Annotated in this window: 52 protein-coding genes (1 of these 52 cut by a window edge); 25 read left to right on the forward strand and 27 right to left on the reverse strand. The window is 34.5% G+C overall.

Going from position 1 to position 57,671, the window contains the following annotated elements; genetic code table 11:
- Positions 1–45 precede the first annotated feature (45 nt).
- The 3 genes from mdh to gyrB form a co-directional block, all read right to left on the reverse strand.
- A complete protein-coding gene (gene mdh, locus KO493_RS01770; RefSeq protein WP_216066230.1) occupies positions 46–972 on the reverse strand; it encodes a malate dehydrogenase in 927 nt (308 codons plus the stop codon).
- A 328-nt stretch (positions 973–1,300) separates the two neighbouring features.
- The gene (locus tag KO493_RS01775; protein ID WP_216066231.1) at positions 1,301–3,094 is read right to left on the reverse strand and encodes an outer membrane protein assembly factor BamB family protein; all 1,794 of its coding nucleotides are present in this window, start codon (positions 3,092–3,094) and stop codon (positions 1,301–1,303) included.
- 377 nt (positions 3,095–3,471) lie between these two features.
- Entirely contained in the window at positions 3,472–5,421 is a 1,950-nt protein-coding gene (gene gyrB, locus KO493_RS01780) for a DNA topoisomerase (ATP-hydrolyzing) subunit B (RefSeq protein WP_216066232.1), read from the reverse strand.
- 1,020 nt (positions 5,422–6,441) lie between these two features.
- On the opposite strand from gyrB, the gene KO493_RS01785 reads away from it, so the two are divergent.
- From KO493_RS01785 to KO493_RS01830, 10 genes are all read left to right on the forward strand, one after another.
- Positions 6,442–7,728, forward strand: coding sequence for a porin (locus tag KO493_RS01785; protein WP_216066233.1), 1,287 nt, complete (start codon positions 6,442–6,444; stop codon positions 7,726–7,728).
- Positions 7,729–8,016: 288 nt separating this feature from the next.
- Positions 8,017–8,286, forward strand: coding sequence for a hypothetical protein (locus KO493_RS01790; protein ID WP_216066234.1), 270 nt, complete (start codon positions 8,017–8,019; stop codon positions 8,284–8,286).
- 3 nt (positions 8,287–8,289) lie between these two features.
- On the forward strand, positions 8,290–9,690 hold the full coding sequence (locus tag KO493_RS01795; RefSeq protein ID WP_216066235.1) for an amidase family protein: 1,401 nt from the start codon (positions 8,290–8,292) through the stop codon (positions 9,688–9,690).
- The gene (gatB/aspS, locus tag KO493_RS01800; RefSeq protein ID WP_216066236.1) at positions 9,690–13,031 is read left to right on the forward strand and encodes a bifunctional amidotransferase subunit GatB/aspartate--tRNA ligase AspS; all 3,342 of its coding nucleotides are present in this window, start codon (positions 9,690–9,692) and stop codon (positions 13,029–13,031) included. The genes KO493_RS01795 and gatB/aspS overlap by 1 nt, the downstream gene beginning before the upstream one ends.
- A 154-nt stretch (positions 13,032–13,185) precedes the next feature.
- Complete coding sequence (gene tssD / locus KO493_RS01805) at positions 13,186–13,887, forward strand: type VI secretion system tube protein TssD (protein ID WP_216066237.1); 702 nt, start codon at positions 13,186–13,188, stop codon at positions 13,885–13,887.
- Positions 13,880–15,007 carry a hypothetical protein gene (locus KO493_RS15850; protein WP_252723133.1) on the forward strand — a complete coding sequence of 376 codons (1,128 nt, stop codon included), beginning with the start codon at positions 13,880–13,882 and terminating at the stop codon, positions 15,005–15,007. The genes tssD and KO493_RS15850 overlap by 8 nt, the downstream gene beginning before the upstream one ends.
- A gap of 1 nt (position 15,008) precedes the next feature.
- On the forward strand, positions 15,009–15,677 hold the full coding sequence (locus tag KO493_RS01815) for a hypothetical protein (RefSeq protein WP_216066238.1): 669 nt from the start codon (positions 15,009–15,011) through the stop codon (positions 15,675–15,677).
- A 219-nt stretch (positions 15,678–15,896) separates the two neighbouring features.
- Positions 15,897–16,358: a mobile mystery protein A gene (locus KO493_RS01820; protein WP_216066239.1), complete on the forward strand. Its 462-nt coding sequence runs from the start codon at positions 15,897–15,899 to the stop codon at positions 16,356–16,358.
- The gene (locus KO493_RS01825; protein WP_216066240.1) at positions 16,349–16,945 is read left to right on the forward strand and encodes a mobile mystery protein B; all 597 of its coding nucleotides are present in this window, start codon (positions 16,349–16,351) and stop codon (positions 16,943–16,945) included. Before KO493_RS01820 ends, KO493_RS01825 begins: the two co-directional genes overlap by 10 nt.
- A gap of 217 nt (positions 16,946–17,162) precedes the next feature.
- Positions 17,163–18,257 carry a serine hydrolase domain-containing protein gene (locus KO493_RS01830; RefSeq protein ID WP_216066241.1) on the forward strand — a complete coding sequence of 365 codons (1,095 nt, stop codon included), beginning with the start codon at positions 17,163–17,165 and terminating at the stop codon, positions 18,255–18,257.
- 57 nt (positions 18,258–18,314) lie between these two features.
- On the opposite strand, the gene KO493_RS01835 is transcribed toward KO493_RS01830, so the two are convergent.
- Positions 18,315–19,520, reverse strand: coding sequence for a sensor histidine kinase (locus KO493_RS01835; protein WP_216066242.1), 1,206 nt, complete (start codon positions 19,518–19,520; stop codon positions 18,315–18,317).
- 393 nt (positions 19,521–19,913) lie between these two features.
- On the opposite strand from KO493_RS01835, the gene KO493_RS01840 reads away from it, so the two are divergent.
- Both KO493_RS01840 and KO493_RS01845 read left to right on the forward strand, forming a co-directional pair.
- Positions 19,914–20,300 (forward strand): hypothetical protein, encoded by a 387-nt coding sequence (locus KO493_RS01840; RefSeq protein ID WP_216066243.1) that lies wholly within the window; start codon positions 19,914–19,916, stop codon positions 20,298–20,300.
- A gap of 537 nt (positions 20,301–20,837) precedes the next feature.
- Complete coding sequence (locus tag KO493_RS01845; RefSeq protein ID WP_216066244.1) at positions 20,838–22,136, forward strand: T9SS type A sorting domain-containing protein; 1,299 nt, start codon at positions 20,838–20,840, stop codon at positions 22,134–22,136.
- A gap of 851 nt (positions 22,137–22,987) precedes the next feature.
- Here KO493_RS01845 and KO493_RS01850 read toward each other — a convergent pair.
- Positions 22,988–24,862 (reverse strand): hypothetical protein, encoded by a 1,875-nt coding sequence (locus KO493_RS01850; RefSeq protein ID WP_216066245.1) that lies wholly within the window; start codon positions 24,860–24,862, stop codon positions 22,988–22,990.
- A 295-nt stretch (positions 24,863–25,157) separates the two neighbouring features.
- Between KO493_RS01850 and KO493_RS01855 the strand changes: the two genes are divergently transcribed.
- The 3 genes from KO493_RS01855 to KO493_RS01865 all read left to right on the forward strand — a co-directional run bounded on the left by KO493_RS01855 (position 25,158) and on the right by KO493_RS01865 (position 27,018).
- Positions 25,158–25,721, forward strand: coding sequence for a hypothetical protein (locus KO493_RS01855; protein ID WP_216066246.1), 564 nt, complete (start codon positions 25,158–25,160; stop codon positions 25,719–25,721).
- Positions 25,722–25,756: 35 nt separating this feature from the next.
- The gene (locus tag KO493_RS01860) at positions 25,757–26,350 is read left to right on the forward strand and encodes a hypothetical protein (protein ID WP_216066247.1); all 594 of its coding nucleotides are present in this window, start codon (positions 25,757–25,759) and stop codon (positions 26,348–26,350) included.
- 131 nt (positions 26,351–26,481) lie between these two features.
- Positions 26,482–27,018 (forward strand): DUF2911 domain-containing protein, encoded by a 537-nt coding sequence (locus tag KO493_RS01865; RefSeq protein WP_216066248.1) that lies wholly within the window; start codon positions 26,482–26,484, stop codon positions 27,016–27,018.
- A gap of 75 nt (positions 27,019–27,093) precedes the next feature.
- On the opposite strand, the gene KO493_RS01870 is transcribed toward KO493_RS01865, so the two are convergent.
- On the reverse strand, positions 27,094–27,405 hold the full coding sequence (locus KO493_RS01870) for a DUF202 domain-containing protein (protein WP_216066249.1): 312 nt from the start codon (positions 27,403–27,405) through the stop codon (positions 27,094–27,096).
- A gap of 11 nt (positions 27,406–27,416) precedes the next feature.
- Positions 27,417–28,046, reverse strand: coding sequence for a 7-carboxy-7-deazaguanine synthase QueE (locus KO493_RS01875; protein ID WP_216066250.1), 630 nt, complete (start codon positions 28,044–28,046; stop codon positions 27,417–27,419).
- Positions 28,047–28,211: 165 nt separating this feature from the next.
- On the opposite strand from KO493_RS01875, the gene KO493_RS01880 reads away from it, so the two are divergent.
- Genes KO493_RS01880 through KO493_RS01905 form a run of 6 tightly spaced genes read left to right on the forward strand, consistent with a single transcriptional unit; the run spans position 28,212 to position 33,346 of the window.
- Positions 28,212–29,753: a helicase HerA-like domain-containing protein gene (locus KO493_RS01880; RefSeq protein ID WP_216066251.1), complete on the forward strand. Its 1,542-nt coding sequence runs from the start codon at positions 28,212–28,214 to the stop codon at positions 29,751–29,753.
- 43 nt (positions 29,754–29,796) lie between these two features.
- The gene (locus KO493_RS01885) at positions 29,797–30,354 is read left to right on the forward strand and encodes a hypothetical protein (RefSeq protein WP_216066252.1); all 558 of its coding nucleotides are present in this window, start codon (positions 29,797–29,799) and stop codon (positions 30,352–30,354) included.
- A 10-nt stretch (positions 30,355–30,364) separates the two neighbouring features.
- The gene (locus KO493_RS01890; protein WP_216066253.1) at positions 30,365–31,342 is read left to right on the forward strand and encodes a YitT family protein; all 978 of its coding nucleotides are present in this window, start codon (positions 30,365–30,367) and stop codon (positions 31,340–31,342) included.
- A 23-nt stretch (positions 31,343–31,365) separates the two neighbouring features.
- The gene (locus KO493_RS01895; RefSeq protein WP_216066254.1) at positions 31,366–31,734 is read left to right on the forward strand and encodes a cupin domain-containing protein; all 369 of its coding nucleotides are present in this window, start codon (positions 31,366–31,368) and stop codon (positions 31,732–31,734) included.
- A gap of 3 nt (positions 31,735–31,737) precedes the next feature.
- Entirely contained in the window at positions 31,738–32,565 is an 828-nt protein-coding gene (locus KO493_RS01900; RefSeq protein WP_216066255.1) for an alpha/beta hydrolase, read from the forward strand.
- 19 nt (positions 32,566–32,584) lie between these two features.
- The gene (locus KO493_RS01905; protein ID WP_216066256.1) at positions 32,585–33,346 is read left to right on the forward strand and encodes a pseudouridine synthase; all 762 of its coding nucleotides are present in this window, start codon (positions 32,585–32,587) and stop codon (positions 33,344–33,346) included.
- A gap of 81 nt (positions 33,347–33,427) precedes the next feature.
- Here KO493_RS01905 and KO493_RS01910 read toward each other — a convergent pair whose 3' ends face one another.
- Together KO493_RS01910 and ffh are read right to left on the reverse strand one after the other, a co-directional pair.
- On the reverse strand, positions 33,428–34,303 hold the full coding sequence (locus tag KO493_RS01910; protein ID WP_216066257.1) for a bifunctional 5,10-methylenetetrahydrofolate dehydrogenase/5,10-methenyltetrahydrofolate cyclohydrolase: 876 nt from the start codon (positions 34,301–34,303) through the stop codon (positions 33,428–33,430).
- Between the two features lie 175 nt (positions 34,304–34,478).
- Complete coding sequence (gene ffh / locus KO493_RS01915; RefSeq protein ID WP_216066258.1) at positions 34,479–35,807, reverse strand: signal recognition particle protein; 1,329 nt, start codon at positions 35,805–35,807, stop codon at positions 34,479–34,481.
- A 312-nt stretch (positions 35,808–36,119) separates the two neighbouring features.
- On the opposite strand from ffh, the gene KO493_RS01920 reads away from it, so the two are divergent.
- Genes KO493_RS01920 through KO493_RS01930 form a run of 3 tightly spaced genes read left to right on the forward strand, consistent with a single transcriptional unit; the run spans position 36,120 to position 40,180 of the window.
- Positions 36,120–37,760, forward strand: coding sequence for a DUF1800 family protein (locus tag KO493_RS01920; RefSeq protein ID WP_216066259.1), 1,641 nt, complete (start codon positions 36,120–36,122; stop codon positions 37,758–37,760).
- Positions 37,761–37,763: 3 nt separating this feature from the next.
- Positions 37,764–39,392, forward strand: coding sequence for a DUF1501 domain-containing protein (locus KO493_RS01925; RefSeq protein ID WP_216066260.1), 1,629 nt, complete (start codon positions 37,764–37,766; stop codon positions 39,390–39,392).
- A 26-nt stretch (positions 39,393–39,418) separates the two neighbouring features.
- Complete coding sequence (locus KO493_RS01930; protein WP_216066261.1) at positions 39,419–40,180, forward strand: DUF5050 domain-containing protein; 762 nt, start codon at positions 39,419–39,421, stop codon at positions 40,178–40,180.
- 12 nt (positions 40,181–40,192) lie between these two features.
- On the opposite strand, the gene argS is transcribed toward KO493_RS01930, so the two are convergent.
- On the reverse strand, positions 40,193–41,968 hold the full coding sequence (gene argS / locus KO493_RS01935; protein WP_216066262.1) for an arginine--tRNA ligase: 1,776 nt from the start codon (positions 41,966–41,968) through the stop codon (positions 40,193–40,195).
- Positions 41,969–42,375: 407 nt separating this feature from the next.
- On the opposite strand from argS, the gene KO493_RS01940 reads away from it, so the two are divergent.
- Positions 42,376–44,442: a tetratricopeptide repeat-containing sensor histidine kinase gene (locus KO493_RS01940; RefSeq protein ID WP_216066263.1), complete on the forward strand. Its 2,067-nt coding sequence runs from the start codon at positions 42,376–42,378 to the stop codon at positions 44,440–44,442.
- A 3-nt stretch (positions 44,443–44,445) separates the two neighbouring features.
- Here KO493_RS01940 and KO493_RS01945 read toward each other — a convergent pair whose 3' ends face one another.
- The 17 genes from KO493_RS01945 to rpmD form a co-directional block, all read right to left on the reverse strand.
- Entirely contained in the window at positions 44,446–44,985 is a 540-nt protein-coding gene (locus KO493_RS01945) for a cupin domain-containing protein (protein ID WP_216066264.1), read from the reverse strand.
- 93 nt (positions 44,986–45,078) lie between these two features.
- On the reverse strand, positions 45,079–45,909 hold the full coding sequence (locus tag KO493_RS01950) for a helix-turn-helix domain-containing protein (RefSeq protein WP_252723134.1): 831 nt from the start codon (positions 45,907–45,909) through the stop codon (positions 45,079–45,081).
- Positions 45,910–45,992: 83 nt separating this feature from the next.
- The gene (gene ctlX, locus KO493_RS01955; protein ID WP_216066265.1) at positions 45,993–46,931 is read right to left on the reverse strand and encodes a citrulline utilization hydrolase CtlX; all 939 of its coding nucleotides are present in this window, start codon (positions 46,929–46,931) and stop codon (positions 45,993–45,995) included.
- Between the two features lie 17 nt (positions 46,932–46,948).
- Positions 46,949–47,863 carry a dimethylarginine dimethylaminohydrolase family protein gene (locus tag KO493_RS01960; RefSeq protein ID WP_216066266.1) on the reverse strand — a complete coding sequence of 305 codons (915 nt, stop codon included), beginning with the start codon at positions 47,861–47,863 and terminating at the stop codon, positions 46,949–46,951.
- 158 nt (positions 47,864–48,021) lie between these two features.
- Positions 48,022–49,311: a citrate synthase gene (locus KO493_RS01965; RefSeq protein ID WP_216066267.1), complete on the reverse strand. Its 1,290-nt coding sequence runs from the start codon at positions 49,309–49,311 to the stop codon at positions 48,022–48,024.
- A gap of 181 nt (positions 49,312–49,492) precedes the next feature.
- Positions 49,493–50,785, reverse strand: a complete 1,293-nt coding sequence (gene eno, locus KO493_RS01970) for a phosphopyruvate hydratase (RefSeq protein WP_216066268.1) — start codon at positions 50,783–50,785, stop codon at positions 49,493–49,495.
- A gap of 155 nt (positions 50,786–50,940) precedes the next feature.
- On the reverse strand, positions 50,941–52,044 hold the full coding sequence (gene carA, locus KO493_RS01975; protein ID WP_216066269.1) for a glutamine-hydrolyzing carbamoyl-phosphate synthase small subunit: 1,104 nt from the start codon (positions 52,042–52,044) through the stop codon (positions 50,941–50,943).
- Positions 52,045–52,155: 111 nt separating this feature from the next.
- Positions 52,156–52,629 carry a 50S ribosomal protein L17 gene (gene rplQ / locus KO493_RS01980; RefSeq protein WP_216066270.1) on the reverse strand — a complete coding sequence of 158 codons (474 nt, stop codon included), beginning with the start codon at positions 52,627–52,629 and terminating at the stop codon, positions 52,156–52,158.
- Positions 52,630–52,687: 58 nt separating this feature from the next.
- Positions 52,688–53,680 (reverse strand): DNA-directed RNA polymerase subunit alpha, encoded by a 993-nt coding sequence (locus KO493_RS01985; RefSeq protein WP_216066271.1) that lies wholly within the window; start codon positions 53,678–53,680, stop codon positions 52,688–52,690.
- 95 nt (positions 53,681–53,775) lie between these two features.
- Positions 53,776–54,381 carry a 30S ribosomal protein S4 gene (gene rpsD / locus KO493_RS01990; protein WP_216066272.1) on the reverse strand — a complete coding sequence of 202 codons (606 nt, stop codon included), beginning with the start codon at positions 54,379–54,381 and terminating at the stop codon, positions 53,776–53,778.
- 190 nt (positions 54,382–54,571) lie between these two features.
- Entirely contained in the window at positions 54,572–54,955 is a 384-nt protein-coding gene (gene rpsK / locus KO493_RS01995; protein ID WP_150939526.1) for a 30S ribosomal protein S11, read from the reverse strand.
- Between the two features lie 116 nt (positions 54,956–55,071).
- On the reverse strand, positions 55,072–55,446 hold the full coding sequence (gene rpsM, locus KO493_RS02000) for a 30S ribosomal protein S13 (protein WP_216066273.1): 375 nt from the start codon (positions 55,444–55,446) through the stop codon (positions 55,072–55,074).
- Positions 55,447–55,448: 2 nt separating this feature from the next.
- Positions 55,449–55,565, reverse strand: a complete 117-nt coding sequence (gene ykgO / locus KO493_RS02005) for a type B 50S ribosomal protein L36 (protein ID WP_013305171.1) — start codon at positions 55,563–55,565, stop codon at positions 55,449–55,451.
- Positions 55,566–55,569: 4 nt separating this feature from the next.
- Positions 55,570–55,785, reverse strand: a complete 216-nt coding sequence (infA, locus tag KO493_RS02010) for a translation initiation factor IF-1 (RefSeq protein WP_007094967.1) — start codon at positions 55,783–55,785, stop codon at positions 55,570–55,572.
- Positions 55,786–55,795: 10 nt separating this feature from the next.
- On the reverse strand, positions 55,796–57,151 hold the full coding sequence (gene secY / locus KO493_RS02015; RefSeq protein ID WP_216066274.1) for a preprotein translocase subunit SecY: 1,356 nt from the start codon (positions 57,149–57,151) through the stop codon (positions 55,796–55,798).
- A gap of 14 nt (positions 57,152–57,165) precedes the next feature.
- Positions 57,166–57,618, reverse strand: a complete 453-nt coding sequence (gene rplO, locus KO493_RS02020; RefSeq protein WP_194766091.1) for a 50S ribosomal protein L15 — start codon at positions 57,616–57,618, stop codon at positions 57,166–57,168.
- Positions 57,619–57,634: 16 nt separating this feature from the next.
- A protein-coding gene (gene rpmD, locus KO493_RS02025) for a 50S ribosomal protein L30 (RefSeq protein ID WP_150939535.1) crosses the window boundary here: on the reverse strand, positions 57,635–57,671 show its 3' end. 143 nt of this gene lie beyond the right edge of the window; the window shows 37 of its 180 coding nt (coding positions 144–180); the start codon falls outside the window, past its right edge; it ends in the stop codon at positions 57,635–57,637.

A 57,671-nucleotide genomic window follows, 5' to 3' on the forward strand; every position in this document is an offset into this window, starting at 1 on the left:
ATTAATTTTCAGACGTTTTTTTTTATTTCTAGGAATTACTAAGATCTATAAATCTAATAATCCGTTAGTTTTTGTTACACCTTCAGCAGAAGCTTGCATATGAGCTTTTTCAGCATCACTTAAAGGAATATCAACTATTTTTTCAATACCGTTTTTACCTAAAACTACAGGTACACCGATACAAATATCATTTAAACCATATTCACCTTCTAAGAAAGTTGAACAAGGGAAAATCTTTTTAGTATCACAGGCAATAGCTTGTACCATTCCAGATACAGCTGCTCCTGGTGCATACCAAGCAGAAGTTCCTAATAATTTAGTTAAAGTAGCTCCACCAACTTTAGTATCAGCAGCAACTTGCTCTAAACGCTCTTCACTTAAAAACTCAGAAACTTTAATACTGTTTCTTGTCGCGTGACTTGTTAATGGCACCATACCAACATCACTATGTCCTCCAACTACCATACCGTCAACATCGCTAATAGGAGCTCCTAAAGCTTCAGCTAATCTGTATTTGAAACGTGCAGAATCTAAAGCGCCTCCCATACCAATAATTCTATTTTTTGGCATACCAGTAGCTTTGTGAGCTAGGTAAGTCATGGTATCCATTGGATTACTTACCACAATAAGAATCATGTTTGGTGAATGCTCTAATAAACTTGTAGATACATTTTTAACTATTCCAGCGTTAATACCAATAAGCTCTTCACGAGTCATTCCTGGCTTACGAGGAATTCCTGAAGTAATCACACAAATATCACTATTTGCTGTTTGGCTATAATCGTTAGTGACACCTGTTATTTTAGTATCAAAACCATTTAAAGATGCACATTGCATTAAATCCATGGCTTTTCCTTCAGCAAATCCTTCTTTGATGTCTAGAATGACAACTTCTGAGGCGAAATTTTTAATAGCAATATACTCTGCACAACTTGCACCTACTGCTCCTGCTCCTACTACAGTTACTTTCATTTTATTATTATTTATTATTAATTTGATTTTATCTTTGAAATACAACTAAAAATTATAGTTCAAACCATGCTAATTTACGAATTAAAACCCTTTTAATAAAGAACTAATAGGGGATTCCTGAGTTTTTTGAGACTACCTAAATATTTTATGTTAAAAATTTAGAAATTCTATCCAAACCTCTCAAAACACTGATTAATGTAAAATGATTTTATAGTATGATTTTTAAAATAGAAATGAATAACATAAAAAAGCCTCACCAAAAATTGGTAAGGCCATAAATATTATAATATTCAATTTTTGGGCTTAAGCATCAAAATGCTCATATATTTTAAAACTTATAAGCCGTAATTAAATAGTTTTTTTCATTTGTAAATACAACACCATCAATACTATCAATAAAATAATTAGGTGTTTTATCCATAAGTTCGATTTCAGCATCTACTGAACCTGTTTTTTTATTCACCATATATATCTTGTGGGTTGTTGGCGCGGTATCATGCTTTACTTTAGTTACAATAAATTGGTGATCTTTCACATGTTGTGAGTTAGAATAACGTTGCTTTGTAACTTCAAATACCGTTGTCATATCGTCTTCAGACCCCATATAAAGTCCTGCAATCATAGATTCTTCAACTGCGACATCGTTTTGATCGGCAGAATTTAAAACCACACCATTAGACAATGATGACAGCATAGAGATATTATCCATAGACCCTTGAATATCTATATCTACACCAGCAATATCCATCCCTATTTGAGCGATGCCAACAAGTCCAGAAATACTTGAAGCTGGCTCAAAATAACTGGTATAAACTAAGCTTCCTGAAGGCGTTAATAAAGACATGTGTTGATCTGTGTTTATTAAATAACCAGAACCTTCAACATATTCTGCGACTAGAGGCGTTTTCTTCTTCACTTCTTCAAGCTCAATATCTTCAGCAAATAAATCTACTGAACCTGTTTTCAGGTCAAATTTATAAGCGTTTCCATTTTCAAATAAAACCACTTTATCTTCATCAGTATCAAAAGTAACCGCGGGAATCGATTTAAATTTCACATCTTTATCCCAAACATCTTTTCCTTTTTCAAAATCTAAAATATTAGATCTTTCAGTTGAAATATAAAGTACGCCTTTAGGAATAACAGCGGTATAATATGAATAGCCCTTTACATTACTATTCCAGATTTTTTCACCATCAAAATCAACTAAAGAGATAGAGCCATCTTTATCATTTTTACCAATGGCAACAAATCCTTTTTCGTGAGCAATCACTTCATCTAAAAACTGAATTTTATAACTTTTCTTCCATTTGAATTCGTTTGTTGCTGGATCAATGATATTAAAACCTTCAGATTCAACACAAATCAAATTATTATCATTATCAGGCCTAATATCCACTAAGGTTCCTCTTAATTTTAATTTGTCTGGAGTAATATCTTTTCCGTTTGAAGGATCTAATATCAAAAGTTTTCTCGATCGTCTTACACCCACATAAAGGTTGTTATTTTGGTGTGAGTACACTAAGGCATTAATATCTTTATCGGCTTCATGTGTCCATAAGATTTCACCTGTTTTGATATTTAAAGCATAAATATGTTCTTTAATACCAACAATTAAATTGTTATCCTGATCAAACATAGGCCCGTGATCAATAAAAGAGGCGCTAAAAATCTTACCAAGAAGACCACCGCTTATTTCTCCTAAACTTGTTAGCCATTCTTTTTCCCAAGTTTTAAGACTAAAACTCATTAGAATACGCTCTTTATCATTTAAAAGTTCAAATAATATCACAGCCTCTTCTGGCAAAACAGTAAAGTTTTTTATTCTATAGTCTTCATCTTTGGTATCAAATAAAACATGTCCATTAGCTGAATTCACTAGAACACCTCGGGTTTTACCGGTTAAAGGCACATATTCAACATAAAATAACGGTAGGCCATCAATATTTAAAAACGAAGTTTTATCAATAGCTTTTAGTTCTTCATTCTTCCAAATCACATCACCAGATGTATTATCTAAAGCGACTAATCCTTTAGCTCCTGAAGCTAGAATGACACCATTATTGGTTTGTTCAATCCAACCGACTTGGTATAAATCTTCTTTTAAATCTACTTGCCACAATTTTTATTGGGCAAAAACAAAACTAGTCGCAAGCATAACTTGCAACAATAAAAGGCACTTTTTCATCATAATTTGAGGTTAAGGTTAATTGGTTTTTAGGATTGAATTAGAACTCAAAAATTCCAATTCAAATCGCGCTAACTTAATAATTAAAACCCGCTTCATAAAGAACTAATAGGGAATTCCTGAGTTTTTTGAGACTACCTAAATATTTTATGTTAAAAATTTAGAAATTCTATCCAAACCTCTCAAAACACTGATTAAAGTAAAATGTTTTTTAAGCCGGGTTTTAAAATTCGAAATAACTTGTAAAAAATAAGGCTGTCTGAAAAATAAATTCAGACAGCCCCTATTTTAATTTATAATACTATTTCTATTTACGCATCAATATTAGCATAAACAGCATTTTTCTCAATAAAATCACGACGTGGTGGCACCTCATCTCCCATTAACATAGAGAAAATTCTATCGGCTTCCGTTCCGTTATCGATTTGAACTAAACGCATGGTTCTAAATTCAGGATTCATGGTAGTATCCCAAAGTTGTTCCGCATTCATCTCACCCAAACCTTTATAACGTTGTATTTTTGAACCATCGCCAAATTCGGCAACAATTTCATCACGTTCTTTGTCTGACCAAGCATATTGTTTTTTAGCACCTCTTTTCACTAAGTATAAAGGTGGCGTTGCAATATAAATATGTCCGTTTTCAATCAATTCCTTCATATATCTGAAGAAGAACGTTAAAATTAAGGTTGCAATGTGACTACCATCAATATCGGCATCACACATGATTACCACTTTATGGTAGCGTAATTTTGAAAGGTTTAAAGCTTTACTATCTTCTTCCGTTCCAATGGTTACACCCAGTGCGGTAAAGATGTTTTTAATCTCTTCGTTTTCAAAAACCTTATGGGTCATGGCTTTTTCAACATTCAAAATCTTACCTCTTAATGGTAAAATCGCTTGGAATGCACGGTCACGACCTTGTTTAGCCGTTCCACCCGCCGAATCTCCCTCAACAAGGAATACTTCACATTTGGTTGGATCTTGCTCTGAACAATCTGATAATTTTCCTGGCAATCCACCAATACTCATTACGGTTTTACGCTGAACCATATCACGCGCCTTTTGAGCGGCATGACGTGCTTGCGCAGCCAAAATTACTTTCTGTACAATTGTTTTAGCATCGTCTGGATGCTCCTCTAAATAATCAGTAAGCATTTCAGAAACCGCCTGACTTACCGAAGCAGACACTTCACGGTTACCTAGTTTTGTTTTTGTTTGTCCTTCGAACTGAGGCTCTTGAACTTTTACAGAAACAATAGCTGTCAAACCTTCACGGAAATCATCACCAGCAATATCAAATTTCAACTTGTCTAATAAGCCAGACTCATCGGCATATTTTTTAAGCGTATGTGTTAAACCACGACGGAAACCAGATAAATGCGTTCCTCCTTCATGCGTATTAATATTGTTTACATAAGAATGTAAATTTTCAGCATAAGACGTGTTATAAATCATAGCCACCTCAACTGGCACACCGTTTTTCTCGCCTTCAAAAGCGATAACATCTTTCATTAAAGGCTCACGAGTCGCATCTAAATACTTGATAAATTCTTTTAAACCTTCTTCAGAATGAAATGTTTCACCTTCAAATTCGCCATCTTCTTTTTTATTACGCTTATCCACTAAGTGAACCGTAATCCCTTTATTTAGATAAGCCAATTCACGTAAACGACTAGCTAAAGTATCGTAGCTATATTCTAAAGTTTGTTTAAAAATAGTAGGATCTGGTCTAAACGTTACAATCGTTCCACGTTTATCGGTATCACCAACTTTTTTAACTGGATAAATCGCTTTTCCGCGCTCGTATTCTTGCTCCCAAATCTCGCCATTTCTGTAAACAGTAGCTTTCAAATGATCGGATAAAGCATTCACACAACTTACACCAACACCGTGTAAACCACCAGAAACTTTATAAGAATCTTTATCAAACTTACCCCCTGCTCCAATTTTGGTCATAACAACCTCAAGCGCAGAAACACCTTCTTTTTTGTGCATATCTACAGGAATACCACGACCATCATCTTCTGTAGTAATCGAGTTATCTTCATTAATTATAACAGTAATATTGTTACAATGTCCTGCTAAAGCCTCATCAATCGAGTTATCGACAACCTCGTAAACAAGGTGGTGTAAACCACGCACACCAACATCACCGATATACATCGACGGACGCATACGCACGTGCTCCATCCCTTCAAGGGCCTGGATACTATCAGCAGAATAATTATGTTTATTAAATTCTTCTTTAGGTTCGCTCATAATTTATGTTTTCTAAATTAATGTTCTACTTATTTATTTTTTCACGCTTCCGCGGAAGCGAAACAAGTCTCAAACTTTCTAAATTTAAAATCAAGAAAGCTCTGAAACATGTGCATAAAAAAAGATGCCTACGAGCATCCTTTTGAACACAAACAAATATACGGCTTTATAACCTCATATTAAAGCATTTCATCGAGCGAAGCGCAAAATTATCAACAATTGTTAATTACTAAAAACACGCTTAAATCGCTTAAAAATGGCTTTAAAATTAATTTCATACTTCTTTTACCAAGCTCAAAACCAAGAAAACACAAAAACCTCTGAAAAAGCCTTATTTTAATTCACATATAGTGCAAAAAACAGTGAATTTTAGCCTGATTTGCACTTAAAAATATCAAAAACAATAACCCTATTTACCTCTCCGTGTTGTCTTCTATGCATCTCTGCGTAACAACTAAAAACCAAATTCTCGCGAAGGCGCTAAGACGCAAAGGCAACCACGCCAAAATCTGTAATAATCAGTGAAATCTGTATCTAAAAAAATCTACATGTGCCTCCGAAAAATCTCAGCCTAGCTCTGCGTAAGAGTGAGCAACCAACAACCATCAACCAACAACTAACAACTAACAACTAACAACTAACAACTAATCTCTCACAAAGGCGCGAAGACGCAAAGGCAACCACGCAAAAACCTGTAATAATCAATGAAATATGTGTCTAAAAAATGCTCCGTGCGTCTCAGTGAAATCTCGGCGTAACTCTGTGTAATAATTTCAAAAGAGGAAGCCAAAAACCTCAAACCAACAATTAATCTCTCGCAAAGGCGCAAAGGCTACCACGCAAAAATCTGTATCTGAAATAATTTTCTGCATAAGAGTGAGCAACCAAAAACCATTAACTAAAAACCAACAACTAGAACTTAACCCCACATTTTTTTTAAATAAATATGAGAAATATCACCTGTGAACTCCTACAATAATCATAATTTTGCAATGTATTTTCAATACTGTATTCATGAAAATGAAGAATATACATTTTTTAGTTTTACTAATAACACTCTTATCCTCCATAAATGCAATCGGACAAGAAACCGACTCACTTTCTAACAAGCAACAAACCCAAGTTTTCAAATCTACATTTAAATGGAATGTTCGCGCACAGTTTTGGTTACGTCACTCCAATTTTAACAAAGGCTCTTTAGTTAATAACGAACCTACATCACATTTCACAGACATTTCTATACGCCGACTTAGAATTCCAATTTCGGCACAAATTACACCTAAACTATACGCTTCAGCACTTTTTGGCGACAACAACTACAACATAAAATATGATGGTCCATGGATACGTATTTTAGATTTTTATGCCGAGTATGCCTTCTCTAAACAATTCACCATGGGTATGGGTAAATCGGGTTATCAAGGTTTAAGCCGTTGGAATGTGCGTTCGAGTTATTCTTTAATGGGATTGGACTCCCCGCTATTCCCTTTAAATACGGTTGAAAAAAATGATGATTTGGGGCGTCAATTCGGATTTTGGCTTAAAGGTCAAGCAGGACATTTTGATTATAGATTATCTGCAAATCAGCCAAAAGCAGTGACTACAGCTCCGCACGGAAAAGTAGACTTTGCCAACAACAAACCACGTTGGAAAACATCAACATACGTGAAGTATCAATTTTTTGAAAACGAGTCGAACAAATCGGCTTATCAAGTTGGCACCTATTTAGCTTCCAAAAAAGTTTTTAATATTGGCGCTGGTTTTCAGTTTCAAGAAAAAGCCTTTAGCGATGGGGACGCTCAAGACCCGCTAACCAACTTTTACGACATGCAACACTGGGCGGTCGATTCATTTTTAAATCTACCTTTAGGGAATCAAGATGCTATTACGGCTTATTTGGGCTATTATAACTTTGACTACGGTAAGGATTACGTGAGAAATCTTGGCGCTAACAACCCAACAAACGGTGTAGAAAACGGTGATTATAATGGTGCCGGAGTTGCTTTCCCCATGATGGGAACAGGCTCCACTTGGTATGCACAATTTGGTTACGCTTTTCACCCAACTAAACTTTTTAATCAGCAAGTTGTTATTCAGCCAAATATTGCTATTCAGCATGCCAATTGGGATGCCTTAAAAGACCATATGACCGTTTACGATTTTACGCTAAACTTTTTAGTTAAAGGTTCGCACAGCAATAAAATGAGCTTAGGCTACCAATACCGACCTATTTTCGATGCTATAACTTTTACCAACACGAGCTATAAAGGCATGGCTGTTTTACAATACCAAATCACCCTAAAATAAGAAATAGAGCATCTCTTTCCCCCAATAAACAATGAGCTTTATTCTGTCTAACTCGGTTTTTATATTTTTTATAGAAACCTACCACACTTTATTGCTATTAACTTCAAAAGAAAAAACGCATTATAACCGCTCCATTGTTATTAATATTTCAATGATTCAAACACTTTACTCCTATATTTTAATAATAATAACATTATTTTAACTTTAGGCATAGTAATGCAAAAACTACTTAAAATCTTTCGTAATTTTACCCGCTTAAAAGTTTCACTTTAAAACACATAAAAAGACATGAGTAAAATTATGACAGTCGACGTTTTGTCGAGTATTAAAGGAGCACAGCCTTCCGAGACTGTGAACAAGTTATTTGAAGTTATTAAGAATGCCAATCTTACAAATAATAATTCTTTTAATAATAATCATAATAATAGCGTGTCACTAGATAATTTGAGAGCAGATGTTGTGATTGACAGTTCTGAACTGGAAAAACAAATCATTATTGAAAACTTCCCAAAAGAAAAAAACGGCTATTTAGTGGTTTCTAAAGTAATAGAAGAATAGTTTATGGACTCTCAGATACTAAAAATCCATCAGCAATTGGTGGATCAAGAAATTACTTGTACAGCACTTGTGCAAAGTAAATTAGACGCATTAAAGCAAAACACAAACAACACCGTAAACGCTTTGCTCGACGAAAAAGCCTTAGAATTGGCTGCGAAAGTTGATGCGAAAATTGCAAACGGTGAAACGATTGGTTTATTAGAAGGGATTCCTTTTGGTATTAAAGACGTGTACATGGTTCAAGGCACCATAACAACAGCCAGTTCAGATTTACTTAAAAACTATAAATCGGCATACACGGCTACAGCCATTCAAAAATTATTGGATGCTGGCGCGATTCCTTTAGTTAAAGAGAATTGTGATAGTTTCGGACACGGTTCTTCAAGTGAAAACACCATTTTCGGCGCCGTTAAAAACGCCATTAACCCAGATTTAGTGGGTGGTGGTTCCAGTGGTGGATCGGCCGTGAATGTGGCTAAAGATTATACCGTTTTTTCTATTGGAGGTGATACCGGTGGTTCTATTCGTCAGCCAGCAGGCTATAACAATGTTTACGGATTAAAACCAACTTACGGGCGCATTTCACGCTACGGTTTAATGGCTTACGCTTCGTCAACCGATTGTGTTGGCCCAATTGCTAAGTCTATTGAAGATATTCGCATCGTTTTAAACGCCATGAGCGGACAAGATGTGAAAGACCAAACGACTTACGCTTCCGCGGAAATTGATAAAGATGCGATTTCAACTTCAGAAAATATTAAAACCATTGGTTATTTCAAGAACTTCATTGAATCTGAAGCTATTGATGCTGAAGTGAAAGCGGATTTCTTAGCAGCCATCGAAAAAATAAAAGACAAAGGGATTGAAGTGAAAGCTTTAGATTTCTTTGAATCGAATACTTTAGTGTCCACATATTATACACTCGCTATGGCGGAAACAGCTTCTAACCTGTCACGTTTAGACGGTACTAATTACGGCAACCGTATTGAAGCTGAAAATTTAAAAGAAACCTACGCCGTAACCCGTTCTGAGAATTTTTCAGAAGAAACCAAACGTAGAATCGTTGGTGGAAACCAAGTCTTATCACAAGGGTTTTCAGATGAAATCTATTTAAAAGGTTTAGGCTTGAGAGATCAAATTTCAGAAAATTTCGAGAAAGATTTCAACGAAGTTGATATCATCCTGTCACCGGTAACGCCAAGCACACCACCTAAAATTGGAGATAGCCTGAAAGACCCTTTAGCCATGTATTTATCTGATGCTTATACCGTTGGATTTAGCTTGGGGCAACTGCCAACGCTAACCGTACCACAAGGCACAAGTACGGGTTTACAAATTACAGCCGCAAAAAATAATGACGAACTCGTTTTGAAGTTTGCTAACTTCTTAAAAGACACGATATAATGGAACTGGAGCAATTAAACGAGCTATTAAAAAAGCACGAATTAGAATTAGTAATCGGTCTGGAAACCCACGTTCGATTAAATACCAACACAAAATTATTCTGTTCTTGTGCAAATCAAGAAATAGAACAACCTAATCAAAATATATGTTCGGTTTGTACTGGGCAAATGGGTGTGTTACCATCAATTAACAAAGAAGCCATTACTAAGGCCATTTACTTTGGAAAAGCCGTAAAATCGACCTTTTCTAACGAAGTGATTTCTTGGGATAGAAAGCACTACGAATACCCAGACAACCCGAAAAACATACAAATCACACAGTTTCATAACCCTGTGATTCCTGACGGACAAGTATCGTGCTACCGTAATGATGGATCGCAGTTTACAGTGAATTTAACACAGGTTCATATTGAGGAAGATGCCGCTAAACTGATGCACGAAAAGAAAGTGTCGTTAGTTGATTTTAACAAAGCTGGTGTCCCTTTAATTGAAATTGTGACTGAACCTTGTATTCGTCATATTGAAGATGCTTCAACTTATGCACAGTACATACAACGTATTGTTCAGAATTTAAAAATTTCTGAAGCTAACCTTGAAAAAGGTGAGTTTAAATCTGATGTTTCTGTTTCGCTTCGTAAAAAACAAGATTATAATTTAAATCCGCGTACCGAAATTAAAAACTTAAACTCGTTTAAGTTTATGGTCGATGCCTTAAAGGAAGAAGTTGAAAAACAACTTAATTACTACATCGAGCACAAAGAATTTAGACCAGACCAAACTACGGTTTTATGGGATGCTGAATTGAAGCAAACCAAAACCATGCGTAAAAAGGAATTTGAAGCCGATTACCGTTTTATTTCGGAACCAGATTTACCTTTTGTAAGCATTAAAGATGTGGTAGAATCGATTGATGTAGATATTTCTACTTTACCTTTTGCTGTAGAATCTATTTTGATTAAAGGTGGGGTTTTACCCCAAGACGCCAAGTTTTTTACTGCCGATTCCTTACGTTCTGAAACTTTTGTGGCTATAAACAATGTGATTAAGGATCCGTCGTTTGTTGCCAAAACGCTAGTAAATAATATTGCTGCCGATGATTATTCTAGCATTCACAATATTGAAAATCTGATTGAAATTTTTCAACTGTTTAAAGCTGAAAAAATCACATCAGTTTTAGTACAGAACGCCATTACTTCTTATTTAAAAGATAGAAACTTCGATTACAATACCTATTTTGATGAAAATACCATTTCTGAATCTCAGATTCAAGATGCGATTACCAAGGTTATTTCTGAAAACGAAGCCATTGCAAACGATATTAAATCGGGTAACCAAGGTAAAGCTGGAATTCTTGTTGGAAAAGTCATTGCCATTATTGGTAAAGGCGCTTCAGGAAAAGTAATTCGCGAAGGCATTTTATCTGCGCTTGCAGGGAATAATGACGGAAGACCGAAGACCGAAGACCGAAGTGCGCAACAACCAACAACCAATAACCAACAACCAACAACCAAAAGAGAAGAAGAGGTTTTACCTCAAATTCCTATCGTTATAAAAGACGACTATAGAACACACGTGATTTCAGAGGTTTCGGAAGCTCATATTTCTGAAAAAATCACACTTTCAGGATGGGTTTCTAGTGTGCGTGACCACGGTGAATTGATGTTTATCGATTTACGCGATTCGAGCACGCAAATCTTCCAAGTGCGTTTAAGTAGAGAATCATTCCCTAACTTAGATGAATTGGTAAAACTCAAACCAGAATCGGTTATTACGGTTTCAGGTGTTGTGGTTCAGCGTAAAGAAGACGATTATAACGCGGCTTTACGCACGGGTAAAATTGAATTGGAAGCTTCAGATTTAGAAATTTTAAACCTTTCTAAAACCCTGCCTTTTGAAATAAAACGCGCTACAAAAACGAATGAGAACGTTCGTTTTCAGTATAAATATTTAGACCATAGAAATGATGATGTACGTCGCGTGATTGTAAATCGCCACAAGGTGATTAAAATGATGCGTGATATTCTAGACGATCAAGATTTCTTAGAAATTGAAACGCCTATTTTAAGTGCCGGAACCGATGAAGGCGCTCGTGAATTTATCGTGCCTACACGTAAACAAGCTGGTGCGTTCTACACCCTTCCGCAGGCACCTCAACAATTCAAACAAATGTTGATGGTTTCTGGTTATGAAAAATACTTTCAAATAGCACGTTGTTTTAGAGATGAAGATTCTCGTGGCGACCGTCAGCCAGAATTCACACAGTTGGATATTGAAATGGCCTACGGAAGCATGCAGCAAATCATTGATTTGAACACTAATATGTTTAATGGTATTGTTCAGAAAATATATGGTAAAAAATGGATTTTACATCCGTTTGAAGTGATTACTTATAAAGAAGCGATGGACAGTTACGGTTGTGACCGTCCGGATTTACGTTTCGGATTAAAACTTCAGGATATTACTGAAATCGTAAAAGATACCACCTTCCAAGTATTTAGTAAACCTATTGAAGAAGGCGGTATTGTAAAATGTATTAAAGTTTCTGCTGAAGAGCAAGGCAACAAACGTTTGTCTAAAGGTCAGATTGAAAAACTTACGGGTATTGCCCAACAACACGGTTTAGGCGGACTGGCGTATATCATTGTGAATGAAAATGATTTACAATCGCCAATCATTAAATTTTTAGGTGAAGATATTGCTGCCGGAATCATAAAAACCACAGACGCACAAGTTGGAGATATTGTATTCTTCTCTGCTGCCGATTATGCTACAGCCAACAAAGCTTTAGATGCGGTGCGTCAAGAATTAGGAAGCATGTTGCGTTTAATCAACCCTAAGGAATTAAGACCTGCTTGGGTGGTTGATTTCCCAATGTTTGAAAAAACAGATGAGGGTAACTGGACCTTTACGCACAACCCATTCTCTATGCCTGCTATTTATGATTTAGACAAGCACATGAACGGTAAAGAGGAAGAAATTGGTAGCATTATCGCCCAGCAATACGATTTAATCTTAAACGGTTATGAAATTGGTGGCGGTTCCGTCCGTGCACACAAACCAGAAATTTTGGAAGCCACATACAAAAACATGGGCTACAACAAAGAAGAAATGATGAGGAGTGTGGGCACCATGTATAAAGCCTTCCATTACGGCGCACCACCACACGGCGGTATCGCTTGGGGTGTAGACCGTTTGATGATGATTTTAGAGAAAAAAGCTTCGATTAGAGAGGTTATGGCCTTCCCTAAAACAGGAACCAGTGAAGACTTGCTATTTGGCGCACCTTCATTATTATCTGATAAAAAAGTAGAAGAAATGAATGTTAAGGTGATGAAAAAGTAATTTAGAATTCACTTTTATGTTTTTATAGAATTAAAGCTTCAAATTATTTTGAGGCTTTTTTTTTACGTGTATTATAAAATTGTAATATATTGCTTACCATATTAAGTTGACGCGATACAATAAGCACCTAAGCAACTTTTCCAGCAGCAAAAAAATGAGTGTAAAGGCAAAGATTATAATTGACAAAAAAGAAATAAACGTACTCTGGTACAACTTCAAGTTTAACCAAGAGGCTGATTATAACGGGAGACCCTCACAAAAACCGGTTTTCTCTGGTTTACAATTAAAAATTGAAACGAGAAAAGATCTAAATTTAGCCGATTGGTCTTTTGCCCCTGATGAAACCAAGCAATTAGAACTACACATATACCCCATAATTTTGGGAGGTAAAACTCGTAAACTCTACTTTTATGACAGTCATTTGGTTTACTGGAACAACAGCTTTACATCTATTGGGAATGAACCCATGTCTGAAACGCTCCATATTACAGCTGCAGGAGTGGAAGATTCTAATTCTGAAGGGGTTTATTCTGCTAATTGGAGAAAGACATATCCTCAGCAACAAACTCAGCCCACTATTATTAAAAATGAGAAGAAAGTAACCAACTTCATTATAACCAATGTTAATAATGAAGAAATTCAGGATTATAAAAAAAATGACATTATTATTCTAAACATTGAAACTCAAAATCGTATTGGAGATGTAGTAAACGTGAATTTAGATGACGCCGAATACGACTTTGAATACAACGGTAATTTAGTCATTGATAATACCATTAGCAACATTGTTATTAGTAATGATTTAGAACAACTTGAATTAAAAGTTGTAGAACAAAAATCAAAACATCATGGTTAAACTAAAGGAAACTGGTTTCAGAATAACTTTTGAAGATGGAGAAACCTTAACAAAGTATCTACAACCCATTAATGAAAATCAACCTTTCAAGATTGAATTTAAAGCATCAAGCAATGACATTAAAGAAGGCACATTTGGTTTTGACACCATACCAAGCGAAAACATTGTAGAATCTGACTACGAAAAATTAAAAAATGAATATAAACCACTTTCTGAAAAAATACTTGGAGAAGAATACATCCCTAATTGGATAAGTATAAGGAAAGATCAAACTATTGAGCTGGACTTAGACTGGAAAAAGAAAAACAAAGCAGAACAATATGAAACTATCGCTTTTGAAAATCATAAGGACTTTACCTTTGAGCCAGAAAATTTGAAAGATGCGAAAAAAGTAGCTATTACTTGTATAAACGACAATCCAAACCCAGTTCAATTACTCATAAAAACAGATAACGAATTAATTGTTGGAGCATTAAACATTTTTTATCCTAAACCTAAGACCATCGACCTTGAATGGTGCTTTGTGGAAATTCAGGGTACTGAAAAAGACGAAAAAATACTCTTAAATAAAATTGGGAAAATATTATTAGAAAACTACCTTAAAAAAGGATTAAATCCTGCACTAATAGATATTAATATTAAAAACAATGAAGCTAAATTAATAGATATTAGCACAGATGCCATAAAGCTGAAAGAACATGGCTATTTAAAAAAACACCCAACAATTGGAAATTATATTGAGCGTAGTAAAAAAAGTATTATTTTAAGTTTCGTTAGCAACAAAAACAAAGAAGATAAAAATAAATTAACTGTTTATTTTATCAATCAAAAATGCATAAATACTTCAGATATTAAAGAAGACGGAACTTTTAAAATGGCAGGTGGCGTGTCTCCAACAGGTACTGGCACAGCTTATTTGGTATTAGATAATGGTGGAAATATTAAATCTGAAAATATCATACACGAGGTAATGCACGCTTTAGGATTAAACCATTCATTTTCAGATACCCACAGATTTAAAGACACAAAAACCGATAACTATATGGACTACGAAAACAACAAAAAACACACTTATAAATGGCAATGGAAAAAACTGCATGAATATTCTAAATTACAATAAAATGCGTTATCTATATATTTTACTAATAAGCTTTTTTTTTGCTGGTTGCTCTTCTATACCTAAAGAATATTTATCTAACAACCATTCTTGTCATTATAATAATGTCATTTTTAACATCAGCAATGAAGAATTAGTCCTTAATCCGAATATTTTAAAACAATTAAAAAACAAACAAGAAAGTATAATTTTAGTTGATAATGAAAATTACCAAAATAGATTTTCTAATTTATCTAGTTCAAAAATAATTAATTACCAAACTAATAAAAAGCTAGACATCGCTAAGTGGATTGTTTATCAAAAAAATGGAATTATTGAATCTTCTGAATTTATTTATCTTAATGGTACAAAATCCATATTTAAGGAATATCATTATAATGAAAAAGGCAATATTACCAAAATTATAGACCATGAAAAAGGATATAATATCTGCTGGGCAGAAGCTATAGAAATTGTAAAACACGTAGCAAAAATAGACATTGAAAAGTATGAAGTCACTGCTTATAACCTATCTCGCGTAGATTTAAATGAATTTCCAAACGAAAAACCACAATGGGCGATTTCACTTTCTAGCAACAAGGCATACGAACGCAAAGACACCAAAGTATACTGGATTGATGGTGTAACAGGTGTATTTTTAAAAACGACCAAAATCATAACTACTCACGATTAATGTTAGTAAGCCAGCCTTGTTTTGAGCTTCAGTTCATTCTGAGCCTATTTTGAGGTAAACAACGCCGAATAAGTGAAATATTTCGACATAAAAAAACATAAGTTGTTCGTTTCATTAAAAGCAAATAACAAAAGTAAACACTTAAATTTACTTTTTTATATATTTGTAAACAAATAAGGTTACATTTTTTTAGTTTTGTAAACTTAAAAATTTACACAGATGAGGAATAAGCGAAAACTTTTAATTGAGCAATTGGATCAAAAACTACAACCATTCTCTGAAAGCAGAAAAGTCCTAGTTCCAGAACGTGGCTGGATAAACACGATCCGAACGACACTGAACATGACCATGGCTCAACTTGGCTCCAAACTAAATATTACAAGACAAGGTGTTAATAGAATTGAAGAAAGCGAAGCTAATGGCACGATAACCCTCAATTCCCTAAAAGGTGTAGCCAAGGCAATGGATTTAAAGTTGGTATACGCATTAGTTCCCGAAAATGGGACTATTGACGAATTCATCCAGGTAAAAGCAGATGAATTGGCAGAAAAAATAGTGTTACGAACCAATCAAAACATGAAATTAGAGAACCAAGGCATTGGGGATGAGAAGATAGCCAAAACCATAAAAGAACTGTCCAATGAAATAAAACGAGAGATGAGAAAGTCATTATGGGACTAGAATTCGATTACAAATATGGACAAACGCCACTAGCAGACGAAGAAAAGGATGGCCTTAAAATAAAATCAATTACAACTCAAGGAGAGCTAGATGAATTTGAGCAACTAAACATTGAAAAGGTAGTCGAATGGACTATTCACACAAAATTGAAACCTGAAAATGTTTTGACGGAAAAATTTATTAAAAACTTGCACAAAAGAATGTTTGGTGATGTATGGAAATGGGCAGGTGAATTTAGAAAGACTGAAAAAAACATAGGCATTCAATGGGCACAAATTGGAATTGAATTAAAATACTTACTGGATGACACGAGATATTGGATAGAAAACAAAACTTTTCCACCTGAAGAAATAGCTATCAGATTTAAACATCGCATAGTATCTATTCATTGCTTTCCAAATGGAAATGGAAGACATTCTCGAATGATGGCCGACATTATTATGGAATCTATATTTGGAAATGAGATATTTTCTTGGCATCAATCAAATATCGTTGCAGCTAACGCAACAAGAAATCTGTATATAAAATCCTTACGAGAAGCCGATAATGGCAGTTATACATCGCTAATAGAATTTGCAAAAAACTAAACATGTCTAAGTACATTATCAAAAAGAAAGGCAAACAAGATTGTATTAATCAAGATGGTGAAGAGATTATCTCAGACACAAATTATTTATAGGTTTTTGATTCCTTACTGTTGCGCTGAAAATCATTTTTAACATAGATTTTATGCGTAGCACCTTCGAGGAATTTTAAACTATCTTTATAGCTCAGCTAAGTAAACACAAAACTTCAATCTTTAGTATGAAAAACCTCCTAGCCTTAATAGGTATCATTTTTTGTATGAACAGCTTTTGTTTCGCCCAAAACACATATACCTATTCAAAGCCTAAGTTTATTGAAGACGGCTGGCAAACCAACGACCTGAAATCCCATAATTTAGACAGCACTTTGGTTCATAAATTGTTCACGCAATTGTATTCTAATGAAAATAAAATCCAAAGCGTTTTATTTGTAAAAGACAAGCAAATTATTATTGAGGAATACCTAAACGGACAAACCATAGACCAAAAACACGACCTACGTTCTACCACAAAAAGCATCAGGTCCATTTTGTTAGGCATTGCTATCGACAAAGGATTTATCGATGATGTGAACGATCCGATTTCAAAATACCTAAAAAGCCCTGTTCCAACAAAAAACATAGACCTGAGGAAAGACAAAATCACTATCAAACACCTTTTAACCATGTCTAGCGGACTCGATTGTAACGACTGGAACAAACACTCAAAAGGTCAAGAAGACAAGGTCTATAAGAAAAAAAATTGGCTTCAATACACCCTAAACTTACCTATGGTTAATGAACCAGGAACAGTTTCAAACTACTGCTCTATGGGCGCTATTTTAATTGCCGAAATAATAAATCAAGCTTCAGGAATGGCCATTGACAAGTTTGCTGAGCAATTTTTATTCACACCCTTAAATATTAGTAATACCTCTTGGGGACACACTTCTAAAAAAGATATTATTCCTTCCGCAAAGCGGTTATACATGACGTCTCGAGATATGGCAAAAATAGGTCAGCTCCTACTTAACAAAGGTGAGTGGCATGATAACCAAATCGTTTCAGAAAAATGGATTATAGAATCAACTACGCCTAAAACAAAAATCACAGGAATAGATTACGGCTATTTCTGGTGGAATATTCCTTTTAAAGTAAATGAAATGACATACATTTCTAAAACCGCTACGGGAAACGGCGGACAATACATTTTTGTTTTCCCTGAATTAGATATTGTTGCCGTTTTTACAGGAAGTGCCTATAACTCTCAAGACGACAAATTACCTTTTAAAATCATTACTGATATTTTATTGCCAACCTTCACAAGAGAAAAATAAGCAACACATATTCTATAGTTCTTAAGCCTACGCAAAATCAACCTCAACCCCATGACACTAAAGTTGTTTTAAAATTGAAAACGTAAATATTGTACCTACATCCAATTTTGACGACACACTAATTTCGCCTCCTAAACTATCTATAATGTTCTTTACAGAGGCTAAACCGATCCCCGTTCCCATATTACCGTACTTATCTTCTTTATCACCAACACTAAAAATCTCAAAAACCTCATCAATATAGGCTTCAGGAATACCATCACCGTTATCATGTACGACTAACAAATATTCAGTGTCGTTTTCTGAAATATCAATAAGAATTTCAGTTTTATGCTTACTATTATACTTGATAGAATTTGTCACGAGATTAACCAACACTTGCAACAAAGCAGACTTATTGGTTACAACGGAATTAACATCTCCTTTTAACTGAAAATCAACACTATGATCTAAATTTGTAATTCGTTTTAATTCTTCTATAATATCGGGAATCGAAATAGTTTCTACCCTATTTTTAAGCAGCTCATCGCTATCATAAAATTTCAGTAAACCGTCAACATAATCCTTTAAAGCATAAGATGATGCTTTGATATATTCTAAGTATTGCCGAGACTCTTCATCTAACCCCTCTTTTTTCTTGCTTTCCAGCAACTCGGTTAATGAAATAATATTCGCCATAGGGGATTTAAGATCATGCGAAACCACTCTTGAAAACTTTTGTAAAGCCTCATTTCTTTTTTGCAATTGACCCTGCAGTTTTACCAATTTTAAATTCTGAAACCTCAGTTCAAAAATACTCACAACCTGCTTAGCCATTGCGATAAGCGCATTTTTCTGTCCATCAGTTAAGGTTCTTGGTTTGGTATCATATACACAGAGGGTTCCTAGTTTATAACCGTCAGGGTTAACCAATGGCACACCGGCATAAAAAATCGCCTGATGATCAACTACTAATGGGTTATCATAAAAACGTATGTCTTTTCTAGAATCTTCAATAACCGTAATAACCTCGTTTGAATTAATGGCATGTCCGCAAAAAGAAATTTCCCGAGGCGATTCATTAAAAGGCACACCGTGATGCGATTTCAAAAAATTGCGATCTCTATCTAATAAGGTCACTAATGAGATAGGAGCCTCGCAAATGTAAGCCATCAAAGCGGTGATATTATCGTAACTTTCCTCTGGAAGCGTATCTAAAAGCTGGTATTGATTTACTGCTAATTGCCTTTCGAATTCATTTTCTGGTAGTTTGGGACTTATCATTTACAATTAAAATTTCTTATGAAAATAATCTATATCTTGATGATTTCCTAAAATATCATGAAGGAGAATAATTTATATTGAAGAGACTTATTAATTCCTACCTCTCCATACTGGGGCTTTATCAATAAGATTACTAAACAAGTAGTAGCACAAAAACAGAACTTCAAGTGGATTCAGGAGCTTTTAGCCAAATCGCATCGAATAATTTCAGTATCTTATTAGAGAATATTTGTGAGTTGCTTTCTCCATTTATTGTTTTTAGGCCCCAATATCACCCAAAAACTAACTAAATAGGAATAAATTAATTTCATGAAATATTTAATCTTCATACTAACTCTTTCACTCTGCTTTAGCGTAGATAGTCAAGATAAAAAATTAAAATCAAACACCTTCTTGAGAGTATATAATTTAAATGGAAAAAAAGTTGCCAAAGGAAAGTTGTTGTTAACTACAGAAACCATGTTGACATTAAGTAAAAACAATGAAACCATAAATATCTCTATAGATAGTATTGGTTCAATTAAAACTAAAAGAACCGTAGGCAATAACATATTAATAGGCTCATCAATTGGCGCAGCTACTACAATTATTTTAAGCACTAGTATGGGCGAATCATTTATCGAAGGGTATGCCGGAATTGGAACTCTCGTATCAACTGGGACTGGCGCCGGAATAGGCCTTATTACTTCCATTTTTAAAAACTCAAAGACTTTTCAAATCAATGGTGATTTAGTCCAATGGGAAGCCTTTAGGGCGCGTTTAGCAGATCCTTCAGAATAACTGAAGACAGTTCGTATTCATAACCATATATTTAAAATTTCCGCAAGGACAAAAATTAAGAGGTTGGATAAGTAGCAATTTTATTGAAAAGATTAAAAACTAATCCCAATCGCTATAGCAAATAGCCTAAATTAAATATCACAGTAAAAATCATCAATAACCTCATTCTTTACGGGCACAAATCACAACCAATAGCCAGCATAACAAATTAAGATAAAGATCTTTTCTCTTTCACAACTCAATATTTTAAGACTTCAATCTAAAACACATATGATCGATTTAAGACAAATATGCAAGAAAAACAACACGAAACTCACATCAAAACACTAGTTAACAGATTATTACATAGAAACAAAAAATAAACAAAAACGCATGAAATGAGCTACATATATTATTGTTGAAGTATTACTTTTGTTACAAATAATACTATTTTAAAGGTAGACGAAATGCTCAATTCTTTAAATTTAAAACTGGAATAAAGTATAGAAACATCTGCTCATTAAATTAAAAAACCCTCAAACATTAAAACCTACAAAAATGATGAAGTTCAAAACTGCTTTCACGCTATTATTAGCTTTTGCAGCAACAATCAACACTTATGCACAACCTGCCAAACCTGGCGATTGGTCTAAAATACGATTATATGGTCATGCCTTTAAAAACGAAGATTTCACCAATGATCAGTATGATTTCATAATTGACAATTTCGGAATATTCACGGTCGAAAAAAGACACGCTCGCGACATTTATGGCGCCACCAATACCGAAGATGCTGCAGAAGCCACAGCTCAAAGGATCCATGCTGGTAATCCTGACTGTAAAGTTTTAATGTACTGGAGTACCAATACTGCTTACACCCAATATTACACCACTGTAGATGATGCCATTACGACAAACCCAGATTGGGTTGACCCTTCCAACAGCCGCTATACCTATCCAGATGACTGTAAAGACTGGTGGGTAAGTAAAGCAAATGAAATAGTAACTACTCGAGGACTAGATGGTATTTTTGGAGATGGAGCCCCAGGAGCCCAATCCAGAGGGTATATTGACGATGTTAACGACAACCTTGGCGCCTTATCAGCCTTATCCTGTTTTAACCTTTATAATGGCTATCGCGTTGCTACGGCTTCCAAAATTTATGCTGGCGATACAACTTTGGCTAATGCAGACGGGGTAATGTGTGAAGCATTTTTCCGAATTCCTGTGGATACAAAAGAAGAAGCTGTGTTCCAGATGGATGAATTCTTAGCAATTCCTTCAGATAAATACATCATTTGTAGAGGTGCTGCAGGTGCTTTTGGTTCTACCCACGAGTTTACATTAGCATGTTGTTTAATTCTTGCTAATGATTATACTTATTACAGTTGGGGTGGTGATGGCAACTCTTATGCTGGCGATGGAACAATGACCTATTGGCATAGCGATTTTGAACAAGAAATTGGAGAACCTTTAGGTAAAGCTACTAAAAACGGTTATGTGTACTCACGCGTATTTGAAAATTGTACAGTAACTGTTGATTTTGAAAATGCAACCTCATCTATTGTATGGAATCAAAATAACGCTAGCCTGTCTACAGCGGAGAAAAAAAAAGTAGAAGCGTATACCATTTACCCTAACCCTACACATGATAAAATTCATATCATATCCAATAAAAACAACTCAAAAAATAGCTCGATTACCATTATTAATTTAGAAGGTAAAATATTAAATACGATATCATTTAATTCGTTAGATAATATGAAAGTTAATATCAGTCATTTAAATAAAGGGTTCTATTTCTTGAAAATTCAAACTGAAAATGGCAATTCAATTCATAAAATAATTAAAAAATAGTTCCGATTGAAAAGTCAGCTTTTAATCAAAAGGAAACGATTTAGTTGAGAAACTAAATAGCACAAAATTTTATACCAATTTAATCTATAAGGCCTCAGTTTGTACTGGGGCCTTTTTTTTTGTAATTATCACCAAATGATTGACATCTCTGTGTATCTAAAAAATTTATTCAATGAAACATTTGCTTTTTGAAACGTTTCGCAAAAAAAGGTGAAACAAAAATCAAAATCAAACAAAACTATTCTTATCAATTTTACCCAACAATTTATACTTTATGCCGGTAAACATTTGTTGTTTAAATTTTCGGGTTTTATTTTTCGATCTCCTATCTAAGGGCCAATGTTCAAAACAAACTTTAAAAAAATGATTCATTTAATTCTAGGTTAGGTTTGGAATTTATTTCTTCAACAAAAATGGCCATTATTATGGAGAAATGTGATTTTTCTCACTAGACAAAAATCTAGACAATTTTCACAACAACCTAACTATAAACGCGTTAACCTAAATCATTAATTAACATATAGTATTAAGGTTAATTTTATTTTTCACAAAAAAAACAGGGGCGTATAAATATTTTCAAGCATAAATCAAGCATTTTTAACTCGTTTATAGACATAAGTCTATACGTTTTAGTATGACAATACGTTGTTATCAATTGAACAATTCTATACTTGCATTTATATTTTGGATAGAAAAAAATAGAATAAATAGTTGATGGAATTCAAAATTGGATCCAACCGTTTTGAGTCATCATTTTATGATTTGATGCGCTTTAACCAAACCCAACAATGACATTACTTCAAATCCTGTAGAAGTTTTTGAAATTAAAACATATATGAATAGAATAAAATTTAAGCAAAAGACTTCATCTCCTTTTCAATAAACGATACAAGTCCGATATCCTTAGGAGCCTCCAGCTTTTTTCTAAGTCTATAACGGGAGGTATTTACACTATCAGGAGAGATACCTAACATGGCAGCAATTTCTGAAGTGTTTAGTTTTAGTTTTTCCAAGGCTAAAAGACGTTCTTCTGAATTGGTGATTTTACAATTCAAGTTTCGTAAATCAAGGAAGAAATGTGGATATACATCACTGAACCTCATTTTAAAATCATCCCAATCTTCCGAAGTTAAAATCTTAGATTCAGTTAGGCTTTTAAGTTCGTTAAGCTCTTCACGCTCACCAAAGGTACTTTTCAAATGCTCCAACTCAGTTTCTAGAGATTGATGCGCTTCACTTTTATCTAATAATTTTTTGGTAAACACATTAAGTTCTTTCTGTTTTTCTTCCAATTTGACAGCTAATAATTCACGTTTCTTTTTCGCTTTCTGAGAAACAAAATAACCACTTAGCATTAAAATTACAAACAGAGAACTTCCAACAGATAGATAAAGTTTTTTCTTGGATGCTTCAATGGTTTTCTGGTCTTCTAATTTTTGAATTTCGGCTTCCTGCTGAATGATTTCCTTTTCTTTTTCAGAAGTTTCAAATCGTGTATGGTAATAGGCGTAAGAATTGGCCACACCCCTTGTGAAAAGCGTATCTTTTATAGAAATATACGATTGTAAGTGTTCATTGGCCAATTTAAACTTACCGTGTTTCAAATATAATTTGGCCAGTAATTTTTCAGCATCTAATAACGTTGAACTCATTTCTTGACTTGGCAAGCTTTTCAGGAATGTTTTAATTACCGTAATCGCTTTTTCATCCTCTCCAATTAAAGCATAATACTCTGCTTTAGGTTTTAAAGCATGAGCCTCTTCGAACTTCACATTCAAAGATTTTTCCAAGGCTACCATGGTATCAAAGCTTTCTTTAGCCTTTTTTAAATTAGCTTTTTTACTGTAATATGATGTTTTATAGGTATACAAATAATATGAAAACCGCTTGCTTTTGAGATCATCATCACATTGTTTAATAATGTGGTGTATATGCTCAAAATCACTTTCAGAAAACTCATTTTGTTCGTCTTTCAAACTTGTACCCAACAACAGCAACTCGGTAATTCCCCGAGAACAAGGGTTCCCTACTTTTTCACTGAGCTCGATAATTTCCTCTCTTTTTGCCTTAGCAGGCTTTTTGAGTCCATTAGCACTATATAAAGATGAGAGTTCTTGACCAACACTCAAGGCGTATTCTAAATCACCAAGTTTTACATATAAATTACTCGCTTTTTCATAATCTTCGACTGCCTTTGGAAAGTGATTGAGTTTAAAATTAGCCTGTCCTGAATAATAATAAGCATCGGCCGCATAAATGGAATCATTAGATTTAAAAAATAAAGGTATCGAAGCCTGATAGTCTGCAGCTGCTTTGGTATAATCTAATTCTACAAAGTAATAAGCCCCACGTTTAAGCAATATATGCGCTTTTGAACTCGATTTTTTAAACCGTTTTTCAAATTGTAACATGGAATCAATAAGCTTCTTTTGAGACACCAAATCTCCAGTGTTATTATAAAATTGCATTAAAAAACGGGACTTTGATGCGGCTTTGTCGTAATCTTTGAGATCTACAGCTAATTTGATGTAGTCTTTAATATAGCCTACTTGCTCAGGACTATTGGCTCTAATGAGTTGCTTGGTAACACTATCTAATAGGCTTAACTTTTTATCTTTATTTTCAATTTTATTGAATTGCTGATCAAATTCGATTAATGATGCTTGTGAGATCAGTATTAAAGGAAATAGCAAAAAGAGTACTAATAAATTTTTCAGGGACAACATTTGAAAGAAATTTTGCACTAAAATAGTTAATACTTTAATACTATCATACACATAAATTAACTTGTTAAATTATCATGATATTGAGGTTATTAAAATTTAAGGTTAAAAACAAATAACCCACCACTTTAGCCGTCTTATGCTACATTATACAAATAGGTTTTGACTTTCTAATGATTAATCTTAACCCGTGATTTAATTTGATTTGGGTGTTTACCTTTGTGAAATTCATGAGTGATTTTTCAGATAAGCTATTTTTGTTTATTAAATTCGCTTTTCAACAATCTGAATAATCCAAATGCTAAAAAAATATTTACTACTTTTTTCATTTGCGGTAATAACATCGACCTGTTTATCGCAAAAATGTAAAAACGAAACAGATCCTTTCACTTCGGTAAATAAAACTTTTTTTAACTACGAGTTTAAAACCGTTTACTTTGAAATTGTAGATGAAGCTGTCGCATTTGAAATCACTTTCAGCTATATAGGTGAAAGAAATTTTGAATTTAATGAAAACTCCGAAGTGCTTTTTAAACTTGAAAATGGAACTATTTTAAATTTGAAAACCAACAGAAAAGCTATCCCCAAATTAGAACTAATAAGCTATGCATCCAATTCCTTTGGTGCCTTTGGAGGCATGTCTATGACGACATCACGTAGTCAAAACTATTCTACGTATTCATTTTCATTCTTATTATCAAAAAGGGAGTTAAATCAACTAGCGGAATCTAAAATTGAATTAATAAGAATTCCAGATACAGATGAAGGTAAATTTCACGACCTTGAGCCTAAAGGAGAAACCAAGAAAAAAATTAAAGCGATAAAAAAAGGAGCAAGTTGCATAAGTAGCTATATGATTTAATCCTGCGAAAACCCTATAAATTTTCATATCTAAAAATGACACCCAAGCAAATAGAAAGAATTCAAAATAAAATTAAGAAAATTAAACGTGCACTTGCGGCAGACAAAAAGCATTGGGGCGGATATTACCATGACGGACAAGGCCTACGGTATTTACCGCCACAATTTTATTTAGAAATAAACGATTACTCTGGGGCTATGAGATATTTTAATTGGTTTAATAAAAATTTTGAGGAAGACTCTGGGTACCCCATTTTTCTTTTTGAATGGACTATTACATTGTTCAAAAAGAAAAAAGTTAAAGAAGCCGAAAAAAAAGCTTTGGAAACATTCTGCTCTAACACTTATTTAATTGATGTGTTTTTAGGAAAGGACATGCTTGAATTTAACAAAAATGAAAGTTCGAATTGGGAATATTCAAGCCTAATAGAACACTTAATCTATTCAAAAGACCAAGAAGAATTAAGTGATTTTTATATCTGGCTAGAAAACTTTACCACAAGTCAAACCTTTTATGATTTTGCCAATAAATTTATTGAAATTGAGAAAGCTATAAATGATGAACCTATGGGAAAAAAAAGGTCTCAGCTTTTTGATGAAAAGTTGAAATTACTAGAAAGCATCAAATAAAAAAGGAAGCACTTTATATTTTAAAGTCACCCGAAGCCAACCTTGTAAACTTTAACATCTCAATCCAACTTTTACAAATTCATTAAGAGAATTTCGATTTAACTTTAAAAACTGAATTAAAAAAATCCATTATGAAAAAATCAACTTTTATTACAAGCCTTACTTTTATATGCTTGCTGCTATTGTCTACAAACGTAAATGCTCAAAAATTTGCTAAACTAGATAAGAGTCCGTTAGATGTTACAGCATTCCCTACAAGTAATAAAGAGCCTAACAAAGCAGTGAAAATCGTATATAGCAGACCCCAACTTAAAGGTCGTGAACTAAGTAAATTAGCACCTAACGATAAAGTTTGGAGAACGGGGGCCAATGAAGCACCAGTGGTTACTTTTTACAAAGACATGAAAGTTGACGGTAAAACGGTTAAAGCTGGAGAATATTCATTATTTACAATTCCTGGAGAATCTGCATGGACCATAATTTTAAGTAAAGACGTGAACGTTTGGGGTGCATACGCATATAATGAAGCTAATGATGTCGTTCGTGTTCAAGGAAAGGTAAGTACCGACAAAGAGTCTATTGAAGCGTTTTCAATGGCTTTTGATAAAGATGGTACATTATACCTGGCTTGGGACAAAACAAGAGTTTCTGTGCCTTTTACAAAATAAGAGCTTTCAACCTATAAATTTAAAGCTTCAGAAGAGATTCTGAGGCTTTTTTACTTTGTACAGTCCAGTAAAAAGCTATTTATCTCGCTCCTTCTCAGACATATAATACAATGTCTTCAGGCTTTTTTTAAGCAATCGAAAACGCATCACACCAATCACTAAAAATAGGATGCAAAATACCAAACACACTAAAGCAAAGTATTTAAAATTTGGATAGCCTTTAAGTTCGAAAAAGGCAAAAGCGCCAATTAGCAAATATAACGACGACCTAATGTATGATAACAAGGTCCGTTCGTTGGCTAATCGTGTACGTTCGATAGCGAGATAGTCTCTTAGAATTACTTTTTCATCTGGTTGAAAATCACGACCAAAACGTAAGAGTTTCATAAGTTACTTTTTTAAGGAATATTTAAATATTTATGAGTTTGTAAAGACACTTTCCACTTGGGGTTTGCCATTACATAATCAACAATTTCTGGAACCACTTTATCACGTTTGCTCCACTCTGGTTGCAAATATAAGATACAATTTTTATTAACTTGGGCTGCTTGCTCTTCCGCGAAGCGAAAATCATCTTTATTATAAACAATCACTTTTAACTCATGAGCTTGGTCATAAACCTCTTGAGTGGGCAACTTCATTTTTTTAGGAGATAAGCAAATCCAATCCCAAACACCTGTTAATTTATAAGCTCCCGAGGTTTCAATATGCACTTGCAGTCCTTTCGCTTTTAATTGCGTCGTTAGGGCTGTCATATCCCAAGTTAAAGGCTCACCTCCCGTTACTACAATAGTATCACTATACTTGGCAGCATTTTCAACAATTTTAGTCGTTTTGGTGGGCGGGTGCAATTCTGCATTCCAGCTTTCCTTAACATCACACCAATGGCAACCCACATCGCAACCACCAACTCTAATGAAATAAGCCGCGGTTCCTTTATGAAATCCTTCCCCTTGAATGGTGTAAAACTCTTCCATTAACGGTAGCATCTCACCTTTTTCAACCTGTGATTTTATCTCTTCTCTCATAAGTTTGCAAAGATACGTATAATACCAGCTCTCCTTTAAAATTACGCCAATAAAATACGCTTTTAGATTTCAAATTATTTCACCCCAATAAGCCTGCTTTTAAGCCCGGTAAAACTTATTTTTTCATTCTTCATTTTTCCTGTATTTTTATACAAAACATAACCAATGACAACCAAGGATACTTTTTTAAAATACATAAACGACAGCAACCAAACTAAAGGCGATTTCATTACCGTTGGGGCTGCCATGTTGGATGGTGAAACCATTACAAACGCACATGTAAAAATCCCTTTAAAAACTATGAACCGCCATGGTTTAATTGCTGGAGCTACAGGAACAGGGAAAACAAAATCGCTTCAGGTCGTGGCTGAAAATTTAAGTGACAAAGGGGTGCCTGTTTTACTAATGGATATTAAAGGAGACTTGAGCGGACTAGCAAAACCAAGTCCGGGGCATCCTAAAATTACCGAGCGTCATGAAAAAATAGGTCTGCCTTTTGAACCTAAAGGGTTTCCGGTGGAAGTTTTAACCTTATCGGAACAAGACGGCATTCGTTTAAGAGCTACCGTTAGTGAATTTGGGCCCGTACTTTTATCTCGAATTTTAGATTTATCGGAAACGCAATCAGGCATTGTTTCGGTTATTTTTCAATATTGCGACAATAACAAATTACCGCTATTAGATTTAAAAGATTTCAAGAAAATATTGCAATACGCCACTCAAGAAGGCAAAGAAGAATTCAATGAAGCCTACGGAAGAATTTCAACATCTTCAACCGGCGCTATACTTCGTAAAATAGTAGAACTGGAACAACAAGGTGCCGATTTATTTTTTGGTGAAACCTCCTTCGATACCCAAGATTTACTTCGTATTGATGAAAACGGGCGCGGCTTCATTAACATTATTCGATTAACCGACATTCAAGATAGACCACAGTTGTTTTCCACATTCATGTTAAGCATGTTAGCTGAAATTTATTCTACTTTTCCAGAACAAGGTGATAGCGACCAACCTGAACTCATTATTTTTATAGATGAAGCCCATTTAATTTTTGACGAAGCTTCAAAAGCACTTTTAAACCAAATTGAAAGCATCGTTAAACTGATTCGTAGTAAAGGTGTCGGTTTATATTTTGTAACCCAAAACCCTACCGATGTTCCGGAAGGAGTTTTAAGTCAGTTAGGACTAAAAATTCAGCATGCTCTAAGAGCATTTACCGCAAAAGATAGAAAGGCGATTAAATTAACGGCTCAAAATTATCCAGATTCAGACTATTATGACACCGAAGACATTTTAACTTCACTAGGAATTGGAGAAGCTTTAGTTTCCGCATTAGATGAAAAAGGACGCCCTACTCCACTAGCCGCCACTATGATGCGCGCTCCTATGAGTCGTATGGATGTTCTAACCGAAAACGAATTAAGTGCACTATATGAAAATTCTAAACTGGTAAAAAAATACAACGAAACCATAGATCGAGAAAGTGCTTACGAATTGCTTAATATTAAAATTAAACAAGCCGAAGCTGAAGAACTCAAAGAAAAAGCGCGTCAAGGACAAGAGAAATTAGAAAAAGCAGCATCTAAAAAACGAGAAAGAAGTACCAAATCAAGAAGTTCTGCTATGAACCCTATTGTGAAGGTTCTTACAAGCGCTACTTTTATTAGAAGTGTTTTTGGAATTTTAACTAAAGTCATGAAAAAATAACACGATATTTGGCAATTATAAATAACAACCATAACTCAATTCTATGCGTAAATTATTATTTGGCACATTAGCCCTAACTCTTTTATTATCAAGCTGTGGAAAGAAACAAAATCCATTTGAAATTTCAAAACAGCACATTGGCTTATTAACAGATTCTACTCAAGTCAAAGACCTAGAAAAGGTATTCCCAAACGATTCGGTGGTTAAATTTATAGCTGGAGATGAATTTACTGGTAATATAGACAACATAGAGATTTTTGAAAAAGGCGGAAATAAACTACTTACCCTAACACCGAAATTTGCTTTAGATTCAACATCGGTAATTACAAATGTTCGTGTTATAGACAATCGTTTTAAAACCGATAAAAATATATCTTCAATAAGTACTTTTAAAGATATTCACGAGCAATACAAAGTATCAAAAATCAGTAACTTAATCAACTCGGTAGTAGTAACAGTAAGCGAAATTAATGCTGCTTTTACAATTGACAAAAAGGAATTACCATCAAATTTAAGATTCGATATGAATTTAAAATTTGATCCAACACATATTCCTGATACAGCAAAAGTGAAATACTTTTTTCTTAATTGGGATAACTAATACCATTTAAATGAACCCGTTTTTATCCAAACTTATTGTAGATGTCGCTCGTAAAAAGCTAAAAAAAACGAGCGACGACAAACCTGTTTCTAAAAGGGACATAGTGCCTTTGGTTAGGATTCTACAAGTTGAATTTACACATGCCGTAAGAGAATATATTTTTATTATTCTCGGTGTTTTTTCAGCAGGGTTTGGCTTAAAAGGCTTTTTACTTCCAAACAAATTTATTGATGGTGGTGCGACGGGAATTTCTTTATTACTAGAGCACGTTACTTCGCTACAATTGGGTGTATTACTTGTAATTGTTAATCTGCCTTTTATCATTTTAGCGGCTAAAACCATAGGTACTAAGTTTGCTATAAAAAGCATCATCGCCATAGCTATGCTAGCGTTAGTGGTTCACTTTGTTGAATACCCTACCGTCACTGAAGACAAACTTTTAATTGCGGTTTTTGGGGGCTTCTTTTTAGGGCTGGGTATTGGAATGTCAATGCGTGGTGGCAGCGTTATTGATGGGACTGAAGTACTAGCTATTTTCCTCGGGCGAAAATTATCGCTTACCATTGGAGATGTTCTGTTATTAATAAATATTGTGATTTTCTCGGTGGGTGCCTATTTACTTTCTATTGAAACAGCCCTTTATGCAATTTTAACCTATATGGCTGCTGCTAAAACTGTCGATTTTGTAGTTGATGGTGTTGAAGAATATGTGGGAGTAACCATAATTTCTAATAAACATGAAGAACTCCGTATTATGCTCACCAAAAAATTACAACGCGCCTGTACTATTTATGCTGGGAAAGGTGGTTTTGGTAGTACTGGAGAAAGCTACGACAAGGATATCATTTACACTGTGGTTACCCGTTTAGAACTCGCCAAACTACAAACCGAAATTGATAAAATTGATAGAAATGCCTTTATAATTATGGGGATTGTAAAAGATTTAAAAGGTGGTATGATTAAGAAAAAACCAATGAAAGACCACTAGTATTTCATTGAAAACAATTTAAAATGGCACAAAAAAAATACACCCTTCAAAACAATCCTTTTAGCGTTCCAACAACCGATGGAAAAACAATTAAGGAGCATTTTGGAAACACCACCGATGGTAATTCTGAAATAAGCATAGCACACATGGTCGCTCCCTCTGGCTGGAGTGAACCTTTTCAAACTCCAGAATTCGATGAATTTACTTTTATCATAAAGGGTAAAAAGCAATTTATTATTGAAGACGACACCGTGGTCTTAGAAGCCGGACAATCTATTAAAATTGAAAAAAACACCAGAGTTCAATACTCAAATCCCTTTGCCGAAGCCTGTGAATATATTGCAATTTGCACACCAGCTTTTTCTCTAGATTTAGTGAACCGAGAAGATTAATACATGAGTAAATTATTGCCTCAACTAATTGGAAAAACAATAAATACTATTAGTTATTTCCAACCAAAACAAGCAGCTAAATTAGCTGTAAAATTATTTTCCACACCTCAAAAAGGCGAAATCACAGCCGATCAAAAACCGTTTTTAAATACCGCCATTCAAGACACCATAACTTTTGAAAATATTACAATAAAAACTTATTTATGGCAAGGCGCAAAAGACACCATTTTACTAGTACATGGTTGGGAAAGCAATGCCTTTAGGTGGCAAGATTTAATTGAATTACTTCAAAAAGAAGATTACAACATTATTGCTTTAGACGCACCCGCCCACGGTGCTTCTAGCGGTAAAATATTTAACGCCATTCTTTATTCTGAATGTATCAATATTGCTGTTAAAACCTACAAACCAAGTATTTTAATAGGGCATTCTATTGGAGCAACAGCCAGTATTATCGCTCAAGAAAACCACAACCTCCCTGTTATTGAAAAGAATGTTTTATTGGGAGCGCCTTCAAATTTAGCGATTTCAGTGAAAAATTACGCCAACTTTATGGGCTTCAATAAAATAGTAACCAAAGCTGTAGATGCCTATTATTTAAAGCATTTCAATCAACTTCCTGGTTATTATTGCGCTGAAAATTTCTATAAAAACAATGAAACACGAGGGATCATCATTCATGATAAAAAGGATAAGATCATTTCTTACCGCGAAGCCCTAGACATTAACCGTCATTATAAAAACGCCAAACTTATAAAAACAATTGGTTTGGGGCACCGCCTAAAATCTAACGACGTATATCAACACATTTTAGAGTTTCTCAAGGCGTAATTTATTGTATTTTTGCACTATGGAAGAACCGCAATTAAAACGTATCAATAAATTTTTAAGTGAAGTTGGCTATTGCTCACGTCGCGAGGCAGACAGACTCATTGAAGCAGATCGTGTAACTATAAATGGTGTTGTACCTGAAAAAGGCACGAAACTCACTCCTAATGATGTTGTGGCTGTTGATGGGCAAGAAATTAAAAACACTAAAGAAAGCTTTGTTTACTTAGCTTTTAATAAACCTGTTGGCATAGTTTGTACCACAGATACATCAGTTGAAAAAGACAATATTATTGATTTCCTTAATTATAAAAAACGTATTTTCCCTATCGGAAGACTTGATAAACCCAGTGAAGGCTTAATACTTCTTACTGATGATGGTGATATTGTAAACAAGATTCTTCGTGCCAGCAACAATCACGAAAAAGAATATATTGTGACAGTAGACAAGCCTATTTCACAAACTTTTATTGAGCGTATGGCTGGCGGTATTCACATTGAAGACCTTAATAAAACCACCAAAAAATGTGTTGTTGAAAAACTAAGCACGTACAAATTCAAAATCATTTTAACACAAGGCTTGAACCGTCAAATTCGTCGTATGTGCGACTATTTAAACTACGAAGTACAGACCTTAAAACGTGTTCGAATTATGAATGTGAAATTAGATATGCCTATTGGCGAATATCGTGAACTCACCAAAGAAGAATTTAAGGAACTTAATGATTTGATTAGTACGTCTACTAAGGAGTTTGTAAAAACTCAGAACCGAAAAAAGCGGTAATCCCACAAATATTAACACACTAAAAAAGCCTTATAAATCTCAATTTATAAGGCTTTTTTAATATCAAATATGTTAAAAGTACTAACTACGAATCTCGCGTGCTAATAACGTATTTTTAAGCAACATAGCAATAGTCATAGGACCTACCCCACCTGGAACTGGCGTAATATAACTTGCTTTTGGGCTAACGCTTTCAAAATCCACATCACCTGCTAATCTATAACCTCTAGCTTTAGTTTCATCGGCTACACGGGTAATTCCAACATCAATAATTACAACACCATCTTTAACCATATCGCCTTTTAAGAACTCAGAAATTCCAATAGCAGCAACGATAATATCGGCTTGCTTAGTGATTTCAGCGAGGTCTTTAGTACGACTATGCACAACAGTTACCGTAGCGTCTCCGGCTTTACGTTTCTGACTCATTAATATACTCATTGGGCGACCAACAATGTGGCTACGTCCCATCACTACCACATTCTTCCCTGAAGTTTCAACCTCATAACGTTCTAATAACTCTAAAATACCGTAAGGTGTTGCTGGTAAAAAGCTAGGTAAATCTAAAGCCATTTTACCCACGTTTGTTGGATGAAAGCCATCAACATCTTTATCGGCATCAACAGCCATTAATACTTTTTGCTCATCAATGTGTTTTGGTAAAGGCAATTGCACGATAAAACCATCGATAGCATCATTGGTATTTAATTCATGTATTTTTTGTAACAACACAGCTTCCGAAGTATCTTCAGGCAAATCAATTAAAGTGGATTCAAAACCAATTTTTTCACAAGCTTTAACTTTAGCATTCACATAAGTCATACTCGCGCCATCAGTACCTACTAAAATCGCCGCAAGATGAGGAACTCTTCCTCCATTTGCCTTGATTTCTGCTACTTCAACAGCAATTTCTTCTTTAATATCGTTACTCGTTTTTTTTCCGTCTAAAATGATCATGGTTCTATGTGTTGTTGGTTTTCAGTTATTAGTTGTTGGCTTTTAGTGGTTGCTAATAAAATTCAAAAGCAAAACGCCCAACCAGCTTTACAACTAAACAACTTTTACCGTACTTACTACTCCTTAACTACTTAACTCCTCAACTCTACTCTACTTAACTCCTAAAAACCCCCACTTAGCGCATATTCTTCATCATCTGCATCATCTTTTTACCGCCACCACCTTGCATCATCTTCATCATTTTGCTCATTTGGTTGAATTGCTTTAAAAGTTGATTAACCTCTTGTACTGAAGTTCCAGAACCAGCACCTATACGTTTTTTTCTACTCGCATTTATAATAGCAGGATTAGTACGTTCCTTTGGTGTCATAGAGTGGATAATCGCTTCAATACCCTTAAAAGCATCATCATCGATATCGATATCTTTCATCATTTTTCCAGCACCAGGAATCATCCCCATAAGGTCTTTCATGTTCCCCATTTTCTTGATTTGCTGAATCTGACTTAAGAAATCATCAAAACCAAATTGGTTCTTTGCAATTTTCTTCTGAAGCTTTCTGGCCTCAACCTCATCAAACTGTTCTTGAGCACGTTCAACTAAGGAAACAACATCCCCCATTCCAAGAATACGGTCTGCCATACGAGAAGGATAGAACACATCAATCGCTTCCATTTTTTCCCCTGTACCAATAAACTTAATAGGTTTATCGACTACAGATTTAATAGAAATAGCTGCACCACCACGAGTATCACCATCTAATTTGGTAAGGATCACCCCGTCAAAATTGAGGACATCGTTAAAGGCTTTCGCCGTATTAACCGCGTCTTGCCCTGTCATAGAATCTACTACAAACAAGGTTTCTTGTGGTTGAATGGCTTTATGGATGTTTGATATTTCGGTCATCATCGCCTCATCAACGGCTAAACGACCTGCGGTATCAATAATTACTACATTATGTCCGTTTGCTTTCGCATGGGCAATCGCCGCTTGAGAAATAGCAACGGGATCATTATTTCCTTTATCACTAAAAACCTCAACACCGATTTGCTCACCAACCACATGTAACTGATCGATCGCTGCAGGACGGTAAACATCACAAGCCACTAATAATGGCTTCTTAGTTTTTTTATTTTTAAGATAATTAGCAAGCTTACCAGAAAAGGTTGTTTTACCAGACCCCTGTAAACCAGACATCAAAATAATACTTGGCGTACCAGAAAGATTAAGACCTTCAGCATCACCCCCCATAAGTTGGGTTAACTCATCTTTTACAATTTTTACCATTAATTGCCCAGGCTGAAGCGTAGTTAAAACGTCTTGACCTAATGCTTTTTCTTTAACAGTGTTGGTAAATTGTTTAGCGATCTTGAAGTTAACATCGGCATCTAAAAGCGCTCGTCTTACTTCTTTTAAAGTTTCAGCAACGTTTACTTCTGTAATACTTCCATGCCCTTTAAGAACGTGTAAAGCTTTATCTAATTTATCACTTAAATTATTAAACATAATACTCTTGAAATTTTAAGAAATGCAAATTTAGTAATTTGATGTGTAATTATAGAAGTTTGGAAGGCTAAAGTGCATAATAAAACGTATTTAGAAAAACCCCAAGCTAACGATTCGATACCTATGATTACTTCTACCTTTTATTTGACTTTTAAAAATAAAAACACATTTACATCGTTTAAAAGGGCATTGCAAAGACAACTTTTTATAGATGAAACACCAAAATCATGGCTAAAAGTTAATTATTAGTAAATAAAAAGCTACCTTTCGCTACCAAACCAAACAACCTACATTTTATAACAAACATACTTTATGGCGTCCCTAAATCCGCTAAACAGTAATTTAGACCTAAGAAAAACCAAACATTTACTTAGGCGAACTACGTTTAATTACTCCAAAAATCAGTTAGATGCATTTATTGGTATGACACCTGCCAATATTATCGACAGCCTAACGACTCCAACAACTAATGCTTTAGCAGAACCTTACGACCCACTGCCTACAGGTAATCCTGATGGGTTTTGGACCTCCTCGGGAGCTGCTCCAGATTCTTTTGAAAATGAAAGTAGAAAGCGCGGACTCGTAGCTGGATGGTGGTGGTACAACGCTATGAGCGAAACCAGCCTAAAGCATAAATTGTCTTTTTTTCTACACACCTGTTTTAATGTGGCTAAAGATGATGGTGCTGGCCCCTCCTCATACTATTATGACTACTTAAGATTGTTAGATTTTTATGCCTACGGAAACATTAAAACGGTAGCAAAAAAAATCACGATGGATAATGCCATGTTGGTTTATTTAGACAATACAAGAAATAATAAAAACAACCCCAATGAAAATTATGCGAGAGAGTTTTTCGAGCTGTTTACCATTTTAGAAGGGAAGCAAATTGGAGAAGGAAACTACACGAATTACACTGAAGATGATATTCAGCAGGCCACAAGAGTACTTTCAGGATACAAAGTTGATAAAACGCGTAGTATTATTGACCCCGAAACAGGTTTCCCTACAGGATATATAAATTATGAATTGCACGATCCTGAAAACAAAACGTTTACCGAAGCCTTTAACAATACAACCATTACCGGCCGTGGTACACCAGATACAATCCTTGACGAGTTAAGCGATTTTGTAGATATGGTATTTGCACAGCCTGAAACCGCAAAAGCCTATTGCAGAAAACTCTATCGTTATTTTGTAAAAAGCACCTGGAATGAAGAGGTTGAAAACGACATCATCACACCATTATCTCAACAATTAATTGCGAATGATTATGAAATTCTGCCAGTGGTAAAAACGCTACTTTCTAGCGAGCACTTTTATGACACCGATGATAGCGATAGCACCGACAACATTATCGGAAGCATAATTAAAAGTCCGTTGCAATTACTTTCTGAAATATGCGCGATGTTTCAGGTCAATATCCCTAACCCAACATCAAGCGCCTTAACTTATTATAACGCGTTTTTCTATAAGTTTATTCATAACACCTATTTTCCATTCGCAGGAACCTACCTGTTTAGTCCTGAAGAAGTTGCTGGATACCCCGCATATTATCAAGAACCACATTACGACAGAAACTGGTTTTCTTCCAATACCATTATTGGACGCTACCGCCTTATAGAGAGCTTGATCTTTGGTGAAAACACCATTAGTAATGGTTCTATTTTTACTATCCTAGACACCGTTTTATTTGTGAAAAATAATATTCCAGATGCAAGCGACCCCAATTTACTAATTACAGAACTGGCCGATTTACTCTATCCAGAATCTATAGATACCGATCGAACAAACTATTTTAAAAGCTATTTGGTTGATGAAGAGTTTCCTGATTATTACTGGACTGGCGCTTGGAACAAATATTTAAGTTCTAATGACAGTACCACCGTAAAAACAAGATTAGACGCTTTAATCACAGCTATGGTAAACGCTGCCGAATTTCAATTAATGTAAACTATGAATAGACGTAATTTTATAAAACTTTCGGCTTCTGCATCTGTTATTGGTTTAACACCAATTCAATTACAAGCTGCTTTAAAAACTTTTACCCCTTATTTTGATTGTCCGGATATTTCAAATAGAAAACTGGTATTAATAAATTTAGCTGGAGGTAACGATGGTTTAAACACAGTAATTCCGTTAAATCAATATGACGCTTACAGTAATTTAAGACCAACAATAAAAGTTCCTATTTCGGGAACCAATAAATACATTTCATTAGACAGCACCCTTCCAGAAAACCAACAGATTGGGTTAAACCCCGCTCTTAAAGGAATGAAATCGTTATACGACAAGGGATGGGTTCGTGTTTTACAATCGGTTGGATACCCAAGGCAAAATAAAAGTCATTTTTCTTCCACCGATTTATATTTAACAGGCAACGATGGCAATAGTTTACTTAATGGTAGCGACACGGGCTGGATGGGGCGCTTTATGGAACGCTATTATTCCGATTTGGTTGTAGAATCGTTTCCTTTAGGAATCCAAATTGGTTCCAACAAAACTTCTTTAGGGTTTCACGGTGAAGATGCCCACGGCCTTTCCATTAACCTTACCAGACAAGATCCAGCTGGTTTTTACTCCATTTTAAATGGTTTGGGTGGTGAGCCACCATTAAATATTCCAGATTCCGATTATGGTGATCAATTAAGATATTTAACAAACACCGATGCCCTAACAAATACGTATGCGCAATACATATCGGCTGCATTCAACAAGGGGCAAAACGATGTAACCTACCCAGACACCGATTTGTCCAATCAACTTAAAACCGTAGCTCGGTTAATAAGTGGTGACCTAGAAACCAAGATTTACATGGTTCGTATTTCTGGGTTTGATACGCACGATTCGCAAGTACAAGATTTAGGAAATGTTACCGGAAAACACCACGATTTACTGTCTAGTTTATCAGATAGTATCGAAGCTTTTATAACCGATTTAGATTCACAAAACCTTTCTGAAGATGTTGTGGGCCTTACCTTTTCGGAATTTGGTAGAAAAGCAAAAGAAAATGGAAATATGGGAACAGACCATGGTGAAATTGCCCCCATGTTTGTTTTTGGAAAACCTGTAAAAGGTGGTGTTTCAGGAACAAATCCCGATCTTACTGAAGCGACTAGCAATAATAACTACCAATTAAAAACAGTGCAGTATGACTACCGTCAAACATTCGCTACACTACTTCAGGATTTTATTGGTGCCGATAATGCCGTTATAGACGCTACTTTTTTTAATAACTCCCTAAACCAGAGTTTTAATGAATTAAAAATCGACGACCTTGTAAAAAGTGTCTACAACATTTCTAATGGCTGTGTTCCTATTACAAGTAACCCTTTAGGCGATGATAAAAAATGGCTGGTTTACCCCAACCCTTTTAAAGACATGGTTAACATTACTGGTGTTGAACGTGTTGAGAGTATTTCATACAGAATTTATAACGCTTCGGGTGTTTTGCTAATAGACAGAACAGATCTTGTAGATGAAGGTAAAATAACGCTTAATTTGGGTCATTTCAGTAGTGGCGTATATTTGTTCGTTATACTATTTGGCGGAGAAAAAGAAGTACATAAAGTGGTTAAAATATAAAATTACAAATTGAACGAATCGTGTTTATGAAGATTTTCAAAATATTAATTCCTATAACGTTTACATGTATATTACTCACGTCTTGCAATAGGAATGTTCCTGACTATTCTATTACCCCCGAAGACGAGACGACCTTAAACTCAGAGTACAAGTGGTGGGTTTTAACACATAAAAGCTATCAAAAACCAGGTATATATCTGTACAATGAAAGTACAGGAATTATCGAATTGGAACTAAAGTTGCCTAAAAGTTTAAAGTCTCCTCATGCGCTTGCTTATGATGGTGAATCGCTTTGGGTTGGAGGCATTGGTGAAAATGAATCACTTTACCAACTCAACCCGGATACTGGGGAAATTATAGCTGAAATCCCTAATATTATAACGGAAGGCATCGCCGTACAAGATAATTTCATCTTTTATTCTAATGAGAATAGCATTTACAAAATGCAAAAAAATGGTGCTTTAGTTGAAACAATCGATACAGAAAACACCGCTTTAACGATTTCTGATATTGCCATTGATGATAACTCCCTATATTACTTACGTTACTCTGAAACGGCACCTGTTGTTAAATTAAACTTAACAACAAAATCGGAGTCACAAATGACGGAAATAGCAACCTCAGGAACCTATTGTTTATCATTTGTAGACAACAAAATAATCACCGTGTCCGATCTAAACGCGATTAATCAAAACAGTACACGAACTGGCGAAATCATTTCTAGTGCCCAAACCCCATTCGAGGGCTGGATAACCGCTATAGCCGTTCATGAAATAATTATAGAATAATACCAATTATAATTACATACGTGCTGGTACTTGAATCCCTAGTAAACTAAATCCGTTTTTAATGGTATTAGCTACAGTATTTGATAGGTGTACTCTCAACGCTTTTTCGTTTTCATTATCGGCTCCTAGAATAGAAACATTTTGGTAAAAAGAATTAAACTCCTTCACCAACTCGTAGGTATAATTTGCAATTAAAGCAGGGCTATGATTATCGGCAGCACTTTGTACCACTTCTGGAAACAATTGAATTTGTTTAATCAACTCCTTTTCTTTAGGGTGTAATTCTGTTATACCAGTAACTTCTGAAGTTAAATCTGCTTTTCTTAATATAGACTGGATTCTAGCATAAGTATACTGAATAAAAGGGCCTGTATTCCCTTGAAAATCGATAGACTCCTTAGGATCGAATAAGATGCGTTTTTTAGGATCTACTTTTAAGATGTAATATTTTAGTGCCCCTAAACCTATGGTTTTATAAAGCTCTTTTTTCTCATCATTTGTATAACCGTCCAGTTTTCCTAATTCTTCCGAAATTTCTTCAGCGGTGTTAGCCATATCGTCTATTAAATCGTCGGCATCAACAACAGTTCCTTCTCTACTTTTCATTTTTCCGCTAGGCAAATCTACCATACCATAACTTAAATGGTATAAGTTTTTAGCCCAGTCGAAACCTAGTTTTTTCAGAATTAAAAATAGAACTTGAAAATGATAATCTTGCTCGTTTCCTACAGTGTAAACCATACCACCAACATCTGGATAATCCTTAATACGCTGAATCGCAGTACCAATATCTTGAGTCATATAAACAGCCGTACCGTCTGAACGCTGAACAATTTTCTTATCCAATCCTTCTTCGGTTAAATCACACCATACCGAACCATCATCTTCCTTTTGAAATACACCAGATTGCAACCCTTGTTCAACAAACTCCTTTCCTAATAAGTACGTATTACTTTCGTAATATAAATTATCAAAATCGACACCTAAATTTGTGTATGTGATATCAAAACCATCATAGACCCAAGTGTTCATTTTGCTCCAAAGCGCAACAACGTTTTCATCTCCTGCTTCCCATTTAAGCAGCATCTCTTGAGCGGCCAATAAAAGTGGTGCGTTTTTTTTTGCGTCTTCAACGGATTGTCCTTCAGCAACTAAACTTTCAATTTCCTTTTTATATTCTTGATCGAACTTCACATAATAGTTACCTACTAGCTTATCCCCTTTCAAGCCAGTACTTTCTGGAGTTTCATCATTTCCAAAACGTTGCCAAGCTAACATACTTTTACAAATATGAATACCACGGTCGTTAATAATTTGTGTTTTGTATACCTTTTTACCTGAAGCTTTTAAAATTTCAGCAACACTGTATCCTAATAGGTTATTTCTAACGTGACCTAAATGCAGTGGTTTATTGGTGTTCGGTGAAGAATATTCAACCATAATGGCTTTATCCTTTGGACTTGGAGCTACAAATCCGAATTTTTCATCTGCTTTAATACTATTAAAGAAATTAGTATAGTACGAATCGTTGATTTCAACATTTAAAAAACCTTTAACCACGTTAAACGCTTTCACATCTTCAACTTCTTTAACCAAATACTGACCTATAGTTTCACCAATCTGCACAGGATTCCCCTTTATAAAACGTAACATTGGGAAGATAACAACGGTGATATCACCAGCAAATTCTTTTCTTGTCGCTTGAAATTCTACAGTTTCTAATTCAACATTAAAATCTGCTTTTACCGCTTGTTTTACGAAATTTGATAAAGTGTCCTGAAGGTTCATTTTGTATTGTATTTTAAGCCTGCAAAGATAGCAAGTTTTTCTACCAAAAACGAAAAAGCTTTAAACTGAAAAAACAGCTTTTTACTTTGCGCTTATTTAAACTAATACCCCTTTTAAAGCTGCAATATTCACAATTATATGGTGCTGTTTTTCCGGATAATTAACCGTTCGTCTATTCCTTGAAATTTCAATTATCAGAAAACCCCCATTCATCTAATTATTTGGTATTAAAACCTAAAAATTAGCTTTTAATAAGGCTTTTTACAATTTTTGTTATGTAAAGCTATTACCTCCAATTTATTGGAAAACATTAAATAACAAACAATTACAGCTAAATAAAGCTGTCTTATTTTCCTCAAATCTAAGACCTCATTATAGCATTATTTTAAGTTGTTTTTGACATGTATATGAGGCGATTAATTTTTTTAACAATAGTATTTTTTTCTATTTGTATTGGACACGCTCAGTCCGATGACATAGACAGTCTCGCCTTACAATTAGCTTTCCAAAATCAAGATTCCTTAAAAATCAATTTATCTTTAAAACTTATTAAGTCTCTATATGAGAATGATAAAATAGATCAAGCTTATAAATACATTCTAGAAAGTGAAAAATTATCCTATCACCTAAATCACAAACAAGGTATAGCGAATACAACGTATTATAAAGCTTTAATTTATGCAAAAAAGAGTGATTATCTTAATGCCATTAGCGGCTACGAAAAATCTAAACGCCTATTCAAAACCCTGAATGACACTTTAGGTATTGCAAAAGTGAACAATAGTATGGGCTTAATTGAAATTAAAAGAGGTAACTTTTCTAAGGGTATGCCTTTAACGCTTTCCGCTATTAGAGAATTAGAAAAACGTCACCTTAAACATGAACTTAATTTAACCTATAGCAATCTCGCAAAGGCTTATTACAGTATTGGAGCAACAGATAAAGCCATTGAGTTTTATTTAAAAACCTTAGAAGTTCAAGAGCAATTAAATGATCAATATGCGGTTTATGTGACCAAAAATATTCTAGCGGAATTATTTTCCAGCCGAAAAGAGCACCGAAAAGCTATTGAAATTTATGAAAGCATTGCAGAATTTAGTGGTGTGCTTAACGACTCCATTAAAGGCCATATTTACCCAAAACTTGGTGCTGAATATTTAGAGTTCAACGCCTATGATAAAGCATTGAAGTATTTAGATGAAGCCTACACAATCAATGCGCTTAAAGAAGACCAATCGGATTTATTAGTAACATTGAATAATCTTGGTGATTTAAACCTTCGTAAGAATTCCTTATGGAAAGCAGAAACACAACTTCTTGAAGCTGGTACCATTGCTAAAAAAACTGGAAATAGACAAGAACTATTAAAACAGTTTAAACTCATGAAATCCCTCGACTCTACTAGAAGGCGCTTTGAAAAAGCTTTTACCTGGCAACGTGCTTATTACGAATTAAAACATGAAATTAATGGAGAAAAAGCAGCGCAAAAAGAAAAATTACTCATTCCTTTAGAAGATTTTGAACGAGAACCTTCAGAAACTTCACTAGCAACCAATAATTTACAACCAAATGTTAGAATGCTATCTGATGCTTCAGAAGATACAAACCGTTTAAAATTATCATTGTATAGCCTGGTTGCCGCTTTAACTTTAGTGTCTGTTTTTCTAATTTTGACTTTTTTAAAACGCCAAAGCACCATTAAATACACCAAGGAATTAGAAGAAAAAAATCTGAGTATTGCTCTACAAAATGAAGCTTTTTCAGAACAAACAAAGCACCTGGAAAGCCTAAATAACGTGAAAGACAAACTCTTTTCTATTGTTTCTCACGATTTAAGAGATTCGCTCTCTTCAATAAATGGCTTTATAGATTTGCTTAAAGACGGTACCCTTACTCGAGAAGAATTCGACAACCTTATACCAGAATTAAGCGAAAACGCAAATAATGCCTCATTATTATTATTCAATCTGCTTAACTGGTCAAAATCTCAAATGCAATCTTTAGAACCAAAACCTAGCTTGTTTGATGTTCAGGAGGTTTTTGCTAGCAAAGTGCAACTTATTGAGCAACGTCTAGAAAGTAAAGGCATTACTTTAATTGATCATTCTTTAAAAGATTTCGCTTACGCGGATAGAAGCATGTTTGAAATCGTAGTCCAAAATTTACTTGCTAATGCGCTTAAATTTTGTAAAAATGGTGATACCATAACCATAACCAATCATATTAATGATGGTCGCTCCATTGTAAGTATTGCAGATTCTGGTGTTGGTATCTCTAAAGAAAACATGGACAAATTGTTTAAAGAAAGTTCATTCTCAACATTAGGAACCGATAATGAAAAGGGAACAGGATTAGGGCTTTCTATTTGTAAAGAGTTAATTGACTTAAATCATGGTAAAATATGGGTTGAAAGCGCTCCAAATATTGGTAGTACCTTCTATGTGCAATTGCCTAAATCTAAGCCAATCTCCTAGCCGTTAAACAAAATGCACCCCGTGTTCTGCACAAATACTTGTAACCTTTTCAAAATCTGGAGGTCCTGCTGGAAGTTGAGCAAGCTTCTCAAACATGTATTCTATACCCGCAGGAAAAGCCGTGGTTATCATTTTTGCTTTTTCTGTACCAACAACTTTCCAACCGTGTGGTATCTCTTTGGGAGCAAAAGCAATGTCTCCAGGGTCTAAAACCGTAGACTTTCCAGCAACCATAATTTCAACTTTACCCTTTATCACACGGAATATTTCATCTTCCTTACTATGAACGTGGGGTGGTATACCAACCCCCGGAGCAACATTATCAACCCATTCTACAATTTGATTACCAGTATCACTTCCTATTAATTTATGCGTTTGAATATCTCCAATCACATTTAATATTTCTCCTTCAGTATCTTTTACAATCTTTGAAGTGATTTTTTCGTACGCTTTTAACGAATCACTTTGACATTGTACCAAACCTGGGAATAGAGCAAAACCAACTCCCGCTCCTGTTGCAACTATAAATTGTTTTCTATCCATGACGTTATTTTTATTGCAATTTATAATGAAAAAGTGATCAAGGCCATATGAAAATTACGGTAATACCTTATATTTTAACACTTTACAACTGTATTAAGATTTACGAAGTGTTGAAGGACTCATCTCGGTATGCGTTTTGAAGAAGTAACTAAAGTAGTCGGGAGAAGAAAAGCCCAATTCAAAACTAATTTCTTTAATCGTTTTATTTGAGAATTTGAGAGCATGCCTAGAACGCATTAATAACTGCTCTATAATTATATTTTTTGCGCCAACATATAGCACTTCTTTAACGCATTCGTTGAGATATTTAGAAGTAATATTAAGCATATTTGCATATTCAGAAACTTCATGATAGTCACACACATGGCTATCTACAAGTTTTTTAAAACGATATACTATATGACTCTTCGCGTTATTTTTTGAAACTACCGACTTGATGTTGCATTGCCCATCACAATACACAAAAAAAGTATTCAATAATGACAATATCGCTTCATCCTTATGGTTTAGATGCGAACCCAAAAGTTCATCTATCATTTCAAGAATCGCTTGTGTTCTTTTTTCTATGCCAGGGCTTAACTTAAATAACGGGATATCGTCTGAACTAAATAACCGCACTTTATTAATGTGAAGATGACTTAAAACAGGACTATCTAAAACTTCATGACTCAAATACAGAATATAACCTGAAGAAAACGTATTTCCCTTTTTTAAGATTTCCCATTCATGGATCGGGTTTAGGAAAAAAATAGAATTAGAAACATTTTTATATATAACCCGATCAATTTCAAGCTGTAGAACTTCGTCTTTAATCCAACAAACTACATAATTGGTTTTATCTAAACCAGAACAAGTGTCTGCAACTATTTTCGATATTTTTATAGCATTAGGTTTCACAAAAAGATTAAAGGTGTTAAATATCAATTAATTACCTTTATAAGATAAGAAAAAAATCGTAGTTCATTAACGCTATAAAACTTAATACTAGAGTATATGAACGTACTTGCCTATTTTTCCTTAGGCAAAAATACTTCTGCCATCATACAACGGGCACTTCCACCACCACAAACCTCAATCGTTTCCAAAGCGCTGTATAAAAGCTTCGTGTGTTTTTCTAGAGTAGAAATTTGAGATCCTGATAATGAATTATAAGCAGACTGACTCATAATTAAATATGAGACCTCATTAGTTCCTTTTACTTGTAACATGTTACCAGCAAAACTATTTACTTGAGCTTCGGTAATATCAATAATTTGTTTGCCATCTTCCTTCAAGTGCTTCACTAAAGATTTACGTTCTTTTTTGTCATCAATACTACTTAAACAAACAACTGCAAAAGTTTCACCAACACACATCATAACATTGGTGTGATAAATCGCTTTTCGTTGCTCATCGACCGTTTGATAAGCAGTAAAAATTACTGGTGTATATTCGAAATCTTCACAGAATTCGATAAATAAATCCTCGTCGGCACGTGACGACAAGCCGCAGTAAGCCTTTCTATTTACACGATCTAGAATAAGACTCCCTGTACCTTCCAAATATATTCCCTCATCTTCGGCACTAGTATAATCGATCACATTATTTATCAAAAAACCTTCATCTTCTAAGGTTTCGAGGATATCTTCTCTACGTTCAAGACGTCTATTTTCAGCAAACATGGGGTACAATCCAATGTCTCCATTTTCATGAAAGGAAATCCAATTATTTGGGAATATAGCATCTGGCGTATCAGTTTCCTTAGTATCATCTACTACAATAACCTGCACACCCACAGCTCTAAGTTTTTCAACATAAGCATCAAACTCTTGCTGAGCCTTCAAATTGACTGTTTCAGGTAATGTATTTCCTAAAACTTGCTGGTAAAAGTTATTAACCGCCGTTTGCTCATTCATCCTAAAATTTACAGGACGAATCATTAAAATGGTATCTGTTGTTTGTTGCATAGCTTAAGGTATTAAAATCAATCTCTAATTAATGGTAAAGTTGAACAACGTAGTAAACCTTCTTGCTTACTTATTTCGCCATAGGATACTTCTTCTACTATAAAGCCTTTGTCTCGTAACCAAGTATTTAATCTTGTAAAGCTTTTTTCTGAAATAATAACTTCTTCTGAAATTGAAAAAATATTACTATTCATATGGTACATTTCATCTTTAGTTATTTCGAAAATATGGTCTTTTCCGAAAAATTCAACCAACCATTCATATTCACTTTCAATTAAGAATCCGTTTTTATGAATAATGGCTTTGTCATTTCCGATAGGTTGAAAACAACAGTCTAAATGCAGAGCGTTTTCCTTGGCATTGGTATTCGATTTTCGCAACTCGAAGGCCTTCACCGTTTTTTCTGGAAATAATTCTTGTATAGCAATCACCGCATCGAGATTTGTTCTAGCGGTAATTAAATCGGGATAATCTTCTCCTGAATAAGTTCCTATAAAAATATAATCATCCCAAAGAATCACGTCACCACCTTCTGCATGACATTCATCAGGGAGAATGATTCGGTATTCGGGATCAACTTGATTCCATAAATATTGAATGGCTTCAACTTCTTCCTCTCTATTAGGTAGAATATTTGATTTTATAATTTTGTCTTCAATAACAAAAGCGATATCCCTTGAGAAAATCTGATTGCAATTTTTTATCACCTCTGGTCTATAAACCGAAACGTCATACTTTTCAAAAACAGCCAGAACTTCTTCCATTTCTCGAACCATATCTGCTTCAATCGGATAAGTTCCCGCTTGAACATGTTCAACACTTTTAGGATCATAGCAATCTTTAACTGCAGGAATAGCACCATTACTTTCGGCTGTTCCTAAAACCACCGCCCGTAATCTAGACGTTTCATTTTGGATGTTTAATTTAAGCATGTACTGAACGAATAAAAGTGATTAAATTTTAATGTTTCAAAACTAGTATAATTAAACGAAATAATGGGGCATTGATTAATTTATATGGTATTGCTGTAAAAAAGAAAAGTTCCACAGAAAACTGTGAAACTTAACTTTATATAAACTATTTGAGATTATTATCTCTCATCAACTGGTACAAACGGTCTTGCAGTTGCTCCAGTATAAATTTGTCTCGGTCTTCCGATAGGCTCTTTCTTTAAACGCATTTCTCTCCATTGTGCGATCCAACCAGGTAAACGTCCTATTGCGAACATTACGGTAAACATATCCGTTGGAATTCCCATAGCTCTGTAGATAATTCCAGAGTAGAAATCTACGTTAGGATATAATTTTCTATCTACGAAGTATTGATCTGCTAAAGCTTCTTTTTCAAGTCCTTCAGCAATGTCTAAAATAGGATCTTCAATACCTAAATCGCTCAATACATCATCGGCAGATTTCTTGATGATTTTTGCACGAGGATCGAAGTTTTTATAAACACGATGTCCGAATCCCATTAAACGGAAAGGATCGTTTTTATCTTTAGCTTTAGCCATGTATTTTTTAGTGTCTCCACCATCTGCTTGAATAGCTTCTAGCATTTCTAATACAGCTTGGTTTGCTCCACCGTGAAGTGGCCCCCATAATGCTGAAATACCTGCTGAAATAGAAGCAAATAACCCGGCGTGAGATGAACCTACGATTCTTACAGTAGATGTAGAACAGTTTTGCTCATGATCTGCGTGTAACGTTAATAACTTATCTAAAGCATCAACTAACACTCTATTTTGCACATACTCACCGTTAGGTTTTTTAAACATCATTTTAAGTAGGTTTTCTACATAACCTAATGAGTTGTCACCGTAATCTAAAGGTAATCCTGCCTTTTTTCTATAAGTCCAAGCAACAAGAACAGGCATTTTAGCTAAAATTCTTACTACCGATTTATACATATCTTCTTCAGAATCAACATTCACAGAAGACGGGTTAAAGGCTGTTAAGGCACTGGTTAAAGAAGAAATAATCCCCATTGGGTGTGCAGACTTTGGAAAAGCCTCTATAATTTTCTTTACATCCTCGTCTACAAAAGATTGCGCTTTAATATCGTCATGAAACTTATCATTTTGTTCTTTTGTTGGAAGCTCTCCAAAAATTAACAAATAAGCTACTTCTAAAAAATCTGCATTTTCAGCTACTTCATCAATAGAATAACCACGATATCTTAAAATTCCTTTTTCACCATCTAAAAACGTAATAGAACTTTCACAAGCACCTGTGTTTTTATACCCAGGATCTAATGTAATCACACTATCATCGGTTGAGGTTCTTAGTTTTGTAATGTCTATTCCAACTTCATTTTCTGTTCCTTTTACTAAAGGAAAATCGTATTTTTTACCATCAATTTCAATGGTAGCTTTATCTGCCATACTATAACGTGAATTTAATTTGTTTTTTTGCGGAACGCTAATTTATGAAATATATCGCCTTATTTAGAAGGATAATTTAGAATGTTTTAAGTAATTCACAAATTGACAAAATAGATGTTAAATAAAAAAGCGATTATTAAAATAATAATCGCTTTTTTATATATAATTTAATTAAATATTCTTATTTAATTTTAAATGCTTTCTCTTGTGGAAAAAAAGCAACTTCACCTAATTCTTCTTCAATTCTAAGAAGTTGGTTGTATTTCGCCATACGGTCACTACGAGATGCAGAACCTGTTTTAATTTGACCACAGTTTAATGCTACTGCTAAATCTGCAATAGTATTATCTTCAGTTTCTCCAGAACGGTGAGACATTACAGAAGTATACCCTGCATTCTTAGCCATGTTTACTGCTGCGATAGTTTCAGTTAAAGAACCAATTTGGTTTACTTTAATTAGAATTGAGTTTGCAATACCTTCATCAATTCCTCTTGATAAACGCTCTACATTAGTTACAAATAAATCATCACCAACTAATTGTACTTTATCACCAATCAATTCAGTTAAATGTGCCCAACCTTCCCAGTCGTTTTCATCCATACCATCTTCAATTGAGATAATTGGGTATTTTCCAGCTAATTCAGCTAAATACTCTGCTTGTTCTTTAGAGGTTCTTATAACACCTGTATCACCTTCAAACTTCTTGTAATCATATTTACCATCAACAAAAAATTCAGCGGCAGCACAATCTAAAGCGATCATTACTTCATCACCAAATTTATAACCTGCATTTGCTACAGCTTTTGCAATAGTATCTAAGGCATCTTCAGTTCCTCCTGGTAAGTTTGGAGCAAATCCACCTTCATCACCTACAGCAGTACTTAAATCTCTATCGTGTAATACTTTTTTAAGATTATGGAAAATTTCGGTTCCCATCTGCATAGCATGTGTAAAGTTTTTAGCTTTCACAGGCATAATCATAAACTCTTGGAATGCGATTGGCGCATCACTATGAGACCCACCATTGATGATGTTCATCATTGGTACCGGAAGGGTGTTTGCAGAAACGCCTCCTACATATCTATATAATGGCATGTTTAATTCGTTAGCCGCCGCTTTAGCAACTGCTAAAGAAACACCTAAGATTGCATTAGCTCCTAATTTGGATTTGTTAGCAGTACCATCTAAATCGATCATAATTTTATCGATAAGGTTTTGTTCAAAAACGGAAACTCCTAAAAGTTCTTCAGCAATTATAGAGTTTACATTATCTACAGCCTTAAGAACACCTTTACCCATATAAGTATCTCCACCGTCACGTAATTCTACGGCTTCATGCTCTCCTGTTGATGCTCCTGATGGTACAGCAGCTCTACCTAAAATATTATTCTCTGTTACTACGTCAACTTCAACAGTTGGATTACCTCTTGAATCTAAAATTTGTCTAGCGTGGACATTGATTATTATACTCATAATTGCTTTATTTTAAAACTTTATATTATTTCAAATTTACGGCTAAATCTTGTTTTTCTTCACAAAAAGATGAAGAATTTAACATAAAAAACTCTACAACGTTTTAGTAAAAGAAAATCCCAATAACAGTTGCCTATTATTGGGATTTAAAATCTTTATTTTTTAAGATTTTCTATAAACTGATCAAATAGATAGTCTGAATCGTGTGGCCCAGGGCTCGCCTCTGGGTGATATTGAACAGAAAAACAGTTTTTGCTCTTCATAGCTAAACCAGCTACCGTATCGTCATTTAAATGTACATGGGTAACTTCTAGATCTGGATGCGCTTCCGCTTCTTCTCTATTTACAGCAAAACCATGATTTTGAGAAGTGATCTCACCTTTACCAGTTATCATATTTTTAACCGGGTGATTAATCCCTCTATGGCCATTGTGCATTTTATAAGTTGAAATACCATTAGCACGCGCGATAACTTGATGACCCAAACAGATACCAAATAAAGGTAAATCTCTTTTTATAATTTCTTTAGCTACTTGCTGGGCTTCTACCAAAGGTTCTGGATCTCCAGGACCGTTAGATAAAAAATAGCCATCTGGATTAAATGCTTCTAAATCTTCAAAAGATGCATTGTATGGAAACACTTTTATGTAAGCATCTCTTTTAGCTATATTTCTTAAGATATTCTTTTTTATTCCAATATCTAAAGCGGCCACTTTATAAGTCGCATTTTCATCACCAAAGTAGTATGCTTCTTTAGTTGACACTTGAGATGCCAACTCTAAACCTTCCATATTTGGCACTTCTGCCAGTTGCTTCTTTAAACCTTCGACGTTATCTACTTCGGTAGAAATAACAGCGTTCATAGCGCCATTATCTCTAATATAACTTACTAAAGCTCTCGTATCAACATCAGAAATGGCTAACAAATTATTTTTATCAAGAAATTCCTCTAATGATGCATCAGAATTATCTCTTGAATAATCGTAACTAAAATTCTTTACAATTAATCCTGAAATTTTGATAGAATCAGATTCTACTTCATCTACATTAGTTCCATAGTTACCAATATGTGCATTGGTCGCTACCATTAATTGACCGTAATAAGAAGGGTCCGTAAAAATTTCTTGGTAACCAGTCATACCAGTATTAAAACAAACTTCACCAAATGAAGTTCCTTGTTTGTTACCCACTGCTTTACCGTGAAAAATAGTACCATCTGCTAAAAGAACGATGGCTTTTTGTCTTTTTTGATATTTCATATGATTCTTATGAGCTTCCTGACTGCTCAGGAAAAAAGTTTTACAAAATTGCGCAAAAAAAAGGATAAACTAAAATAGTTTATCCTTTATATTTTAAATGCTAATCATCATTTATTCCTCTTCGTTTGAAGCTTTAGTTTCAACAGCAGCAGATTCAGCTGGTTTAGAACCACCTCTTCTACTTCTTCTTGTTGTCTTCTTCTTAGCTTTATCAGCGTTGTAGATTTCGTTATAATCAACTAATTCTATCATTGCCATATCAGCGTTATCACCTAAACGATTTCCTAGTTTAATAATTCTAGTGTAACCTCCTGGTCTGTCTGCTATTTTAGCAGCAACATCTCTAAACAATTCAGCAACTGCATCTTTTTGTCTAAGGTTAGCCATCACAATACGTCTGTTGTGAGTTGTATCTACTTTAGACTTAGTGATCATTGGCTCAACAAATTGCTTTAACGCTTTTGCTTTTGCTACAGTTGTATTGATACGTTTATGTTCAATTAATGAACATGCCATATTAGCCAACATGGCTTTTCTGTGAGCTGTTTTTCTACCTAAGTGGTTTACTTTTTTTCCGTGTCTCATGACATTTAAATTTAATCATCTTGCTACAACTCACTTCTGAGGAGCAAACTATGATTTGTTAATCTTTATCTAATTTATATTTGCTTAAGTCCATTCCGAAATTAAGACCTTTAACATTAACAAGCTCTTCAAGCTCAGTTAAAGATTTTTTACCAAAGTTTCTGAATTTCATTAAATCATTTTTATTGAATGATACTAAGTCACCTAAAGTATCAACTTCAGCAGCTTTTAAACAATTAAGCGCACGAACAGATAAATCCATATCGATTAACTTCGTTTTAAGCAACTGTCTCATGTGAAGTGATTCTTCATCATAAGTTTCAGTTTGTGCAATTTCATCGGCCTCTAAAGTGATACGCTCATCTGAGAATAACATGAAGTGGTGAATTAATGTTTTTGCACCTTCTGTTAAAGCGTCTTGTGGAGAAATTGAACCATCAGTAATAATTTCAAAAACTAATTTTTCATAATCAGTTTTTTGCTCAACACGATAGTTTTCAATACTATACTTAACGTTTTTTATTGGTGTATAAATTGAATCAGTAAAAATAGTTCCAATTGGTGCTGAAGCTTTTTTATTTTCTTCTGCAGGAACATATCCTCTACCTTTTTCAATTGTGATTTCCATGTTAAAGTTAACTTTAGGATCTAAGTTACAGATTACTAATTCTGTATTTAACACTTGGAAACCAGAGATAAATTTTTGAAAATCGCCAGCTGTAATTCTATCTTGACCAGAGATTGAAATAGAAATTGATTCATTATCAATATCTTCAATTTGTCTTTTAAAACGTGCTTGTTTTAAGTTTAAGATGATTTCTGTAACATCTTCTACTACTCCAGCAATTGCTGAAAACTCGTGATCAACACCTTCAATTCTAACTGATGTGATAGCAAAACCTTCTAAAGAAGATAATAAAACTCTTCTTAAAGCATTACCAACAGTTAGACCGTAACCTGGTTCTAATGGTCTGAATTCGAATTTACCTTCGAAATCAGTAGAATCAATCATGATTACTTTGTCTGGTTTTTGAAAATTAAATACTGCCATAATTTTTTCTTCGTTTTAATTGTTATCAGGTTGCGCGGTTTATAAGTTTGAAGAAGTCAAATAAACCCTTTGGCCAGATACCAATATGATTAATATTATTTAGAATATAATTCTACGATAAATTGTTCGTTGATATTTTCTGGAATCTGGATTCTAGCAGGAACAGAAACATAAGTCCCTTGTTTTGTATCATCATTCCAAGTAATCCACTCATAAACTGTACTTGAGTTAGAAAGTGAACTTGCGATAGCTTCAAGAGATTTAGATTTTTCTCTAACAGCAACAACATCACCAGCTAATAATTGGTAAGATGGAATGTTTACCAATTCACCATTTACGGTAATGTGTCTGTGAGATACTAATTGTCTAGCAGCACTTCTTGTAGGAGCAATCCCCATTCTGAATACTACATTATCTAAACGAGACTCACATAATTGAAGTAAAACTTCACCAGTAATACCTTGTGCAGCTCTAGCTTTTTTAAACAATCCTCTAAATTGACGTTCTAAAATACCGTAAGTATATTTAGCTTTTTGTTTCGCCTCTAATTGGATTGCGTATTCAGATTTCTTACCACGTCTTCTGTTGTTTCCGTGTTGCCCAGGAGGGTAATTTCTTTTTTCGAAAGATTTGTCTTCTCCGAAGATAGCTTCGCCAAATTTACGAGCTATTTTAGTTTTAGGACCAGTATATCTTGCCATAATAATTTAATTTAGAGAGTGATTATGAATTAAGGTCTTAATCTTATCCTTCGATAATCTTTTGATCTCTCGGTTGATACTTGTTAATTTTTTCAGTTTGCAAATTTACACAAAAAATTAATACCATCTGAAAACAGATGATATTAATTTTAAAACTTGCTTTATTTAAATCGCGTTAATTAAAACGTGATTAAACTCTTCTTCTTTTTGGAGGACGACATCCATTATGTGGTAATGGAGTAACATCGATAATCTCTGTTACTTCAATTCCAGCATTGTGGATAGAACGAATAGCAGATTCTCTACCATTTCCTGGTCCTTTAACATAAACCTTTACTTTTTTCAATCCAGCTTCTGATGCTACACCTGCAGCATCTTCAGCAGCCAATTGAGCAGCGTAAGGTGTATTTTTCTTAGAACCTCTAAATCCCATCTTACCAGCAGAAGACCATGAAATAACGTCTCCTTTTTTGTTAGTAAGTGAAATAATAATGTTATTGAAAGATGCTGTTACGTGAGCTTCACCAACAGATTCCACAATAACTTTACGTTTTTTTGTGCTTGTCTTTGCCATATTTTCTAGTGCTTAGTTTTAGTGATAGTCGCTAGAATCCTAAACCGTAATTTCAAACAGATTCCTTCCAACGTCTAAATACTAAAGACTATCCCGATATTTATCGGGACTAATTATTACTTAGTTGCTTTCTTCTTGTTAGCAACCGTTTTTCTTCTACCTTTTCTCGTTCTAGAGTTGTTCTTAGTACGTTGTCCTCTTAATGGAAGTCCCGATCTATGACGAATACCTCTGTAACATCCAATATCCATTAATCGCTTAATGTTCAATTGCATTTCAGAACGTAATTCACCTTCGATAGTGAAAGATCCAACTGTTTCACGAATCGCAGCAATCTGATCATCGTTCCAGTCTTGAACTTTTGTACTTTCGTCTACTTTAGCCTCAGCTAAAATTTCTTTTGCTCTACTTCTTCCTATTCCGTAGATATAGGTTAAAGAGATAACTCCTCTTTTGTTTTTTGGTATGTCTACACCTGCAATTCTTGCCATAATTACCCTTGTCTTTGTTTAAATCTAGGATTCTTTTTGTTTATCACGTAAAGTCTACCCTTTCTACGCACGATTTTACAATCTGCACTTCTTTTTTTAACTGAAGCTCTTACTTTCATCGTATTAGTATCTATAAGTTATTCGAGCCTTAGTTAAATCGTAAGGACTCATTTCTAATTTTACTTTATCTCCTGGTAACAATTTAATGTAATGCATGCGCATCTTCCCAGAGATATGAGCAGTCACAATGTGACCGTTTTCTAATTCAACACGAAACATCGCATTAGATAATGCCTCTATAATTGTTCCGTCCTGTTCTATTGCTGCTTGTTTTGCCATAGTATAATAATTAAGCTACTGCTTTTCTATTTTTACCTGTCTTCATCAAACCGTCATAGTGTCTATTCAACAAATAAGAATTTATTTGTTGCATTGTGTCAATTGCAACTCCAACCATAATTAATAACGACGTACCTCCGAAAAATAAAGCCCATCCTTGCTGAACTCCCATAAGCTTAACAATAAGCGCTGGAAAGATAGCAATAAGTGCTAAAAAGATAGAACCAGGTAAAGTAATTTGAGACATAATTCTGTCTAAATACTCCGATGTTTCAGATCCTGGACGAATACCAGGAATAAAACCACCACTTCGTTTTAAATCGTCTGCCATTTTATTAGTAGGAACCGTTATTGCCGTATAAAAGTATGTGAATACAATAATTAATAAAGCAAATGTAACGTTGTACCAAAATCCGAACATGTCAGAATAATTAGTTTGTAACCAAGCTCCAGTAGTAGTCTCCTTTAAGAAAGAAGAACCTCCAATTAAACCTGGAACAAACATTATTGCCTGTGCAAAAATAATTGGCATAACTCCAGAAGCATTAAGCTTTAATGGAATATATTGTCTTGAACCTGCCATAGCGCTTTTTTCGTAACCACCAGAAGCTGTTCTTCTAGCGTACTGTACAGCAATCTTTCTCACTCCCATAACTAGCATTATTGCAGCTAATATGATAACGAACCAGATAACAAATTCAATTAACACCATCATTAAACCACCATTTCCACCACCTTCTAATCGGGTAGCTGCATTTTGTAAAAATGCTTGAGGTAAAGTAGCGATGATACCAACCATAATTAATAAAGAAATACCATTACCAATACCTTTATCGGTAATTTTCTCTCCCAACCACATAGCGAAAATACATCCCGTTACTAAGATTGATATTGAAGAAAAATAGAATAATGGTCCTGTCCCTAATAAAAATGCACTTTGAGGAATACCTAATGCAGGTAAACTTGCTAAATAGCCAGGAGCTTGTAATAAACAAATTGCGATTGTTAACCAACGCGTAATCTGATTAATTTTCTTCTGTCCACTAGCACCCTCTTTTTGCAATTTTTGCAAGTAAGGAATTGCAATACCCATTAGCTGAACCACAATAGAAGCAGAAATGTAAGGCATAATACCTAGAGCGAAAACCGAAGCATTAGCAAAAGCACCACCAGTAAAAGCATTAAGCAAACCTAACAAACCTCCGTCTGTTTTATCAGCTAAACCTCCTAATTGCGCCGCATCAATACCAGGTAATACTACTTGAGCACCAAAACGATAAACTAATAACAGACCTAGTGTTACCACTATTCTGTTTCTTAGTTCCTCTATTTTCCAAACATTCTTAATTGATTCTATAAATTTCATACTTAAAATGAGTATTATATAGTTACAGCTTCTCCGCCAGCAGCTTCAATAGCAGCTTTTGCTGAAGCAGTAAACTTATGAGCAGATACTTTTAATTTTGCTTTTAATTCACCACGACCTAATATTTTAACTAGATCATTCTTTCCGATTAAACGGTTAGTGAATAATGTTTCAAAATCGACAGTATCTCCAATTTTCTTATCATCAGCCAATTGTTGTAAAGTATCTAAATTGATACCTTGATATTCAACACGGTTAATGTTAGTAAAACCAAACTTAGGAACACGTCTTTGAAGCGGCATTTGACCACCTTCAAATCCTAGTTTCTTAGAATAACCAGAACGAGATTTAGCTCCTTTGTGACCACGAGTTGCCGTACCACCTTTTCCAGAACCTTGTCCTCTACCTATTCTCTTCCCTTGGTTTTTTACTGAACCTTCTGCAGGTTTTAAATTACTTAAATCCATTTTTCAGTTTATATTTTTAAGCTTCTTCTACAGAAACTAAATGTGAAACTTTA

It is taken from the genome of Pseudotamlana agarivorans, from assembly GCF_018860245.1.
Taxonomy (GTDB): Bacteria; Bacteroidota; Bacteroidia; order Flavobacteriales; family Flavobacteriaceae; genus Pseudotamlana; species Pseudotamlana agarivorans_A.

Coding starts and splice junctions, on each gene's coding strand:
- gatB/aspS (WP_216066236.1), top strand. CDS start 9,690: ATGGAACTGGAGCAATTAAACGAGCTATTAAAAAAGCACGAATTAGAA.
- KO493_RS01880 (WP_216066251.1), top strand. CDS start 28,212: ATGACAACCAAGGATACTTTTTTAAAATACATAAACGACAGCAACCAA.
- KO493_RS15850 (WP_252723133.1), top strand. CDS start 13,880: ATGGTTAAACTAAAGGAAACTGGTTTCAGAATAACTTTTGAAGATGGA.
- KO493_RS01835 (WP_216066242.1), bottom strand. CDS start 19,520: ATGATAAGTCCCAAACTACCAGAAAATGAATTCGAAAGGCAATTAGCA.
- infA (WP_007094967.1), bottom strand. CDS start 55,785: ATGGCAAAACAAGCAGCAATAGAACAGGACGGAACAATTATAGAGGCA.
- KO493_RS01855 (WP_216066246.1), top strand. CDS start 25,158: ATGCTAAAAAAATATTTACTACTTTTTTCATTTGCGGTAATAACATCG.
- KO493_RS01815 (WP_216066238.1), top strand. CDS start 15,009: ATGCGTTATCTATATATTTTACTAATAAGCTTTTTTTTTGCTGGTTGC.
- KO493_RS01785 (WP_216066233.1), top strand. CDS start 6,442: ATGAAGAATATACATTTTTTAGTTTTACTAATAACACTCTTATCCTCC.
- KO493_RS01870 (WP_216066249.1), bottom strand. CDS start 27,405: ATGAAACTCTTACGTTTTGGTCGTGATTTTCAACCAGATGAAAAAGTA.
- rpsD (WP_216066272.1), bottom strand. CDS start 54,381: ATGGCAAGATATACTGGTCCTAAAACTAAAATAGCTCGTAAATTTGGC.
- tssD (WP_216066237.1), top strand. CDS start 13,186: ATGAGTGTAAAGGCAAAGATTATAATTGACAAAAAAGAAATAAACGTA.
- KO493_RS01895 (WP_216066254.1), top strand. CDS start 31,366: ATGGCACAAAAAAAATACACCCTTCAAAACAATCCTTTTAGCGTTCCA.
- ffh (WP_216066258.1), bottom strand. CDS start 35,807: ATGTTTAATAATTTAAGTGATAAATTAGATAAAGCTTTACACGTTCTT.
- KO493_RS01925 (WP_216066260.1), top strand. CDS start 37,764: ATGAATAGACGTAATTTTATAAAACTTTCGGCTTCTGCATCTGTTATT.
- mdh (WP_216066230.1), bottom strand. CDS start 972: ATGAAAGTAACTGTAGTAGGAGCAGGAGCAGTAGGTGCAAGTTGTGCA.
- KO493_RS01930 (WP_216066261.1), top strand. CDS start 39,419: ATGAAGATTTTCAAAATATTAATTCCTATAACGTTTACATGTATATTA.
- KO493_RS01860 (WP_216066247.1), top strand. CDS start 25,757: ATGACACCCAAGCAAATAGAAAGAATTCAAAATAAAATTAAGAAAATT.
- gyrB (WP_216066232.1), bottom strand. CDS start 5,421: ATGAGCGAACCTAAAGAAGAATTTAATAAACATAATTATTCTGCTGAT.
- KO493_RS01875 (WP_216066250.1), bottom strand. CDS start 28,046: ATGAGAGAAGAGATAAAATCACAGGTTGAAAAAGGTGAGATGCTACCG.
- rplO (WP_194766091.1), bottom strand. CDS start 57,618: ATGGATTTAAGTAATTTAAAACCTGCAGAAGGTTCAGTAAAAAACCAA.
- KO493_RS01830 (WP_216066241.1), top strand. CDS start 17,163: ATGAAAAACCTCCTAGCCTTAATAGGTATCATTTTTTGTATGAACAGC.
- KO493_RS01940 (WP_216066263.1), top strand. CDS start 42,376: ATGAGGCGATTAATTTTTTTAACAATAGTATTTTTTTCTATTTGTATT.
- rpsM (WP_216066273.1), bottom strand. CDS start 55,446: ATGGCAAGAATTGCAGGTGTAGACATACCAAAAAACAAAAGAGGAGTT.
- KO493_RS01850 (WP_216066245.1), bottom strand. CDS start 24,862: ATGTTGTCCCTGAAAAATTTATTAGTACTCTTTTTGCTATTTCCTTTA.
- KO493_RS01825 (WP_216066240.1), top strand. CDS start 16,349: ATGGGACTAGAATTCGATTACAAATATGGACAAACGCCACTAGCAGAC.
- carA (WP_216066269.1), bottom strand. CDS start 52,044: ATGAAATATCAAAAAAGACAAAAAGCCATCGTTCTTTTAGCAGATGGT.
- KO493_RS01905 (WP_216066256.1), top strand. CDS start 32,585: ATGGAAGAACCGCAATTAAAACGTATCAATAAATTTTTAAGTGAAGTT.
- eno (WP_216066268.1), bottom strand. CDS start 50,785: ATGAGTATAATAATCAATGTCCACGCTAGACAAATTTTAGATTCAAGA.
- KO493_RS01965 (WP_216066267.1), bottom strand. CDS start 49,311: ATGGCAGATAAAGCTACCATTGAAATTGATGGTAAAAAATACGATTTT.
- ctlX (WP_216066265.1), bottom strand. CDS start 46,931: ATGCAACAAACAACAGATACCATTTTAATGATTCGTCCTGTAAATTTT.
- KO493_RS01945 (WP_216066264.1), bottom strand. CDS start 44,985: ATGGATAGAAAACAATTTATAGTTGCAACAGGAGCGGGAGTTGGTTTT.
- rplQ (WP_216066270.1), bottom strand. CDS start 52,629: ATGAGACACGGAAAAAAAGTAAACCACTTAGGTAGAAAAACAGCTCAC.
- KO493_RS01960 (WP_216066266.1), bottom strand. CDS start 47,863: ATGCTTAAATTAAACATCCAAAATGAAACGTCTAGATTACGGGCGGTG.
- argS (WP_216066262.1), bottom strand. CDS start 41,968: ATGAACCTTCAGGACACTTTATCAAATTTCGTAAAACAAGCGGTAAAA.
- KO493_RS01820 (WP_216066239.1), top strand. CDS start 15,897: ATGAGGAATAAGCGAAAACTTTTAATTGAGCAATTGGATCAAAAACTA.
- secY (WP_216066274.1), bottom strand. CDS start 57,151: ATGAAATTTATAGAATCAATTAAGAATGTTTGGAAAATAGAGGAACTA.
- KO493_RS01910 (WP_216066257.1), bottom strand. CDS start 34,303: ATGATCATTTTAGACGGAAAAAAAACGAGTAACGATATTAAAGAAGAA.
- KO493_RS01795 (WP_216066235.1), top strand. CDS start 8,290: ATGGACTCTCAGATACTAAAAATCCATCAGCAATTGGTGGATCAAGAA.
- KO493_RS01890 (WP_216066253.1), top strand. CDS start 30,365: ATGAACCCGTTTTTATCCAAACTTATTGTAGATGTCGCTCGTAAAAAG.
- KO493_RS01865 (WP_216066248.1), top strand. CDS start 26,482: ATGAAAAAATCAACTTTTATTACAAGCCTTACTTTTATATGCTTGCTG.
- KO493_RS01885 (WP_216066252.1), top strand. CDS start 29,797: ATGCGTAAATTATTATTTGGCACATTAGCCCTAACTCTTTTATTATCA.
- KO493_RS01985 (WP_216066271.1), bottom strand. CDS start 53,680: ATGGCAGTATTTAATTTTCAAAAACCAGACAAAGTAATCATGATTGAT.
- rpsK (WP_150939526.1), bottom strand. CDS start 54,955: ATGGCAAAGACAAGCACAAAAAAACGTAAAGTTATTGTGGAATCTGTT.
- ykgO (WP_013305171.1), bottom strand. CDS start 55,565: ATGAAAGTAAGAGCTTCAGTTAAAAAAAGAAGTGCAGATTGTAAAATC.
- KO493_RS01845 (WP_216066244.1), top strand. CDS start 20,838: ATGATGAAGTTCAAAACTGCTTTCACGCTATTATTAGCTTTTGCAGCA.
- KO493_RS01790 (WP_216066234.1), top strand. CDS start 8,017: ATGAGTAAAATTATGACAGTCGACGTTTTGTCGAGTATTAAAGGAGCA.
- KO493_RS01900 (WP_216066255.1), top strand. CDS start 31,738: ATGAGTAAATTATTGCCTCAACTAATTGGAAAAACAATAAATACTATT.
- KO493_RS01920 (WP_216066259.1), top strand. CDS start 36,120: ATGGCGTCCCTAAATCCGCTAAACAGTAATTTAGACCTAAGAAAAACC.